Source organism: Paenibacillus sp., assembly GCF_035645195.1.
Taxonomy (GTDB): Bacteria; Bacillota; Bacilli; order Paenibacillales; family YIM-B00363; genus Paenibacillus_AE.
This window is the reverse complement of record NZ_DASQNA010000041.1, coordinates 344,618-402,288: the sequence shown is the minus strand read 5'-3', so window position 1 is coordinate 402,288 and position 57,671 is coordinate 344,618. Positions and strand designations below refer to the sequence as shown.

The 57,671-nt window shown below is 57.4% G+C and carries 49 protein-coding genes and 1 riboswitch (2 of these 50 running past the window's edge); of the genes, 48 read left to right on the top strand and 1 reads right to left on the bottom strand.

Features of this window, described 5'->3' with window-relative positions:
- From VE009_RS23985 to VE009_RS23960, 6 genes are all read left to right on the top strand, one after another.
- On the top strand, window positions 1-1,004 hold the 3' portion of the coding sequence (locus VE009_RS23985) for an MFS transporter (protein ID WP_325012096.1). Its footprint begins 331 nt before the window's first position; the window shows 1,004 of its 1,335 coding nt (coding positions 332-1,335); its start codon lies off the left edge, out of view; its stop codon occupies window positions 1,002-1,004.
- Window positions 967-1,620, top strand: a complete 654-nt coding sequence (locus VE009_RS23980) for an orotidine 5'-phosphate decarboxylase / HUMPS family protein (protein ID WP_325012094.1) — start codon at window positions 967-969, stop codon at window positions 1,618-1,620. Before VE009_RS23985 ends, VE009_RS23980 begins: the two co-directional genes overlap by 38 nt.
- A 2-nt stretch (window positions 1,621-1,622) precedes the next feature.
- Window positions 1,623-2,174: a 6-phospho-3-hexuloisomerase gene (gene hxlB / locus VE009_RS23975; RefSeq protein WP_325012092.1), complete on the top strand. Its 552-nt coding sequence runs from the start codon at window positions 1,623-1,625 to the stop codon at window positions 2,172-2,174.
- A 144-nt stretch (window positions 2,175-2,318) separates the two neighbouring features.
- Complete coding sequence (locus VE009_RS23970) at window positions 2,319-3,314, top strand: ABC transporter ATP-binding protein (protein WP_325012090.1); 996 nt, start codon at window positions 2,319-2,321, stop codon at window positions 3,312-3,314.
- Entirely contained in the window at window positions 3,311-4,399 is a 1,089-nt protein-coding gene (locus VE009_RS23965) for an ABC transporter permease (protein WP_325012088.1), read from the top strand. The genes VE009_RS23970 and VE009_RS23965 overlap by 4 nt, the downstream gene beginning before the upstream one ends.
- 107 nt (window positions 4,400-4,506) lie before the next feature.
- Window positions 4,507-5,010, top strand: a complete 504-nt coding sequence (locus VE009_RS23960; RefSeq protein ID WP_325012086.1) for a DinB family protein — start codon at window positions 4,507-4,509, stop codon at window positions 5,008-5,010.
- Window positions 5,011-5,100: 90 nt separating this feature from the next.
- Here the strand turns inward: VE009_RS23960 and VE009_RS23955 are convergent, their stop codons facing one another.
- Window positions 5,101-5,460, bottom strand: coding sequence for a response regulator (locus VE009_RS23955; RefSeq protein WP_325012084.1), 360 nt, complete (start codon window positions 5,458-5,460; stop codon window positions 5,101-5,103).
- Window positions 5,461-5,526: 66 nt separating this feature from the next.
- Window positions 5,527-5,610, bottom strand: a riboswitch (cyclic di-GMP riboswitch).
- 505 nt (window positions 5,611-6,115) lie between these two features.
- On the opposite strand from VE009_RS23955, the gene VE009_RS23950 reads away from it, so the two are divergent.
- The 42 genes from VE009_RS23950 to VE009_RS23745 form a co-directional block, all read left to right on the top strand.
- Window positions 6,116-6,505: a hypothetical protein gene (locus VE009_RS23950; RefSeq protein ID WP_325012082.1), complete on the top strand. Its 390-nt coding sequence runs from the start codon at window positions 6,116-6,118 to the stop codon at window positions 6,503-6,505.
- Window positions 6,506-6,520: 15 nt separating this feature from the next.
- Window positions 6,521-7,141 carry a gluconate 2-dehydrogenase subunit 3 family protein gene (locus VE009_RS23945; RefSeq protein WP_325012081.1) on the top strand — a complete coding sequence of 207 codons (621 nt, stop codon included), beginning with the start codon at window positions 6,521-6,523 and terminating at the stop codon, window positions 7,139-7,141.
- 5 nt (window positions 7,142-7,146) lie between these two features.
- Window positions 7,147-8,721: a GMC family oxidoreductase gene (locus VE009_RS23940; RefSeq protein WP_325012079.1), complete on the top strand. Its 1,575-nt coding sequence runs from the start codon at window positions 7,147-7,149 to the stop codon at window positions 8,719-8,721.
- 75 nt (window positions 8,722-8,796) lie between these two features.
- Window positions 8,797-8,979, top strand: coding sequence for a hypothetical protein (locus VE009_RS23935; protein ID WP_325012077.1), 183 nt, complete (start codon window positions 8,797-8,799; stop codon window positions 8,977-8,979).
- On the top strand, window positions 8,954-9,823 hold the full coding sequence (locus VE009_RS23930) for a hypothetical protein (protein ID WP_325012075.1): 870 nt from the start codon (window positions 8,954-8,956) through the stop codon (window positions 9,821-9,823). Before VE009_RS23935 ends, VE009_RS23930 begins: the two co-directional genes overlap by 26 nt.
- A 189-nt stretch (window positions 9,824-10,012) precedes the next feature.
- Window positions 10,013-11,050 carry a type I glyceraldehyde-3-phosphate dehydrogenase gene (gene gap, locus VE009_RS23925; RefSeq protein WP_325012073.1) on the top strand — a complete coding sequence of 346 codons (1,038 nt, stop codon included), beginning with the start codon at window positions 10,013-10,015 and terminating at the stop codon, window positions 11,048-11,050.
- Between the two features lie 17 nt (window positions 11,051-11,067).
- Window positions 11,068-12,645: a phosphoenolpyruvate carboxykinase (ATP) gene (pckA, locus tag VE009_RS23920; RefSeq protein ID WP_325012071.1), complete on the top strand. Its 1,578-nt coding sequence runs from the start codon at window positions 11,068-11,070 to the stop codon at window positions 12,643-12,645.
- 97 nt (window positions 12,646-12,742) lie between these two features.
- Window positions 12,743-13,567 (top strand): cobalamin-binding protein, encoded by an 825-nt coding sequence (locus tag VE009_RS23915; RefSeq protein ID WP_325012069.1) that lies wholly within the window; start codon window positions 12,743-12,745, stop codon window positions 13,565-13,567.
- Window positions 13,568-13,710: 143 nt separating this feature from the next.
- Window positions 13,711-14,193 (top strand): DUF2975 domain-containing protein, encoded by a 483-nt coding sequence (locus VE009_RS23910; protein WP_325012067.1) that lies wholly within the window; start codon window positions 13,711-13,713, stop codon window positions 14,191-14,193.
- Between the two features lie 10 nt (window positions 14,194-14,203).
- The gene (locus VE009_RS23905; protein WP_325012065.1) at window positions 14,204-14,413 is read left to right on the top strand and encodes a helix-turn-helix transcriptional regulator; all 210 of its coding nucleotides are present in this window, start codon (window positions 14,204-14,206) and stop codon (window positions 14,411-14,413) included.
- Between the two features lie 44 nt (window positions 14,414-14,457).
- Window positions 14,458-15,270, top strand: a complete 813-nt coding sequence (locus tag VE009_RS23900; RefSeq protein ID WP_325012063.1) for a DUF817 domain-containing protein — start codon at window positions 14,458-14,460, stop codon at window positions 15,268-15,270.
- 69 nt (window positions 15,271-15,339) lie between these two features.
- The gene (locus tag VE009_RS23895; protein WP_325012061.1) at window positions 15,340-16,209 is read left to right on the top strand and encodes an aldo/keto reductase; all 870 of its coding nucleotides are present in this window, start codon (window positions 15,340-15,342) and stop codon (window positions 16,207-16,209) included.
- Between the two features lie 158 nt (window positions 16,210-16,367).
- The gene (locus VE009_RS23890; RefSeq protein WP_325012059.1) at window positions 16,368-17,273 is read left to right on the top strand and encodes an ABC transporter permease; all 906 of its coding nucleotides are present in this window, start codon (window positions 16,368-16,370) and stop codon (window positions 17,271-17,273) included.
- A 15-nt stretch (window positions 17,274-17,288) separates the two neighbouring features.
- Window positions 17,289-18,176, top strand: a complete 888-nt coding sequence (locus VE009_RS23885) for a carbohydrate ABC transporter permease (protein WP_325012057.1) — start codon at window positions 17,289-17,291, stop codon at window positions 18,174-18,176.
- A 32-nt stretch (window positions 18,177-18,208) separates the two neighbouring features.
- Window positions 18,209-19,978, top strand: coding sequence for a sensor histidine kinase (locus VE009_RS23880; protein ID WP_325012055.1), 1,770 nt, complete (start codon window positions 18,209-18,211; stop codon window positions 19,976-19,978).
- On the top strand, window positions 19,953-21,611 hold the full coding sequence (locus tag VE009_RS23875) for a response regulator transcription factor (RefSeq protein WP_325012053.1): 1,659 nt from the start codon (window positions 19,953-19,955) through the stop codon (window positions 21,609-21,611). Before VE009_RS23880 ends, VE009_RS23875 begins: the two co-directional genes overlap by 26 nt.
- A gap of 123 nt (window positions 21,612-21,734) precedes the next feature.
- Window positions 21,735-23,429 carry an extracellular solute-binding protein gene (locus VE009_RS23870; RefSeq protein WP_325012051.1) on the top strand — a complete coding sequence of 565 codons (1,695 nt, stop codon included), beginning with the start codon at window positions 21,735-21,737 and terminating at the stop codon, window positions 23,427-23,429.
- A 115-nt stretch (window positions 23,430-23,544) separates the two neighbouring features.
- Window positions 23,545-25,917, top strand: coding sequence for a glycoside hydrolase family 95 protein (locus VE009_RS23865; RefSeq protein ID WP_325012049.1), 2,373 nt, complete (start codon window positions 23,545-23,547; stop codon window positions 25,915-25,917).
- Between the two features lie 22 nt (window positions 25,918-25,939).
- Window positions 25,940-29,779, top strand: a complete 3,840-nt coding sequence (locus tag VE009_RS23860) for a hypothetical protein (protein ID WP_325012047.1) — start codon at window positions 25,940-25,942, stop codon at window positions 29,777-29,779.
- A gap of 36 nt (window positions 29,780-29,815) precedes the next feature.
- Window positions 29,816-30,832, top strand: coding sequence for a hypothetical protein (locus VE009_RS23855; RefSeq protein WP_325012045.1), 1,017 nt, complete (start codon window positions 29,816-29,818; stop codon window positions 30,830-30,832).
- Window positions 30,829-31,797, top strand: coding sequence for an SGNH/GDSL hydrolase family protein (locus tag VE009_RS23850; RefSeq protein ID WP_325012043.1), 969 nt, complete (start codon window positions 30,829-30,831; stop codon window positions 31,795-31,797). The genes VE009_RS23855 and VE009_RS23850 overlap by 4 nt, the downstream gene beginning before the upstream one ends.
- 45 nt (window positions 31,798-31,842) lie before the next feature.
- Entirely contained in the window at window positions 31,843-34,560 is a 2,718-nt protein-coding gene (locus VE009_RS23845) for a family 78 glycoside hydrolase catalytic domain (RefSeq protein ID WP_325012041.1), read from the top strand.
- Window positions 34,561-34,729: 169 nt separating this feature from the next.
- A complete protein-coding gene (locus tag VE009_RS23840; RefSeq protein WP_325012039.1) occupies window positions 34,730-36,994 on the top strand; it encodes a helix-turn-helix domain-containing protein in 2,265 nt (754 codons plus the stop codon).
- Window positions 36,995-37,180: 186 nt separating this feature from the next.
- On the top strand, window positions 37,181-38,137 hold the full coding sequence (locus VE009_RS23835; protein ID WP_325012164.1) for an ABC transporter permease: 957 nt from the start codon (window positions 37,181-37,183) through the stop codon (window positions 38,135-38,137).
- Entirely contained in the window at window positions 38,131-39,075 is a 945-nt protein-coding gene (locus VE009_RS23830; protein WP_414694927.1) for a carbohydrate ABC transporter permease, read from the top strand. The genes VE009_RS23835 and VE009_RS23830 overlap by 7 nt, the downstream gene beginning before the upstream one ends.
- A gap of 122 nt (window positions 39,076-39,197) precedes the next feature.
- Window positions 39,198-40,856 (top strand): ABC transporter substrate-binding protein, encoded by a 1,659-nt coding sequence (locus tag VE009_RS23825; RefSeq protein WP_325012036.1) that lies wholly within the window; start codon window positions 39,198-39,200, stop codon window positions 40,854-40,856.
- Window positions 40,857-40,870: 14 nt separating this feature from the next.
- Window positions 40,871-43,144, top strand: coding sequence for a DUF5703 domain-containing protein (locus VE009_RS23820; protein WP_325012034.1), 2,274 nt, complete (start codon window positions 40,871-40,873; stop codon window positions 43,142-43,144).
- An 81-nt stretch (window positions 43,145-43,225) separates the two neighbouring features.
- On the top strand, window positions 43,226-43,669 hold the full coding sequence (locus tag VE009_RS23815; protein ID WP_325012032.1) for a MaoC family dehydratase: 444 nt from the start codon (window positions 43,226-43,228) through the stop codon (window positions 43,667-43,669).
- A 16-nt stretch (window positions 43,670-43,685) separates the two neighbouring features.
- Complete coding sequence (locus VE009_RS23810) at window positions 43,686-44,849, top strand: extracellular solute-binding protein (RefSeq protein WP_325012031.1); 1,164 nt, start codon at window positions 43,686-43,688, stop codon at window positions 44,847-44,849.
- A complete protein-coding gene (locus tag VE009_RS23805; protein ID WP_325012030.1) occupies window positions 44,846-45,994 on the top strand; it encodes a CaiB/BaiF CoA-transferase family protein in 1,149 nt (382 codons plus the stop codon). Before VE009_RS23810 ends, VE009_RS23805 begins: the two co-directional genes overlap by 4 nt.
- A gap of 22 nt (window positions 45,995-46,016) precedes the next feature.
- Window positions 46,017-46,847: an amidohydrolase family protein gene (locus VE009_RS23800; protein WP_325012028.1), complete on the top strand. Its 831-nt coding sequence runs from the start codon at window positions 46,017-46,019 to the stop codon at window positions 46,845-46,847.
- 10 nt (window positions 46,848-46,857) lie between these two features.
- A complete protein-coding gene (locus tag VE009_RS23795; protein ID WP_325012026.1) occupies window positions 46,858-47,961 on the top strand; it encodes a Gfo/Idh/MocA family oxidoreductase in 1,104 nt (367 codons plus the stop codon).
- A gap of 179 nt (window positions 47,962-48,140) precedes the next feature.
- Window positions 48,141-49,562 (top strand): PAS domain S-box protein, encoded by a 1,422-nt coding sequence (locus VE009_RS23790; RefSeq protein WP_325012024.1) that lies wholly within the window; start codon window positions 48,141-48,143, stop codon window positions 49,560-49,562.
- Window positions 49,563-49,706: 144 nt separating this feature from the next.
- Window positions 49,707-49,985 (top strand): metalloregulator ArsR/SmtB family transcription factor, encoded by a 279-nt coding sequence (locus tag VE009_RS23785; protein WP_325012022.1) that lies wholly within the window; start codon window positions 49,707-49,709, stop codon window positions 49,983-49,985.
- 36 nt (window positions 49,986-50,021) lie between these two features.
- On the top strand, window positions 50,022-50,405 hold the full coding sequence (locus VE009_RS23780) for a VOC family protein (protein ID WP_325012021.1): 384 nt from the start codon (window positions 50,022-50,024) through the stop codon (window positions 50,403-50,405).
- 168 nt (window positions 50,406-50,573) lie between these two features.
- Window positions 50,574-50,936, top strand: coding sequence for a metalloregulator ArsR/SmtB family transcription factor (locus VE009_RS23775; RefSeq protein WP_325012019.1), 363 nt, complete (start codon window positions 50,574-50,576; stop codon window positions 50,934-50,936).
- A gap of 15 nt (window positions 50,937-50,951) precedes the next feature.
- Window positions 50,952-53,495 carry a heavy metal translocating P-type ATPase gene (locus VE009_RS23770; RefSeq protein ID WP_325012017.1) on the top strand — a complete coding sequence of 848 codons (2,544 nt, stop codon included), beginning with the start codon at window positions 50,952-50,954 and terminating at the stop codon, window positions 53,493-53,495.
- Window positions 53,496-53,565: 70 nt separating this feature from the next.
- A complete protein-coding gene (locus VE009_RS23765; RefSeq protein WP_325012016.1) occupies window positions 53,566-54,615 on the top strand; it encodes an NAD(P)/FAD-dependent oxidoreductase in 1,050 nt (349 codons plus the stop codon).
- 131 nt (window positions 54,616-54,746) lie between these two features.
- Window positions 54,747-55,295, top strand: a complete 549-nt coding sequence (locus tag VE009_RS23760; RefSeq protein ID WP_414694929.1) for a TetR/AcrR family transcriptional regulator — start codon at window positions 54,747-54,749, stop codon at window positions 55,293-55,295.
- A 62-nt stretch (window positions 55,296-55,357) separates the two neighbouring features.
- Entirely contained in the window at window positions 55,358-56,746 is a 1,389-nt protein-coding gene (locus VE009_RS23755) for an MFS transporter (protein ID WP_325012012.1), read from the top strand.
- 7 nt (window positions 56,747-56,753) lie between these two features.
- Window positions 56,754-57,074 carry a luciferase family protein gene (locus tag VE009_RS23750; RefSeq protein WP_325012010.1) on the top strand — a complete coding sequence of 107 codons (321 nt, stop codon included), beginning with the start codon at window positions 56,754-56,756 and terminating at the stop codon, window positions 57,072-57,074.
- Between the two features lie 211 nt (window positions 57,075-57,285).
- A protein-coding gene (locus VE009_RS23745) for a MarR family transcriptional regulator (RefSeq protein WP_325012008.1) crosses the window boundary here: on the top strand, window positions 57,286-57,671 show its 5' portion. The gene runs 64 nt beyond the window's last position; the window shows 386 of its 450 coding nt (coding positions 1-386); it begins with the start codon at window positions 57,286-57,288; its stop codon lies beyond the right edge, outside the window.

Below are 57,671 nucleotides of genomic sequence, written 5' to 3'. Positions count from 1 at the left end.
TCCGTTTTTTGCTCGGCGTCGTCGAGAGCGCCGTCATGCCGGCGATGCTCGTGTTCCTGAGCCACTGGTTCACGAAACGGGAACGCTCGAGAGCCAATACTTTCCTTATATTAGGCAACCCGATCACGGTGCTGTGGATGTCGGTCGTTTCCGGGTATTTGGTGGAAGCGTTTAATTGGCGGTGGATGTTCATCATCGAAGGTTTGCCGGCGGTCATCTGGGCGTTCTTTTGGTGGAAGCTGGTGGACGACCGGCCGTCCGATGCGAAGTGGCTGAGCCGGCAGGAGCAGCTCGCGATCGAAGCGGCGCTGGAGAAAGAGCAAGCGGGCATGCGCCAAGTAAGAAACTACCGCGAGGCGTTCCGCTCCCGCAGCGTCATTTTACTGTCGCTCCAATATTTTTGCTGGAGCATCGGCGTATACGGGTTCGTGCTGTGGCTGCCGTCCATCATCAAGGAGGCTTCACAGGTCGGGATCGTCGAGGCGGGCTGGTTGTCTTCCGTTCCGTACGTTTTGGCGTCGATCGGCATGCTGCTGGTGTCGTTCTTTTCCGACAAACGGTTGAACCGAAAAGCGTATGTTTGGCCGTTCCTGCTCGTCGGCGCGCTAGCGTTCTATGGTTCATTCGAGCTCGGGACTTCGAACTTCTGGCTGTCTTTCGCGCTGCTCGTCGTCGCGGGCGGGGCGATGTACGCTCCATACGGCCCATTCTTCGCATGGATTCCGGAATTGCTGCCGCGGAACGTGGCGGGCGGGGCCATGGCATTGATCAACAGCATGGGGGCGTTAGGCTCCTTCGTAGGATCATACTTCGTCGGGTTTTTGAATGCGGTTACAGGCGGACCGGGGGCTTCGTACATGTTCATGGCCGGTTCGCTGGCGCTGTCCGCCGCGCTGACGATCGCGGTGAAACCGCGCCAGACATACAATCCAGTAGACGCTATACCGAATGCGGGAGGGACGAAGCTTGAACATTCAATTGGCGTTGGACCGGCTCGCGATTGAGCGCGCGATCGCGATCGCGCGTCAGGCGGCGCCGTACGTGCAGCGGATCGAGGTCGGGACGTCGCTGATCAAGCAATTCGGCATGGACGGCGTTCGATCCGTTCGCCGCGCGTTCCCCGACCACGTCATCGTCGCGGATTTGAAGACGTTCGATAATGCAGCGTATGAATTCGACATGTGCTTCGACGCCGGGGCCGACGAGGCGACGGTGATGGGGGCAGCGCCTCCAGTCACCGTCGAAGCGTTCCTGAACGCCGCTGCGAGGCGCGGGAAGCAGGCGATCATCGACCTGTTGCACACGTCGGAGGAAGAAGGGGAGCGCCTCGCCGCATACCGGGATGCCGTATTTTGCGTACACGTCAGCAAAGACGAGCAGGAATCGGCCGGCGGAAGCGCGCAGACGGCCGCGGGCGAGCGGTCCCCGCTGCTTCGGCTCAAGCGGCAAGGGCTGCGGACGGCCGTTGCCGGCGGCATCACATTGGAGGCGCTGCGGCGGCTAGGCCCGCTGCGGCCGGACATCGCGATCGTCGGATCGGCGATTGCGCAGGCGGACGATCCGGCGGCAGCGGCGCGCGCGTTTCAAGCGATGGCGACATTATGTGCGAACGAGGGATAACGATGAATGCAATGAATACGATTTTGGAAGAAATTCAATCGGTGATCGACCGCGTCGACGAGGAGTCCGTCGATCGGTTTGCGCGGGCTTTGATCGGCGGGCAGCGCATTTTCGTCGTCGGGGAAGGGCGGTCCGGCTTTATGGCGAAAAGCTTCGCGATGCGCTTGATGCATCTCGGCGCCGTCGTGTACGTCGTCGGCGAGACGATTACCCCGGCGCTGGCGAAGGGGGATGCGATGGTCGCGGTGTCCGGTTCGGGGAGGACGGCGGCCGTCTTGACGGCAAGCGCCAAGGCGCGAGAGTTGGGCGGCACCGTCGCGGCGGTGACGACCGACGATGCGTCCAGCCTGGCGCAGCTCGCCGACATCGTGCTGCACGTGCCCGCGGCGACGAAGTACCGGCGCGAAGGAGAGCGGCGCAGCGTGCAGCCGCTCGGCTCGCTGTTCGACCAATGCGCGCACCTGCTGCTCGACGCCGTGTGCCTGCGTTACGCGGCGCTGACCGGCGCGGACCACGCGTCGGCGTTCGGCAAACATAGCAACTTGGAGCAATAAGCGCCGAGACGCAAGCTCTTCCCATCGCGGGAAGAGCTTGCCGTTCGTTCGGGGCCGCATCGCGGTCCGTTTTTGTTTTCGACTGCGGATTCGTGTACGATTGGGAATGGCAGGAAGTTATTCTCAAGAGCGGGAGGGAGCGGCATGGAAACCGGCCGGCAATCTATAAATACCGACGAACCGAACGAAAGGCATGATACGATCATCGAAGCGGATCGGCTGGTGAAAAGGTACGGCGAATTCACGGCGGTAAACGGCGTCAGCTTTCGCGTGCGGCGCGGGGAAGTGTTCGGCTTGCTCGGCCCGAACGGCGCCGGCAAAACGACGACGATGGAGATGATCGAAGGGCTCCGGCGTCCAGACGGCGGCCGGGCGATCGTCGCCGGTTTCGATACCCTGAAGGAACTGGACCGAGTGAAAGCGGTCATCGGGGTGCAGCTGCAATCGACGTCGCTGTTCGACCTGCTGACCGTCCGAGAAATTACGGAAATGTACGCGTCTTTTTACCGCAAATCGGTACCGGTGCTGCCGCTGCTCGACAGTGTCGCGTTGACCGAAAAGCTGAACGGCCGCGTCAAGCATTTGTCGGGCGGCCAAAAGCAGCGGCTCGCGATCGCGCTGGCGCTCGTGAACGATCCGCTCGTCGTGTTTTTGGACGAGCCGACGACCGGACTCGACCCGCAGGCGCGGCGGACGCTGTGGGACATCATTTTGCGGCTCAAGGAACGAGGGAAAACGATCGTGCTGTCGACGCATTACATGGACGAAGCTCATGTGCTGTGCGACCGGATTTGCCTGATGGATCAAGGGAAGGTGATCGCGCTCGACACGCCGGATTCCCTCGTCCGCAGCTTGTCCGCCGACAAAACGATCGAGTTCCGCGTCCCCGGATTCGAAACGCTGCCGCCGGACCGGCAGGAGCCGCTCCGCGCGTTCATGCGCTCGGTGCGATTCGTGAAGCAGGTGGACGAACGGAAGGACGGCTTCGCGCTGTATACCGACGATTTGCAAGGGTCGCTGACCGATTTCGTCCTGCAAGCGGACGAGCACGGGCTCCGCTTGACGGACCTCAGCACCCGGCAGGCGACGCTGGAAGACGTGTTTATCCAAATGACCGGAAGGAGCTTGCGAGAGTCATGAAAGCGTATTGGCAGTTGACGCGAGCTCAGCTGAAGCTGTTTTCCCGCAACCGGCAGGTGTTGTTTTTCTCGCTCTTTTTCCCGATTTTGCTCATGCTCGCGCTCGGCTCGTTTCTCGGGAACGGCAATCAAGTGAATCTTGCGGGCGCCGTCGTCGACCGCGACCGAACGGATGCGTCGTCCGGAACGATCGAACGGCTGCTCGCGGCGAAACCGCTCGGGCTGGCGGCGGCCGAAGCGGAAGGGGAAGCGTTGGAACGGCTTCGGAACGGCGACCTGCAGCTCGTCGTCGTCGTGCCCGAGGGGTACGGCGCGGCGGTCGCGAGCGGGCAGCCGGCCGAAATTGAAGTGTATTACGATGAACAAAACATGGCGGCGTCGGAGCTCGCCGTGCAGTATGTCTCCTCCGTCGTCGACGGCATCAGCAAGGAGATGACGGGGTACGTTCCGGCAGTGCGGGCGGCGCCGAAGCCGGTGGAATCGCTCGATTTGCGGTATATCGACTTTCTCGTTCCCGGCATAATCGCGATGATGATCATGTCCAGCAACTTGAACGGCGTCGCAGGGCAAATTTCGTCTTGGCGCGAGCGCGGCGTGCTTCGCCGCATGCAGAGCACGACGCTGAAGGCGGGCACGTTCCTCGCGGGGCAAATTACGGCGCGGCTTCTGCTGAACGGCATGCAAGCGGTCATCGTGCTGCTCGTCGCCTTCCTCGCGTTCGGCACGCAGATGAAAGGCTCGTGGGCGCTTGCCTTGTTCTATATCGTGATCGGAACGCTCGTGTTTATGTCGATCGGGTTTATTATCGCGGGGCTCGCCAAAACGCCGGAAAGCGCCGGACCGATTGCCGGTCTGATCTCGTTCCCGCTTATGTTTCTCGGCAATGTCTTCTTCCCGGTGCGCAACATGCCGGAATGGCTTCAGCCGATCGTCGCGTCGCTCCCGATTACGCATCTGTCCGACGCGATTCGCGGGGTCATGAACGCGGGGGCGGGAATCGCCGAGCTGTGGGTCCCGACGGCGGTGCTCTGCGCTTGGCTCGTCGGCGCGTTCCTCGTCGCGAGCCGCACGTTCAAATGGGAATGATCCGGCTTGAGCCGGAAACGACGGCGGAGATGGGTCTCGCGGACGTTGCGGCCGTCTTCGGACAAGTGGTATATTTTGTATGCGACTAACGTTAGGGAGATGGAATCATGTATCGAACGATTCAAGAGTTTTTGACGGACTGGAGCCGGGAAGAGAGATTCACGCTGCAAGTGTTGGAGACGTTGACGGACGATTCGCTCTCGCAGGCGGTATCGGACAAGCAGCCGAGAACGCTGGGCGACCTGGGCTGGCATCTGGCCGGCTCGATCGGCGCGTTCCTGGGCGCGAGCGGAGTTACGCTCGAAGGACCGGATTATCGGCAGCCGACGCCGACTCGAGCCGCCGACATCGCGGAGGCGTATCGTCAGTTAAGCGCGTCCGCCGCGAAGGCGCTGAAGGAGCAGTGGAGCGATGAGAAGCTTGCGGAGAAGCTGCAGTTATTCGGCTTCATCGACACGACGTACGCCGGCGTGTTGACGACGCTCGTCCGCCACCAAATTCACCACCGCGGCCAAATGACGATTCTCATGCGGCAAGCCGGTCTCGTCGCTCCCGGCATTTACGGCCCGAACGAGGAAGAGACCGCGGCGATCCAAGCTTCGCGCGGATAATCGCGCCGCCTCCCAAACCTCGCAGCCTTAGTCCGGCGTTCTCGGCCGTACTAAGGCTGTTTTTTCGTTTGGGCGGGGCTGCTCGTCCGATTATGGAAATTGTACCTTCCGCACGTAGGACCGAAGAGTTTCCTTCGTGAAAGGTTTGATCAAAAAGTCGTTCGCCCCGCAAGTCAAAGCCTTCTTGATGAAAAATTGCTGCCCCATCGCGGACATCATGACGATGTAAGCCCTCGAGTTTACGTGTCTAATCTCCTCGAGCGCGGCGATCCCGTCCATATCCGGCATGGTAATATCCAACGTAATAAAGTCAAAGTCAATAAGTTTACATAACGCAACGGCTTCGACCCCGTTTTCAGCTTCCGTAATGTCAAACCCTTCCTGAGTCAAGACGTCTTTGATCATCATGCGCATAAAGGCGGAGTCGTCGACGAGCAGAGCTTTCGGCATTTGAACGGTCCTTTCATCGTCAAAATAAAAAACTCCCTTACCAAAGGGAGTCGAATAGAACCCACTTTCGGCAGCTGGCTGGCGTAGTTGTACACTGTAGCCCCTATAGCTTTGCGTCGCTGGTTTTCACCAGGTTTGCCATTATCGTGTAGAAATTGATGTTATTAAGAATTATAGCAATGGTTTCGAAAAGGCGAAAGCGTAAAGTTGAAAATGGATCGCGATTCGCAACGTGGGTCCATGTCCCGAGTCGCGCAGCAAGGTTACAGACGCCGTGCCCACAGTGAAGACGGCGCCGTATGCTGTTATAAACCGGGGAGCGTGAATCGCGATGATATATGACTACGCAATGCGCGAGGCGGCGTTCCCTGACAACGAGAACAAGATCGTTCGCGCGCCTGTCTTGCGTTCCGCGCAGGTTCCGGAGGACATCCGATGAAAAGGCGATCGCTCGTTTGGGAACTGCTGTTCGCTGCGTATTGTCTCGCAGCGGGAATCTGCCTGCTCGTAAAATAATAACCGGCTGCCGGCGTGTCGCCGGCGGCCTTGCTCCGTTTCGGTCTTCAGTCGACCTCGGAAATAAAAAATTTTCCATGGGGTATACTACCAGCGACCGAATGTTTTCGTACCTGCGTACGCTCAGGAGGATGGATCTATGAATTGGACGGTATGGAACCTGAACCGAGTCATCATTTTGTTCGTCGGTTTGGCATACCTGTTGGTGGGCATTCAAGTGACGCTCTACCATTACAGACAAAATTTTCGAGGCAAATCGATGTGGGCTCCTGTGATCATTTCCCCGCTGCTGTTCGTCAGCGGCGTTCTGCTCGCCTTTTATCGGTCCGCTTGGTCTCTGAATTTGTTTCTCGCGCTGCTCGTGTTAGGAGCGCTGATCGGCGTAATAGGCGTATATTTTCACTGGCGCGGCGTAGGCCGACGGGTCGGCGGTTACGAGCTGCGCAACTTTATGATCGGCCCTCCGGTCGTGCTGCCGATGATTTTCGCCGCCCTCGCCGTCTTTGGCCTGGTCGGCGTTATGTGGTAGAAGGAGGCTGACCGAGTGAAGAAGCAGCTGCCCGTCGTTTCCCATTATCGAGATTACAATGTGTTAGAGGAACAGGATCACTGGGATCCGCATACCCGCAGCATCGTTCGGCGCCGCTTGGAACCGAAGCGGAGCTTCCGGTTTCTGACTCCGGAGGAGGGTCGGCGGCTTGCCGCCATCGTCGGGCGGCTCGTCGACGAATCCCGCGAAGAGATCGTGCAGTTCGTCGTGGAGCACATGGATCGAACGCTCGCCGACAGCATCGGCGAAAGCGAACGTAAGAAGGGACTTCCCCCGGCGCGGGAGCTCGTTCGGTCCGGGTTGTCCGCGTTAGAACAAGCGACGCAGGCGCGTTTCGGCGATTCGTTCCCGAACCTCCCGCTCCAAGAGCAGATCGCGATGCTGAAGGAAATCAGCGAAGGCCGCGGCGAACCGGAGCATGTGTGGCAGAGCGTCCCTCAATCGGCGCTGTTCCAAAAATGGCTCAACCTCGCCGTAGAGGCTTATTATTCTCATCCCTACGTGTGGTCGGAAATCGGCTACGGCGGTCCGGCGTACCCCCGCGGTTACGTGCGCGCCGAAATTGGTGTTCTGGATCCATGGGAAGCGCAACCTACTAAAACGAGTAAAGAGTGATGCTGATGCTGGAGCGAAGATATGCGAACGAGGAAGTCGACGTCGTCATCGTCGGTGCCGGCACCGCGGGCGGCATTCTGGCGAAGGAGCTCGCGGAAGCCGGAATGAAGGTAGTGCTTCTGGAAGCGGGCCCTTTATACGACCCGCAGGACGACTTCGCCAGCGACGAGCTTTCGATGAAAAGTTTGGGATGGCAGGATACGCGAATCGTCGACGGCAGCGATCCGTTGAAGCTGGGACACAACACGTCCGGCCGCGGGGTAGGCGGCGGAAGCCTCCACTGGACAGGGGTGGCGCTGCGCTTCCATAACGCGGATTTCAACGCCCGCACGATAGACGGCGTAGCCGACGATTGGCCTATCAATTATTGGGATTTGGAACCTTACTACGATCGCATTGAAAACGACATCGCCGTATCCGGTCCGAAACATTTTCCTTGGGGAGAGTTTCACGGTCCGTACCCGTACCCCGAACGGGAGCCGCTCAGCCCGAACGCGTACATGTTCCGCAACGGCTGCGAGAAACTCGGCATCCGATCCAGCGTAGCGCCTCTCGCCATTTTGTCGGCGCCGTTCGAGGGACGTCCGCCCTGCATTAACCGGGGCTTCTGCAATCAAGGCTGCATGCCGAATTCCAAGTACAGCTCCTTGATCGTCCATATTCCCAAAGCGCTTAAGGCGGGGGCGGAGCTGCTGCACGAGTGCATGGTGACGGGGATCGACATGGGCAAGGACGGAAGAGCGAAAGGCGTTACTTTCGTACATAAGGGAAATTCGTACACGCAGCGTGCCAAACTGGTGATCGTATCCGCCTTCGTGATCGAAACTCCGCGTTTGCTGCTGAATTCCGCTACCCCGCAGTTTCCGGACGGACTGGCCAACAGCAGCGGCTGGGTCGGGAGAGCGATCATGACCCACAGCAGCTACGACGTGTACGCTTGGTTCGAGAAGGAGATCCGCCTGTATAAGGGCACTCCGGTGCTGGCGACGACGCAGGATTTTTACCGCACCGATCCGAACAACGACTTCGTCCGCGGGTATACGCTGCACGCCCATGGCTCGCGCCCCGTCTCGTTCGCCACCTCGATCGCGCAGCATGAAGGCGGATGGTTGTGGGGAGAACAGCTGCGGCGGACGATGCTGGATTACAACCATTACGGACGGGTCACTATGGTCGGGGAGGTGCTTCCGAATCCGGAAAACCGAGTGACGTTGTCGCAGGACAAGGACGAGCACGGGCTGCCAAGAGCGAAAGTGACGTTCAGCTACGGGGAGAACGATAAACGTCTCATTCGCCACGCGGTGAACAAAATGAAAGAAATTCTCGAGGCGGAAGAGGGGCAGGTGGAGTTCGTCGTATCGGATTCGGCGCACTTAATGGGGGGCTGCCGGATGGGAGACGACCCAAGCGCTTCCGTCGTAAATTCATATGGTCAATCCCATGACATTCCTAACCTGTTCGTGTGCGATGCGAGCATCTTCGTCACTTCCGGCGCGGGGAATCCGACGGAAACGGTCATGGCGCTCGCGCTTCGTACCGCCGATTATATTAAGGAGAAGGCGGCGAAGCTGGAACTATAGCGGCGTTGTATCGACCGCCTCAAGGGGATCGTAATATAATCGATATAAGAATCCTTGAGAAAGCGGGGCGTCGTTATGCAGGAGTTGATCGGTGCATGCGTCGAGTGCGAGAAGCCGGTCTATTGCAAAGAGGGGTTCCTGGACGGCGTGCTGATCGAAAATCATCGCGTCCTCTGTTTTCCGTGTAACGACCGGCGGGCCGCGGCGGCTCCGACCGCGAAAGAGGGGCTGCATGATCGCGCCAAAGAGACTCCTTAACGCGCTGTTCATCGCTTGTTCCGTCTTCGGTCTTCTGCTTGCCGCTTGCGGTGGGGAACGGAGCGAGCGATCCGAGCGAGGGAACGATCGAGAGGAGACGGCGGATTATCGATTCCCCGAGTCCGTACAACTCCAATTCGAGCCGGTCGAAAGGATCCCCCTCGTGAATTCAGGGGCGGAAGCGGGCTGGGTGCACACGCAAACCGTGCCGTTCGGTTCGATCGACGGGGATGCTGTCGTTCTGGATGTGTATAAAGTGCCTGAAAGCGAATTATGCGGGGCCGATTACGAACGGGTCGTACTGTTGAACCATAAAGACGCGGCATACCGGTACCCGAATGCTTGTTTCTCGGCAAGCATCGAAGACGAACTACGCGAACAGACGGGAGCGCTCTTCAAGTTGGATTACAAGAGCTACGAACAAGGAGCGACGTCCGCGGTGCATGGCGCCGTCGAATTGGCCGCCAACGGACCGGGCCGATTAGCGTATTACTACTTCGACGCCGCGCAAGAACGCTGGTTCGTTTTCGAAGAATGGGGATCCCCTCGGGCAGTCGACCTGGACGGCGATGGGGCGGAGGAGCTTGTGATTCATTTCCCCGGGCTGCATATGAGCCGGCCGGATGTGACCGTAATGCGTTGGCATGCCGAAGGAATTTCCTCCAGCGGTTCCGTCAAGAGCGTGCTTGGCGTACCGAACGCCTCGTACAGCATGGTATCGGCGATGGATCGGGATCGCAGCATCGAGATCGAGGTTACGGCGATCACGGGCCTTGACCCGGAAACGTATGTAACGGCAAGATATGGATATGAAAACGGGATCCTGATCCTTCAAACTCAATAATGGTCGTGCGCAGAAGACCTCCGTTTCGCCTGATTAGGGCGAGGACGGAGGTCTTTTAACATAATAAAACACAATAATATCTGTTTAATGCGCAATTAAAATGTTTTATATGTCCAATTAATAATATATAATACGTCACAAACGGAAAGGTGTGCTATTATTTCTATAAAAGAGAAGGAGGTTTTTTCCATGGGGATTGGCATTAGCGGGATGGGGCGAATCGGCCGCCTGCTTATCCGCAGCATGTTTATGCATGGGCGGCTGACGCGGCAGTTGAAAGCGATCAATTGCATGTATCCGCCGGAAACGATCGCTCACTTGCTCAAATACGACACAGTGCACGGCACCTGGGATGCGGAGTTCGAAGTGTCGGAAGGACGGCTGCGCATTAACGATACGTGGATCGACGTCGTAGGCGAACGGGAGCCGGAAAACATTCCGTGGGCGAACGCAGGCGTCGAGCTGGCGATTGACGCGACCGGCAAATTCAATCGCCGGGAGGGAGCTGGCGGACATCTGGCGGCCGGGGCAAGGAAGGTCATCATTACGGCGCCGGGCCAACGGATGGATCGCACGATCGTCATGGGCGTCAACGACCGAAGTTACGATCCATCCCAGCATTCATTGTTGTCGGCAGCGTCCTGCACGACGAACTGCGTGGCGCCGATTTTGAAGGTCATCGACGACGCTTTCGGGGTGCAGAGCGGCTGGGTCACGACCGTCCATGCGCTGACGTCGGACCAAAAACATGTGGACAATCCGCATAAAGATTTGCGAAGGGCGCGCGCGTGCACGCAGTCGATTATCCCTACCTCTACAGGATTGAGTTCGGCATTGGCCGACGTTCTACCGGGTCTCGCATCGCGGATTCACGGGGTTTCGGTGCGCGTCCCCACGCAGGACGTCTCGCTCGCCGACTTCACGCTGCAATTGAAGCGGGACGCCGGGGCCGAGGATGTGAAAGCCGCGTTCCGCGCCGCAGCCAGAGGGGATTACGCGCATTATATCGGATACACGGAAGAGCCGCTCGTATCCGCCGATTTCGTAGGCAACAGCAAATCCGCCGTCGTCGACGGGCTGTCGGTGGAGGCGGTCGACGGGCACGTCAAGATCCTTGCCTGGTATGACAATGAGTGGGCTTATGCTTGCCGCGTCGTCGAACTCGCGGAATGGGTCCTGGTCAAGGAAGAGGCGGGAGGCGCCCGCAAACATCTTATTCCTTCGTAAATGAAAAGAAAGGGACGATGAGCGTGGAAACAACCTTCGAGCGTGAGGATATTCTCCGATCGATCCGACCGTCCGGTTCGGCCCGGATGTATCGGAATCTTACCGCGGCGCAGCTGGTGGAGCTGGCGGTTGTCCGCCGCGAAGCGACGATCGCCTCGTCGGGGGCGTTATCCGTCGCGACGGGCGCTATTACCGGCCGTTCGCCGCGAGATAGATTTATCGCCGCGGAGCCCGCCGTGTCCGAATATATCGACTGGGGGGCCGTGAATCAACCGATCGAGCCGCGGCATGTCGAGCAGCTTTACTCCCGCGCGCTCGAATATATGCGGGGGAAGGAACTGTTCGTATTCGACGGTTACGCGGGCGCGGATCCCCGGTACCGGCTGCCGATCCGAGTCATTAACGAATATGCGTGGCAAAACTTGTTTGCGCGGCAGCTGTTGATTCGACCGGAGGCGAGCGAGCTCGACCGGTTCCGCCCGGACTTCACCGTCATCGCGCTGCCGGGGCTGCAGGCGGATCCGGCGCAGGACGGGACGCGGTCGGAAACGTTCATCGTCATCTCCTTCGAACGAAAGCTCGTTCTGATCGGCGGAACGCATTATGCGGGGGAAATCAAAAAGTCGATATTCAGCGTATTGAACTTCCTACTGCCTTTCCGCGGCACGCTTCCGATGCACTGCTCCGCGAATGTCGGGGAAAGCGGCGACGTCGCGCTGTTTTTCGGATTGTCCGGCACAGGGAAAACGACGCTCTCTGCAGATCCGAGCCGGCGTCTGATCGGCGACGACGAACACGGATGGTCGGAGACGGGCGTCTTTACGTTCGAAGGCGGCTGCTATGCGAAATGCATTGGGTTGTCGCGAGACAAGGAGCCGCAAATTTGGGACGCGGTCCGGTTCGGCGCCGTGCTGGAGAACGTGGCGGTAAACCCGGAGACGAGAGTCGCCGATTACGACGACCGTTCGATAACGGAAAATACGCGCGCGGCGTATCCGATCGATCACATCCCCGGGGCCGTCATTCCCGGCGCCGCGGGCCATCCGAACGTGATCGTCTTCTTAACGGCCGACGCCTTCGGCGTCCTGCCGCCGATATCGAAATTAACGAAAGAGCAGGCGATGTATTATTTTCTCTCCGGGTATACGTCCAAGCTGGCCGGGACGGAGCGCGGCGTCACGCGGCCGGAGGCGACGTTCTCGACCTGCTTCGGCGCGCCGTTCCTGCCGCTTCGGTCGAATGTGTACGCCGACATGTTGGGCCGAAACATCGAGCGGCATCAGACGAGGGTTTACCTTGTGAATACGGGATGGTCCGGCGGACCGTACGGGGTAGGGGAACGTATCGCTTTGCGCTATACCCGGTCGATGATCGCCTCCGCGCTGAACGGCTCGATCGAACAGGCGTTGTATGCCGTCGATCCGTTCTTCCGATTGGCTTATCCCACGGCGCTGCCGGGCGTGCCGGCACATTTGTTGAATCCGAAATCGACTTGGAGCGATCCGAACGCTTACGACGAGGCGGCGCGCAGTCTCGTGGCGCGTTTCGCGGAAAATTTCAAGCGGTTTGAGGGAATGTGCACGCCGTGTTTGTAGAAAACTAGGAATCTCGCTCCTCCCTTTCTTTCCGGAGATCGCCGTGATATAGTTCATTTCTAGACACTAGCGATTCCGAAAAATAGGAGGGGTGCGCATGCGAATTGTGTCGCTATGCCCCAGCAATACCGAATTGGTCGGTTACCTCGGCGCCGAGCGGATGCTCGTCGGCGTGGACGATTATTCGACATGGCCGGCTTCGATCAAGGACTTGCCTCGCTTAGGGAGCGATTTGCACATCGATATGGACCGCGTGGAGGCGCTCCGTCCGGACCTGATCCTTGCCTCCTTGTCGGTGCCCGGAATGGAACGTAACATCGAGGAGCTTACGAAGCGGGGCCTCCCGTTCCTCACGCTCGCGCCTCACAGCCTAAGCGACATTCGCGACAATTTGCTGACGGTCGGCGAGGCGATCGGCTGCGGTCCGCGCGCGATCGAGGTTGCCCGCGCTTACGATCGGTGTATTGAAGACTACCGCGATCGAAGCCAACGCGTCGCAGAGCCGATCAGCCTGTACTGGGAATGGTGGCCGAAACCCGTATTTACGCCTGGCGGCGGAAACTGGCTGACGGAGATCAGCGAGCTGGCAGGCGCGCGCAACGTCTTCGCGGACGACCCGAGACCGAGCGTGAAGACGGATACGGACGATGTGCGCGAGAGAAACCCGAGCGCGATCGCTCTTGTATGGGTGGGCATTCAACCGGACAAAGTGAAGCCGGAGCTCGTCTACGCTCGGGACGGCTGGAGCGGGATCGATGCCGTCAAGGAGCGGAGGGTGTTTCCGCTCGACGAGCCGTTGTTTTGCCGCCCTTCGCCGAGGCTGCTGACCGGCATGCGCAAGCTGGCGGCGATGCTGCATCCCGCAGTGTTTCCCCCTTATGACGAGGAGGAAGACGACCCGCTGCTGCAGTCTGGAAGTTGAATCATAAAGTGGACCGCGATAACGCGGTCTGCTTTTTTTTATTTTGGAACAGCAAACAATTAACTCATAACGAGAAAAATTTATTGATAAACGATAAACAACATGATAAACTCTAGACCATAATCAAATGCGAGGTGCTTAGGATGAAACGTGGAACAACGCTTTTTTTGAGGGCAGCTGTCATTGTGATCGGGATCCCGGTTCTTGCTTTGTGCATCTTTGTGGTGCCCGGGATCGGGAATTTCGCAGCGGAATTGTATCCGGAATATCCGTTTCTCCGCTATCTCGTTCTCGCCGATTTGTACGCAGCCGCGATTCCGTTTTACTTCGCGCTGGTCCAAGCGTTCAAGCTGCTTGGTTACATCGACGCGAACAAAGCTTTCTCGGATTTATCCGTAGAGGCTTTAAAGAAAATTAAATACTGCGCGACCGCCATCTCCGGCTTGTACGTCATCGGCTTGCCGTTGTTTTATCTCCTGGCGGAGAGAGACGACGCTCCAGGCATCATCTTAATCGGACTGGTGCTCATTTTCGCCTCCATGGTGATCGCCGTATTCGCCGCTGTTCTCGAAAAGCTCTTGAAAGAGGCGATCGATATTAAATCGGAAAACGAGTTGACGGTGTGAGGTGAAGGCTATGGCGATTATAATTAATATCGATGTCATGCTGGCGAAAAGGAAAATGAGCGTAACCGAGCTTTCGGAGAGGGTGGGGATCACGATGGCCAATCTCTCCATCTTGAAAAACGGCAAGGCCAAAGCGATCCGATTCTCCACGCTAGAGGCGATTTGCAAAGCTTTGGATTGTCAGCCCGGCGATATTTTGGAATACAAAAGCGACGAATGAGTCAGCCGAAACGGCAGGAAAGTCGGCCATGGGAGACGGCGTTCATGCATTCGATCGTTCAACTGCTGCATTTCGGCTATCATCAGGCGATGAGCTGCATATTTCCCGCAGCCATTTTCGGAACCTTAGCGCTGTCGAGTTACATCGAAATCCCTTTCATGTACCGGTATGACGCCATTCTGCTAGCCCTGCTCGCGGTGCAGTTTTTCATGTACCGCAGCGGATTGGAGACGCGCGACGAACTGAAAGTGATCTGCGTGTTTCACTTAATCGGTTTGTTGCTGGAAATCTACAAGGTCAGGATGGGATCATGGTCTTATCCTGAGCCCGCATATACGAAGCTGTTCGGCGTTCCGCTCTACAGCGGGTTTATGTATGCCAGCGTCGCCAGCTACATGTGCCAGGTATGGCGCAGACTGAAGATGGATATGACCGGCTGGCCGGGGCTTTCTTCGGCAGGATGGCTGGGCGGGGCGATCTATTCGAACTTTTTCACCCATCATTATATCCCTGATATTCGCTGGTGGTTGAAGGCGATCGTGGTTGTCGTCTTTTGGCGAACATGGATCATTTACCGAGTGCGGCATGCGACGTACCGGATGCCTTTGATATTGGCTTTCTTCCTCGTAGGTTTTTTTATCTGGTTAGCCGAGAATATCGCTACGTTTTTCGACGCTTGGAAATATCCGGACCAGCACGACGCTTGGCAGATCGTCGGCTTCGGGAAAATCAGTTCATGGTTTCTTCTCGTCATTATAAGCGTCATCATTGTTGCTCAGCTGAAAGTTGTGAAAGCCGGCAGGAAGGCGGTGCATGCGGGGACGAAAGCGGAGGAACGGGAAAACGTTGCCAAATAAAGGATTTTGTCCGCCGGGGCGCGAATATATTCCCAAGTTTCGAATCCTGCGATGGAAGGTGGAGCGAGTATGCAGAAGAGAACGCTGGGAAGGATCGGTCACGAAAGCTCGGTCGTTATGTTCGGAGCGGCGAGCCTCGGGAGCGTCACGCAAGAGGAGGCCGATGCGTCCATAACGTACGCATTGGAACACGGCGTCAACCACTTCGACACGGCGGCCAGTTACGGGAATGCCGAAGAGCGGATGGGTCCGATCATCAGCAAAGTTCGGAACGACATCTTTTTGGCGACCAAAACCGGGGAACGGACGAAAGAAAAAGCCAAAGAGGAGATTTACCGCTCTTTGGAGCGGATGAAGGTCGATTCCGTCGATTTGCTCCAGCTGCATGCCGTCGGCACGATCGAGGAGCTGGACAAGTGCACGGGCAAAGGCGGTTCGCTCGAGGCGGCCGTCGAAGCTCGGGAGGAAGGCATCGTCAAACATATCGGCATTACGGGACACGGGCATGAAGCGCCGGCGACGCACTTGGAAGCGCTTCGGCGGTATCCGTTCGAAACGGTGCTGCTGCCGTTGAATTATTACATGTATTCCATGCCCGAATACCGGGACGCGCTCGACGCGCTGATGGAGGAAGCCGGCAAGCAGCGGGCGGCGGTTCGCGTCATCAAGGCGATCGCGAAGCGCCCTTGGGGGGAAGACCAGCAGAAACGTTACGCCACTTGGTATGAACCGTTCGACGAACAGAAAGTGATCGACGCGTGCGTCCATTTCGTATTGTCGTTCCCGAACGTCGTCGGGTTCGCGAGCGCCGGCGACGTTCGCTTGTTCCCGAAAATCGTGGACGCCGCCGAAAGATACGGCGCCATGACGGACGAGGAAGCGAGCTCCATCCTGCGTTCGATCGCGGAATACGCCTCCGTCTTCGGCGCTCCGAATTGATCTTCCATAAGGTTGTACATAAGCCCCCGGTCCGGGGGCTTTTTTTGCGGTCGCCGGCGGCGAACGGCAGGTAAACAAAAGATACCGGATGTAAAGATCGCCCACTTCCGGCCTCGTTTTCCCTCCTTCTATAATCATGCTATAGGAGGAGGTAAGCCATGTCGAACCACACGAAGCTCAAAAGAAAAAATGGTCAACTGCACCTAATGATCGTACCCGGCCTGTTTTTAATCGCGGTGTTCAGCTATTTGCCGATGGCGGGATTAACGATCGCCTTTCAAGATTTCAACCCGATCGTAGGCTTCGAAAGAATTCAATGGAACGGATGGGGCAACTTCGAGTACATGATGGCGCTGCCGGATTTCATCCCTGCCGTTCGCAATACCGTCATCATCTCCGTGATGAAAATCACGGCTGGAATCGTTGTCCCGGTGATCGTAGCGCTCTTGTTGAACGAAGTGCGGTCCGTCTTGTTCAAGCGCTCCGTTCAAACGATCGTGTACATGCCTCACTTCTTTTCGTGGGTCATTTTGGGCGGAATCGTGATCGACATTCTGTCTCCCAGCGAAGGCATCGTGAACGTCATCATCAAACGGCTCGGCGGTTCGGCGATCCCGTTCCTCTCCAGCAACGATTGGTTTCGGTACGTATTGGTGGTCACCGATCAATGGAAGGAATTCGGGTTCAGCACCATCGTCTATTTGGCGGCGCTCACCTCGATCGACCAAAGCTTGTACGAAGCCGCATCGATCGACGGGGCGGGGCGCGGGCGGCAAACGTGGCATATCACGCTGCCCGGCATTCGTCCGATCGTCATTCTGATGTCTACGTTAAGCTTGGGGAATATCCTCAACGGAGGATTCGACCAAGTGTTTAACTTATACAACCCGATGGTATACGAGACTGGCGATATTCTCGATACGCTCGTTTACCGAATCGGAATCGTGCAGACGCAATACGGCGTGGCGGCGGCGATCGGGCTCATTAAATCGGTGGTCTCCCTGGCGTTAATCGGCGTAGGGTATTGGCTTGCTTATCGATTCGCGAAATACCGGATCTTCTAAAGGAGGAAGCGCTCAATGCATATTACGACGCCAAGATACAGGATATTTCTTGTGTTGAACTACACGGTTTTATCGGCGCTCACCTTGCTTTGTTTGTTCCCCGTGCTGAACGTGCTGGCAGTATCTTTCAGTTCGAGCTCGGCGGTGGGGACGGGGCGGGTATTTTTGTGGCCGGTTGAATTTACATTGCAATCTTACGGCTTCGTACTAAAGAGCGGCGAGTTCACGACCTCTTTCCTGAACAGCGTCATCCGCGTGGCACTCGGCGTCGCGATCAGCACCGCGGTGACGATTTTGGTGGCATACCCTTTGTCGAAGGAAAGCCAAACGTTCCCGCAGCGCACGCTTTACGCATGGATCTTCGTATTTACGATGCTGTTCAACGGCGGAATGATTCCCAGCTACCTCGTGGTGAAGGAGCTGCATCTGCTGGACACGATCTGGGCTCTCGTGCTGCCTACGGGCGTTCAAGTGTTTAATATTTTGCTTATGCTGAACTTCCTTCGCGGTTTGCCGAAAGAACTGGAAGAGGCGAGCTTCATCGACGGGGCGAGCCATTTCCAAACGCTCGTCCGGGTGTACCTGCCGATCTCGCTGCCGAGTTTGGCGACGATCGTGCTGTTCACGTTAGTCATGCATTGGAATTCATGGTTCGACGGGATGCTGTACATGAATCGGACCGAAAACTATCCGCTGGCGACGTATTTGCAGTCGGTGCTCAACAAGACCTCGATTCCGCAAACGAACCTGACGCTGGAACAGGTGCAGCTTCTCGAAACCGTTTCGAGCCGTACGATACGAGCGGCGCAAATTTTTATTGCCGCGCTCCCGGTGTTGCTCGTGTATCCGTTTTTGCAGAAGTATTTTGTCAAAGGTCTAGTATTGGGGAGCGTTAAGGGGTAACATATTGGAAAAAATCAAAGGCGGCCGATGGCATGTACTCGAAGTGGAACTCCATCTTCCTCAAGCTAATCTCGACGTTTTTCGTGCTGATTCTTCCGTTGTACGGGCTGAGCGTGTGGCTCACCTTCAATAGTTCAGGACAGATGCGAGAGGAGATTGAACGTTCCTACGAATCTGTCCTTCTTTACCATTATTCCAATCTGGAATTTGAACTAGGCAGAATTAATAGCATGCTAGTCGAGTATTCTTTGGATGGGGAGCTCGCCGATTTCAGTACGATGGCGCCGATTATGTCAAACTACGAAATCGATCGAAGATTAAATAATATTTTCTTGAAAATTAGTCAAATGAAGTCCAGCAGTCCCTATATGGAGGATGTGCGCTACTATATCCCTTCGCTGGGCAAGCTTGTATCGGTCAGGGGGGGAATAACGAATATTCCGGCCAGCGAGTGGAGAGGGCTGCTGGCAAGCAACGCTCATATTCCCGGCACGATCTCGGAATATCAAGGCAGTTATTATCTTGGAAAATCGACGCCGGAGCTGCTGGGCGATGCGGATGCTCCGAATTTTCTGCTCGTCGCTCAGCTCTCTACCAAAGAGCTTACGAAGCAGCTGCGCGCCATCCGGAAGGAAGGACATGGCGGGGCGTTTCTCGCGTTCGGCGCCCTCGGCTCCGTCATCGTTTCGGATGAAACGCTTCGCGAGGAGTTCGGCAGCTATATCCCGCTTCGGGAAGAAGCGGCGAACGGAAACGTCGTTCGAACGGAGTCGGAAGACGGATACTATTACTCGACGACGAGCCGTTCATATGATTTCGAGTTGGTTACCTATATTACGAAGGATGTGCTTTTAAAGCCGATTCAACAATATACCGGGTGGATGCGAAGCCTGACCGTCGTGTCCTGCGTATTAATTCTCGTATTCACATACGGAATCTACCAACTGATCCAACAGCCGCTGCTGAAGCTCATCCGCGGCTTCCGCGCGATGGAACGCGGCCGCATGAACCAAATCGACCATCGGCGGGGCGACGAATTCGGTTATTTGTACAATCAATTTAATATTATGCAGCAGCGCCTGCACGCCTTGATCGAAGATAATTATGTGCAGCGCATCCGCATGCAGGACGCGGAACTCAAGCATCTGCAATCGCAAATTTCTCCTCATTTCTTATACAACAGTTTGTTTACGATCAAGCAGATGGCCGAGCTCGAGAATACGGAGGATATCAAATTGTTCTCCGAATATCTGGGTCAATATTTCCGGTTTATGACGCGCGACTTTAATAAGGAGGTACCGCTTGCGAACGAATTGGAGCACTCCTTAGCATACCTGCACATCCAAGAAATCCGATTTTCCAATCGCATTCGTGTCGAAACGGAGCTTCCCGAGAAGCCTTACCTTTCGATTATGGTGCCCCGCATTATTTTGCAGCCCGTTTTGGAAAACGTATTCAATCACGGATTGGTCCAGAAAGCCGAAAAAGGCGTTCTGAAAGTAAGCTGGCGAGCGGATGAAACGATGCTGGCGATCGTTGTCGAAGATAACGGAGACGCGCTGACGGACGAACGGCTGCGGAGCCTGCAAAACAAGCTGGAGAACGTGTCCGATTCCGTCCAGGAGGGGGAGACGACCGGCTTAATGAACGTCCACCACCGGCTGCGGATCCGATTCGGTCCGCCTTACGGTCTTGCCTTGTCCAGGAGCTCGCTTGGAGGGTTGAAAACCGAAATCAGGCTTCCTCTTCACCAGAACGGAAAGGAGTCGGAATCTCATGTATCGATTGATGATCGTGGATGACGAGCCGATTATCGTGAACGGTCTTCACGAGTATTTCATGAAAAGGAAGCTGCCCGATGTTGAAATTGTAACCGCTTTTTCCGCAACGGAGGCGCTCTCTTGGCTGAATTCCATTAAGATCGACGTCGTGCTGAGCGATATTCACATGCCCGGCATGGACGGCATGGAATTGCTCGACCGGATCGAGAAGCAGTGGCCTCGGTGCAAGGTCATTTTGCTGACGGGGCATGACGAGTTCGAATACGCTCATAAAGCGTTGCGCAGCGCATGCGTAACGGACTATATTCTGAAAACCGAAGGCATGGATACGATCGGGCCGGCGGTAAACCGCGCGTTGAGTATCGTCAAGGACGAGCTGTCGGTCTATCACCAACAGGAGTGGTTGTATCGGGAGCTTCCGAGAGCGATCGCGCAGCTGCAGAGGCAGCTGGTGCTGGATTTGGTGCGGAGGACGGAAAAGTCGTCTTTTCGGAGCGTTCAGAACGAGTTAGACGCATTGAAGCTCCCTTTCAAGGCGGCAGAACCTCTTCTCCTCATCTCGCTGTTCGTCGAGGAATGGGGGAAGTACAAGCCGGGTTACGAACGGGATTTGATGCTGTTTGGCATCGGCAACATTACGGAAGAGCTGCTCGGCACGAGAGCCGTCGTGAAATGCGTGCAGTACGACGGCAACTCGCTGCTTGCGCTCATTCAACCGATCGATCAACCGTTCTTCGGGGCTGTCAAACGGGAAGAGCTCACGGTGAATTTCACGCATGGAACCTTGGAGACGGTGCAGCAGGTTTGCCGCGATTTGTTCGGCCTCTCGCTGTCCGTGGCGGCCAGCGGGACATTTTTCCCTTTCGAAAATATTGCGCGGGAAACGCAGCGTCTGCGCCTAGCTATCTTGAACGGAAAATCGAGAGGAGCGGAGCGTCTCACGATCGTGCGCGAGGAAGAGGACGGCGATCGGGCGGACGCGGAGCAGTTCGGCAGGTTGTCGGCGCGCTACGTGCTGGAAAAATTACAGCAAAGCTTGCTGGAGGAAGGCGGGGGGGAATGGTCCGAGTTTTACAGGAAACTCATCGCCCTGTTTCCGGAGGAAGGACCGAACGATCCGTTCGACCGCTTGGTCGTGCTGCAAGCGTTATGCAAGCATTGCCTTGTCAGCCTGGAGGAGCTTGGCATGAAGGATCTCGCGATTTCGCAAGCGAACTTGCTCGCCATGTTGGAGTTCAACGTGAAGACGCCTTGGGTGGAAGTCGTCGCGTTTTTCCAATCGCTGTTCGAATGGGTGCAGAGCGTACGCTGCGACAACGTCAAGAGGGAAGAATCGAATCTCATCGGTTTAATTCATTATTACATTCAGAATCATCTTCATGGGGATCTCTCTTTATCGCGAATCGCGAGGGAAGTGTCGTTAAACCCTTCGTATTTGTCCCGATGGTATAAGCAAACCTGCGGGAAAGGTCTTTCGGATTACATTCAGGAGACGAAAATCGAGCGCGGGAAACAATTGCTGCAAACGACAAATTACAAAATGCACGAAATCTCGGAGATGCTCGGTTTTACGGATCCGCATTATTTCTTCCGTTTCTTCAAGAAGAGCGTCGGCTGCACGCCGCAGGAATACCGCAATCGAACGTCGAGTTGACGAACGGCAAACAAGTAAACGAAAGATACCCAAAGTAAATAGCGTCCACTACCTCGGGACTCGGCGCGAAACTACAATACAAATAGAAAGTAACCGCAAGAGACGAAAAGGGAGGCTTACCAGATGAATCGATGGAAACGAACCTTACTCGCCGTCAGCTTATTGGCGCTTATGCTCGCGACGGCGTGCGGAACAGGCACTGACGCAGGGAACGGCCAGACGAACGAGGGCCAACCGCAGACCGCGGAACCGGCGCCAACCGATGCAGCCGGCGCTTCGGCCGACGCTCCGGCGGCGGAGGACGGGCCGCTGACCAAGTTCGATCCTCCGATTACGGTCCGGTCCGCGATTAACGACAACGGCAAGGATTTCTTGTCGCCGGGCGATACGTTGGAGAGCAACGTTTGGTTGAAGGGGTATGAAAACGAGTTAGGCATCAAAGTGCAGTACGACTGGATCGTCGAACGGGCCAATGCGGGCAACAAAATGAACGCTACCTTGGCGAGCGGCGACCTCCCGGACATTTTCGCGGTTAATCACAGCCAGTACAAACAGCTGCTCGACGCGGGGAAAATCGCCGATTTGACCGAGGCGTACGAGAAATACGGCTCCGACTTGTTGAAGGAATTTTACAATGCCGGCGGAGACGGCTTAAAGCCGGTAAAGCAGGACGGGAAGCTGTACGGGCTTACGGATTACAGCGGAACGATCGACGCGGCGGGCATGATGTACATTCGCACGGATTGGATGAAGAAGCTTAACCTTCAGGCGCCTAAGACGATGGAGGATGTCATCGCGATTGCGAAAGCGTTTACAGAGGGGGATCCGGACGGGAACGGTCAGAAGGATACGTTCGGACTCCAATTGAACAAAGATTTGGACAGCGGCTGGACGATTAAAATGAACGGGTTCGCGAATATGTTCCATGCGCACCCGGGGATTTGGATCAAAGACGAATCCGGCAAGCTCGTGTACGGCAGCGTTCAACCGGAAATGAAGCAAGTGCTCGCGGCTCTGCAAGAGCTGTACAAAGCAGGCGTCATCGACCAGGAATTCGGAACGAAGGACGTCGCGAAAGCATCCGAAACGATCATGTCCGGCAAGTCCGGCATGTTCTTCGGACCGCTCGCTTCGCCGTTCGCGATCAATGCCATGATGGCGGATGCGAATATCGATTGGGCGGCGTACCCGATTCCTTCGGCCGACGATCAGCCGGCGAAGGTCAACAGCCAAATCCTGAATGCGACGGTGTTCGTGGTGCGCAGCGATTTCAAGCACCCGGAGGCGCTCGTCAAAATGATGAATTTCGCCGTCGAGAAGCTGTACGGGGCATCGGCCGAAACCGAAGCGGAAACGTACCTCGGGCCGTCCGGACAAGGGTTCCACGTGGCGCCCGTCAAAATCCTGAAGCCGAATAAAAACCTAGGCATCTACCAAAATGTTTCCGCGGCGCTGGCAGCCCAAGATCCAAGCTCGTTGAACCGCGAAGAGAAAAGCTACTACGATTTCATTCAAAAGTATCGCAGCGGCGAGCGCGCCCAGTGGGTGTACGAGCGCATTTTCGGACCGGAAAGCTCGATCGCGGTCGTTGAACATTACGTAGACAACGGATTGTTGATGCTTAACGAATTCAGCGCCCCGCCGACCGCCACGATGGCTACGAAGAAAGCGACGTTGGATAAGTTGGAGCTGGAAACGTTCACGAAAATCATCTACGGCGAATCGTCCGTGGACGAGTTCGACAAGTTCGTAGAAAACTGGAACAAGCTTGGCGGGCAGCAAATTACCGAGGAAGTCAATCAAGCGTCGAATTCATAAGAAGCGGCGAACCCGCTCGTCATCACACTCAAACATCTGCGGGCCGGTCCTTCGACTCGCAGATTTTTGTTTCGCTGACTTCGGAACGGGTAGGGTAGAAAGGGGAACAGCAAGCATGATGCTTCGTTACGGGAAACATGCCGACGCGTGGACGGAGGCGCTCCCGATCGGGAACGGCCGGTTGGGGGCCATGGTGTTCGGCGGAATCGAGTCCGAACGAATCGCGTTAAACGAGGACACGCTGTGGTCCGGGAAGAGACAAGAGTGGATTTGTCCGTCGGCGGCGGAGGTCGTGAAGGACGTCCGGCGGCTGGTGGCGGAAGGGCGTTATCAGGAAGCGGATTTGCGCTGCAAAGACATCATGGGCCCGTGGAACGAATCCTACATGCCTCTCGGCGACTTGCATCTCTCGTTCGAGCACGGCCGCCGCGCGCGGGACTATTCGCGCACGCTGGACTTGGAGCAAGGGGTTTCGAGGGTAGAGTACACCGTGGGTCAGGCTCGCTATAGTAGAGAAATGTTCGCCTCGTACCCCGACCAAGTCATCGTCGTGAGACTGACGTGCGACCGTCCCGGGCTGCTCACGTTTCATGCGCGGTTAAGCAGTCCCTTGCGCCATCGAACGAGCGTCTCCGGCGGCATGTTTATCATGGCCGGCGCGGCTCCGGAAGTTTCGGCGCCGAATCACGTCAGCGCGGATCGACCCTTGATTTACGGAGATCCGGTAACGACCGAGGCGATCCGGTTCGAAGGCAGAATCGCCGCCGTCGCCGAAGGCGGAACGGCGGTCGCGGATCATGACGGGCTGCACGTCTTCGAAGCGGACGCGGTGACGCTGCTGTTCAGCGCGGCGACCAGCTTCAACGGCTACGACCGTTCCCCGCGAACGCAGGGGAACGACCCATCGGCGTCAGCGGCGGAGACGCTAGCGAAAGCGATGGAAATGCCTTACGAGCGGCTTCGCGAGAGACACGTGGCGGATTACCGGTCTTTGTTCGACCGGGTTCGGCTTCGGTTGGACGGCGATGTGCGCAGGGACGACAAAGATACGGACGATCGCATTCGCGAATTCGGCGCCGCCGACGTCGGATTGGTCGAGCAGCTGTTCCAATACGGGCGTTACTTGATGATCGCAAGCTCCCGGCCCGGTTCGCAGCCGGCGAACCTCCAGGGCATATGGAATCAAGAAACCCGGCCTCCGTGGAGCAGCAATTGGACGATCAACATTAATTTACAGATGAACTACTGGCTCGCGGAAAATTGCGGGCTATCGTCCTGCGCGGAGCCGATGCTTGATTTTATCGAGAATATGGCGGCCAGCGGCCGTAAGACGGCCGAGCTTTACGGGGCTAGAGGGTGGGCGGCCCACCACTGCACCGATCTTTGGTGTTTGACCTCGCCGAGCGGGGGGTACGGGGAAGGAGATCCCGTCTGGGCGACGTGGCCTATGGGCTGCGCGTGGCTCTCGCAGCATCTGTGGGAGCATTACGCCTTCGCTCCGGACGATGCTTACCTCAGGGAGCGAGCCTACCCGATTATGAAGGAAGCGGCGCTGTTTTGCCTGGATTGGCTGTACGAGGACGAGGACGGATATTTGGTTACCGCCCCGTCCACGTCCCCGGAGCACAAATTTCGAACGGGCGCGGGGCTGGCTGCGGTCGGCAAAGCGTCCACGATGGATATGGCTTTGATTTGGGATTTGTTCACTAACTGCATCGAGGCGGCTTCGATTCTCGGGACGGACGCGGCGTTGCGAGAACAGCTCTCCGCCGCGCGGTCCCGCCTGTATCCGATGAACATCGGAAGCTCTGGGCAGCTGCAAGAATGGTACCTCGACTTCGAAGAGGAGGACGTCCACCACAGGCACATGGCGCATTTGTTCGGGGTTCATCCCGGCAGGCAGATCACGCGGCAAACGCCGGAGCTGTTCGCGGCGGCCGCGCGTGCGCTCGATCGCCGCGGGGACGAGGGGACGGGGTGGAGCCTCGCCTGGAAAGCGGCGCTGTGGGCGCGTCTCGGCGACGGGGATCGGGCGTATGCCTTCGTGACGCGGCTGCTTCGGCTTGTCGAGGAGGGCGACGACAGTCTTTGGCGCGGAGGCGTGTACGCCAATCTGTTCGACGTTCATCCGCCGTTCCAAATCGACGGCAATTTCGGCATCGTCGCGGCGGTCGCGGAAATGCTCATGCAGTCGCATGAAGGCTTTATCCGGCTGCTTCCGGCGCTGCCGAGCGCATGGGGCGGCGGCTCCGCGAAGGGGCTGGGCGCGCGCGGCGGATTCACGCTCGACCTTGAGTGGCGCGAGGGCCGGTTGGCGCAGGCGATGATAGTTTCGAATTACGGAAAACCGTGCGCGCTTGCGAGCGGCGTTCCCTTGATCGTCGAGGACGAGGAAGGTCATCGCGTGCCGCTTCAGGCGAGCCATAACGAGCTGTACACGTTCGCCACGATGGTCGGGCGTCGGTATCGCATTCGGGAAGAGAACTAGGGAGCAGGGGGAGAGAGTTTCTGTGACGAAGGTAAGCCAGCTGGCAAGCCGTTTCGCCGAACCGGATCCGCATTTCGGTCCGGTACCGTTCTGGTGGTGGAGCGGGGAAGAGGTTACGGATGAACGCATTCGGTGGCAGCTCCGGAAATTCCGGGAGGGCGGGCTCCGCAACATCGGCATTATTCATTTGGCGCCGACCGGTCCGCAGTACGGTTCGTGCGGAGACAGCCCGGTCTTCTTGAGCGAAGACTGGTGGCTGCGGTTCGAAACGGCTCTCAGGGAAGCCGAGAGACTCGGAATGAGGCTGTGGTTTTACGATCAGATCGGATTTTCCGGTGCGAACGAGCTGGCTAGGCTCGTTGCCGCCAACCCGGAGTTCGCGGGGTATCAGCTGCGGCGCTATTCCCCGGAGGAGGAACTGCCGGCCGGGGCGCAAGTGCTGTACCGGACGGAGGAATTCCGCTATGCCGCCGTGCGCCAGGGGTTTAACTGGCTCGATCCGGAGGCGGCCGCCGCTTTGCTCGACCGAGTGCATGGGGAGCTGGAGAGGCGCTTCCCTAACGATCTGGGGAAGACGATCGCCGGCAGCTTCCAAGACGAGCTTCCCCCGCTGCCGTTGTGGTCCCCCGACGTGCCTGTGCAGTACGAGCGGAAACACGGGGAGGATTTGCTGCCGCTGCTTCCGCTCCTGTTCGATGATTCGCCCGGTTCCGCGGATGTGCGAAGGCGCGTGTACCGCATTGCCGCCGAGCTTGCCGAGAAGGCGTTCTTCATCCCGCTGGGGGAGTGGCATCGCAAGTACGGGATGGCGATCGGCTGCGATCAGGCCGGTCCCGCGCGCCGGGCGGACATTCATGGGGCGCAGCGGCTGTATCTCGATTATTTCCGAACGCATCGCTGGTACAATGCGCCCGGCTCCGACATGGACGGCGAAATCAAGCCTCACGCTTCGATGGTGCATGCGAACGGTGGCTCCCGGGTTTGGCTCGAAGCGTTCCACTCCAGCGGCTGGGGCGGAACGATCGAAGAGACAATGCACTGGCTCGTGCCGTGGCTGCAAGCCGGAGCGACGCTGTTCAGTCCGCATGCGGTGTATTACTCCACCCGAGGCGGCTGGTGGGAATGGGCTCCGCCCGATACGGGGTGGCGCCAGCCTTACTTCGAGCATTACGGCGTGTTCGCGGATACGGTCAGCCGGGTGTGCAGCCTGCTGAGCGAGGGAACGCATGTCGCCGATATCGCCGTACATTATCCCTCTTCGGCCGTGGTGGGGTATATGTCGCTCAGCGACGTGAAGCCGGGGGAACACCCGATGGCGGCGTCCAACCGCGATCCGAACGAGACCGTGACGCACCTCCACGAGGTGTATCGAGACGTGACGGGAACCGTGAATCGAAGAGACGCCGAGAAGTACCCGGGAGCGCTGCGCAGCCGGCATCTGGACTTCGATATCGTCGACGATTCGGTGCTGGAGCGCGCCGAAGCGCTGGACGGTTCGCTTACGATCGCCGGCGAACGGTTCCGCGCGCTGATCTTGTGCGGGACGGCGGCGATGAGCGCGGAAGCGCTGGAGAATGTACGGCGGCTCCAGCGGCAAGGGGGTCTTGTGATCGGCGTCCGCGTTCCTCCCGGCGAGCAGGGGGCGATCCCGGGGGCGACTTATGTGGATACCGCAGAGGAAGCGGCGGCGCTGATCGAGCGGCATGTGCCGAAGCGAGTCGAAGGTCCGGGGCTGTCGCTGCATCGAAAGACGGAGGACGCGGACGTGTTCCTGCTGCTGCCGGAGGAAGGCGCGCTGCTGCGCATGCATCAGCCGGCCGACGCATCGACGGCGCCGCTCGAACCGGCGGCGTACCGGTTGCGGGCGGCGGGGACCCCTTGGTTGTGGGACCCTGTAAGCGGCCGAATCCAACGTATGGCACATGTTCGCGATGGGGAGTGGATCGAGCTCGAGGTCCCGTTCCGGGATTGGCCGGCGGCGCTCGTCGTATGTACGGAAGCCGCTGCGGACGGCGAGTTCGTTCAGCCGTCCGGCGATCGATTCCCTGCGCGAGTCGGCGCGCCGCTTACGACGGGCGAAATCCGGACGTTGACCGACTGGAGGGTGCGGGTCGATCCGACGCTGGATAACCGGTACGGCGACTTTGATCTGCATAACGAAACCCGGGGATCGATGCCGCCGGAGCGGCGGATGATGCTCGTGCGCACGGAGGACGGTCCGGAAACCGGCATCGCCGCGGGTTGGCATCTGCCGGTGGCAACGGAAGAAGGCTGGGAAGAGCGGCTGTGGAGCGAATCGACATATTGGCACGTCTGCAAGGGAGATTCGTTCCGTGCGGCCGATGCGAAGCCGCTCGTATACAGCACCGTCTTCGGCGATTTGGCGTTCCGCTCCTGGGCCGGTCGGATGGGGCGCGTTCCGAGAAGGTTCCTTCATCTGGGCGAAGCGGCGAAGGGCGAAATCATGTGGGCGCGTACGCACGCCGTCGCGCCGAAGGCCGGTCGATATTGGATCCGGACGGAGAGCAACGCGTTCCTCGAGGGCTGGGTGAACGGGAGCCCCGTCGAGTGGTCCGGCGGTCCGGAGGAACGGACCGCGTGGGTCGAGCTGCGGGAAGGGCCGAACGAGGTGCTGCTGCGGGCGGAGGCGCGGGCCCGCGGCATGATGCGGGCGGGGTTCGAGATTCGCGAGACGCCGTACGAACCGCTGCCGAAGTGGATTTATGCCGCGAAGCCGAATGCGAATTCCTTCCTTCGGCGACGAATTCGCGCTCCGCACGGCGACAGCCCGGTACGGAAAGTTCGGATGGTGTTCGCCGCCCGCGGCCGCGCCGTGCTGCAGGTGAACGGCGCGACGGTGACGGAGCATGGCGATTTCAATCCGTATATTCGCCAAGGGCAGGAAGAGGTCGATATAACGCCTTATTGGCGCGACGGCGACAACGAATTGACGTTCCTGCTGCCGGAAGGGAACGGGGAAGTGTTCGCCGATGGGCGCATCGAGCGGACGGACGGCAGCTCGATGTCGTTCTGCACCGGCGCGGACTGGCACGATGAACACGGCGGCGAACCGCTCATTCTCCATGAAGCCGTCCTGCAGTTCGCGGAAACCGAGTCGCTCTGGATCAATCCCCGCCCTCATCCGCTGCCGGACGTAGGGTGGCTGATGCCGGAGTCCGTGCCGGTATCGCCGCCGCTTCCGCTGATGGCGGATGTCGCGTCGGCGGGGAAGCCGGTGTGGCTGCGATTCCCGCTTCCGGTCGGCGCTCGCGGCATGGCATTGGAGGTGAAGGGACGGACGCGCGTCTGGATCGGCGGCAAGGAAATCGCCGGCGGGAGCGGATTCGTCGCGTTCCCGCCGCAAGCGGCCGGCACGATCGCCGCCGTTCGCATCGAACCGGACGGCTCCCAAACGGAGGCGGCCGTGCTCGCTGCCCCCGTTCGGTTCGACGTCGTCCCCTTCCCCGGCAAGCTCGGGGACTGGCGGACGGAGCTTCATCTTCCGCATCACAGCGGAGCCGTCGAATATGAAACGACGTTCGACGTTCCGGCGGCTTCGTCGGCGACGCTGGATCTTGGACACGCGCGGGGAACGGCCGAAGTATGGGTGGACGGGAAGCCGTTCGGCGTCCGCGTTTGGCGCCCTTACAGCTTCGATCTAGGGACGCTGTCCGAAGGGCGGCATCGGCTGCGCGTCAGAGTGACGAACACGCTGGGAACGCATTATGAGGTTGGACGTCCCACGAGTCTGGTCGGGGCGAATCCGACGGTGACGTACTGGGATCGGACGCCAAGGCCGGAATGGCAGGCGGCCTTCCCGTCGGGGGGATTGTTCGGCCCGGTACGTATCGCTTTGGAATAGCGGGTTGCAGGTTACATGCGGAGAGGAGAATGGGCCATGGATCTTTCAAGCTGTTTGACGCCATACAAATGGAACGAGCCCGTGCTGGTCGGCTCGGGGGTGCAAGGCGCCTTCGATTATCATGCCGTGGATTGCCCGTTCGTGTTCCGCCACAATGATCGCTTCTACATGATGTACGTCGGCTTTGACGGCGCGGGGTACCAAACGGCGCTAGCCGTCAGCGACGATCTGCTGCGCTGGGAGCACTTGTCCACGATCTTGCGCCGCGGCGAAGGCTCCGGATGGGACGCGAAAAATATCGCCGGCACTTGGTTGCTGCGCGACAACGACATGCACGGACCGGGAACGCTCAAGAAGTGGGACGGGAAGTATTGGCTCGCGTACCATTCCTACCCGGGAGAAGGGTACGAGGAGGGCTCCGCGAAGATCGGCCTCGCGTGGACGGAAGATGAGAGTCTGCTGACCTGGAATCGGCTGGAACAACCGATTTTGACGCCGGAGGAGGGAGACCCGTGGGAACGAGGCGGCTTGTATAAGGAATGTCTGCTGGAACATGAAGGGACCTTCTATTTATTTTACAACGCCAAAAATCAGAACCACGGCCGATGGATCGAGCAAACCGGGCTGGCAACGTCTACGGACTTACTTCATTGGACTCGCCACGAGCGCAATCCGGTCCTTGAGGTGACGCCGGACGGATGGGACTGCGGATTCGCCAGCGATCCGTGCGTCCTCCGGGACGGCGACCGGTGGGTGATGTTCTATTTCGGGTACGACTACAAGCGTGCGCAGGAAGGAATCGCCGTTTCGGATAATTTACGCGACTGGGTTAAACATCCGGACCCGATCATCGCCGTCGGGCAGGAGGGCGAACTGGACTCGGTATTCGCGCACAAGCCTTCCGTCATTACGCACAACGGAATTCTCTATCATTTCTATACGGCTTGCAGGAAACCGCAGGAGGGAGATCGGACGTGCAACGTCTGGCCGGAGTACCGGACCATTACGGTCGCGACCTCGCAGCCGCTGCCTAAGGGGAACGGGGAACGATGAAGCCTTCATGGTTCCGGAACTGCCTCGGCGTCGCCGACGCCGGCAACGGCCTGCTTCCGATGCGGTTCACCGATGCCCAGCTCGAGTTTTTCGAGCGGCGGCCGCATCGATTTCGCTGCGATAACTCCGCCGGAATTTGTCTTGACGTTCGGACGGATTCCGCTTTTCTTCGAATGCGTTACCGCGCGGCGATCAAACCGGGGACGACCGAGCAACTGCTCTTCGACGTGTACGTCGACGACGTACTGGTCGGGGTCGCGGGAGATACCGTAACCGACGAAGGCGCCGGGGAATGGACAATCGACCTGCCGATTCAGCCGGGGAAGCCTCGGCGCGTGACGGTATACTTCCCGTACCTTGCCAGCGTCACTGTCGAGGCGCTCGTCCTGGCGGAGCGGGCCTCCTGCGAACCCGCCGAGCCGCACCCGCGAAATTTGCTGTGCTTCGGAGATTCCATTACGCAAGGGATGAACGCCGTTCACCCTTCCCAGACGTACCCGGTCTTGCTCGCGAGGCAGCTGCGGATGAACTTGCTCAACCAGGCGATCAGCGGATTCGTGTTTCACCCCGGCATGATCGATCCGGCGCTGCCGTACCGTCCGGATCTCGTTACTGTAGCGTATGGGACGAACGACTGGGCGCTCTGCGATTCGATCGAGCGGTTCGAGGAACAGGCGGACGGCTTCATCGGCACATTGAGCGAATTGTACGCCGACGTGCCGATCGCCGTCATGTCGCCGCTGTGGCGCGCGGACCTGAACGATAGGAAGCCGTGCGGCCCGTTCTTCGGCATCCATGAGAGGCTGGAGCGCATATGCGGCTCACAGCCCAATGTGCAGTATATCGACGGCCTTGCTTTGACGCCGCACCATGAGCGCTTTTACGCGGACGGTCTTCATCCGAACGACCAAGGCTTTTTCCATATGACGCTGTCGTTATTGCGGCGGCTTACGTTGGCGGAGTGAGTGAGCCGTACACAACATTCTTGTAAGAGAAAGAAGGCGGAACCTATGGGTACGATGCAAGTTGCTGCGTTATGGACGGATGGGCGGACCTGTCCGATCGGTCTCGATACTTCCGCGCCGGTATTCGGCTGGTCTTTCGCCGCGCCGGCCGGCGAGCCGCTCCGTTTAACCGCTTACCGCATCGTCGTGGCGTCCAGCGAGGAAGCGCTGCGGGACGATGCGCCGGACATGTGGGACAGCGGCATCGTGGAGGGCGGACGCCATACGTCCGTTCGTTACGAAGGCGCGGCGCTGCGGCCGAGGCGGCGGTATGTTTGGCGCGTGACGGTGTGGGACGATCGCGGCGGCGCGTCGGACAGCGAGATCGCTTGGTGGGAAACCGGGCAGCTGTCCGCAGCGGAATGGGCCGGCCGATGGATCGGGGATCCCGCCGCCGGCGCCGAAGGCCGGCCGATGCCTTTATTTCGACGCGAATTTCGCGTCCAAGGCGAGCTCCGGCAAGCACGGGTTTACATCAGCGGCCTAGGACATTATGAGCTCCGGTTGAACGGGTACCGGGTGGGCGACTACGAGTTGGATGCGGGCTGGACGGATTACGATAAAACCGTTTTATACACGGTATACGACGTGACCGATTTCGTGCAGCAGGGCGACAACGCCGCCGGCGTGCTGCTCGGCAACGGCTTCTACCATGTAACGGGCGGGCGGTATACGAAATTCAAGGACTCCTACGGCACGCCGAGGTGTCTTGTCGATATCGCCCTCGAGTACGCCGACGGCACCGTGGAGCGTATCGGGAGCGACCGCACCTGGACAACGAGCGCCGGTCCGCTGACCTTCTCCTGCATCTACGGCGGGGAGGATTACGACGCCCGCCTGGAGCAGGAAGGGTGGGACCGGCCGGGCTTCGCGGAAGACGCGCGCTGGGTCGAGGCCGCCGAGGTCGAGCCGCCGGCCGGCATGCTGGTCGCCCAATCGGCGCCCCCGGTCAAAGTGAAGCGGAAGTTCGATCCGCTTCGCTGGACGCAGCCGAAGCCGGGCGTCTTCGTCGCCGATCTCGGGCAAAACTTCTCCGGCTGGCCGTCCATCGCGGTCAGCGGTCCGAAAGGCTCCGTGGTGAAGCTGACACCCGCCGAACTGTTGAAAGAAGACGGCACCGCGAATCAGCGCTGGTCCGGCGCCCCTTATGAGCTTCGCTATACGTTACGAGGCGAAGGCGTCGAGCGGTGGCGTCCGAAATTCACGTATTACGGCTTTAGTTACGTGCAAGTGGAGGGAGCCGTACCGGCCGGGGCGCTGGACGACGGCTCCGCCGGCAAACCGACGCTGCATGAGCTGGAAGGGCAAATGATTTACCCGGATACGCCCGTCGCCGGCGGATTCCGATGCTCGGACGACATGCTCAACCGTATTCATGAAATCATCAATTGGGCGATTCTAAGCAACATGAAGAGCGTGTTCACGGACTGCCCGCACAGGGAGAAGCTGGGATGGTTGGAGCAGGTTCACCTGATGGGCCCGTCGATGATGTTCAATTACGATATCGAGGCGTTGCTCGGCAAAGTGCTGGACGACATCGCCGACGCGCAGCTGCCGAACGGGATGGTTCCGACGACTGCGCCGGAATATGTAGTCTTCCAAGAACCATGGCATATCTTCCGGGACTCGGCCTCTTGGGGAGGCGCGTTCATTCTGACGGCTTGGGAGATGATGCAGCGTTACGGCAACAGCGCGATGCTCTCCCGGCATTACGAGGGGATGAAACGGTACCTCGAGTATTTGCACGGCCAGTCGAAAGGGTACATCCTTCAAGAGGGGCTCGGCGACTGGTACGACATCGGTCCGAAAGGACCGGGGTTCGCGCAAAACACCCCGGTTCCGCTCGTCGAGACCGCCATGTTTTACGGGCTCGCGATGGCCATGCGGAGCATAGCCAACCTGTTGGGCAAGGCCGAGGACGCGGGGACGTTCGAGCGGCTCGGCGGCTCGATTCGCGAAGCGTTCCAGGCGGAGTTCTTCGACGCCGCGGCTTCGACGTACGGCGGCGGCAGCGACGCCGCTCAGGCGATGCCGCTCGTCGTCGGGCTCGTGCCGGAGGAATACCGGGACTCCGTTCTGCAGCGACTGGTCGACAATATCGAAGGCCGAGGAGATCAGACGACGTCCGGGGACGTCGGACATCGTTACGTGCTTCTCGCGTTAACTCAAGGCGGCCGATCGGATCTCGTGTATCGAATGACGAGGATTACGGATCGACCTAGCTACGGCTACCAGATCGTGCACGGCGCGACCACGCTGACGGAAGCATGGGACGGTCCGACCGTCGGCAACTCGCAAAATCATTTGATGCTGGGGCACCTGGAAGAATGGCTTTACAGCGGGCTCGCCGGCCTCGACTATCGGTACCGTCCCGAAACGGGACGCTTCGCCGTCACGATCAAACCGAATGTCGTCGGCGACGTCGCCTGGGCCGAGGCTTGGTCCGATATCCGGGCGGGACGGGCAAGCGTTCGTTGGGAACGTCTCGGCGGGCGAAGGCTGTCGGTTGCGGTCGAGATTCCCGGCAACGCGGACGCTATCGTGCATATTCCGGCGGAGAAGGCGGACGACGTTCGCTTCGAAGGCGCGGCGATCGAGCTCCTGCACGTTGCGGACGGGTACGCCGTATTCCGTACCGGTTCCGGCGCCGCCTCATTCGAGTGTACGCTTCCTCATGCCGAGCGTCAGCCGGCCGAGAAAGGGGTACGCCATGATCAGCGGTAATTGGAAGAAGATCTTATACGGCGGCGATTAGGTCTTCATCCTCCGGGCCGTATCCGATGACGGCGGCGCGGACTCGTAAAACGACATATTCGACCACACAGAGCGTCCCTTAACGAAAATTATGGGACGTTTTTCTTTTCCGACAATGCCGTAACGAAGGGGTGAAATCGTGTTTCGAACGCGTATGTCCCATGTGTTCCGCAAATTTTTAATCTCCTACTTGGCGATCCTGATGATTCCGCTCATCTCGGGGATCATTTCTTATCGCACATCGATCGACATTGCCGAGACGAATTCCGTAGAGTCCAGCTTACTCGTGCTGAATCAGACGAAGGACAATTTGGAGAGACGTTTTGCGGAAATCGAACAATTCGCCATTCAACTTGCGATGAACCGCAGATTAACGAGGCAGCTGATGCAAAGAGGCGATGGGGAGGGAAGCGACGTAACCGCGTTAAGGGAGCTGTCTCATGAGCTCTTGGGGTACAGCCATACGAACGACTTTTTGGAAAGCTTTTATATTTACATGAACCGTTCGGATATCGTTTTGGGTCCGGGCTCGGTCTTTTATCGAGCGGATCATTTTTACCAGCTTCATCAATACCGGGGGGTTACCCCGAAGCAATGGAGGGATATGCTGAACGAGGTCCATCATCGGGAGATCATACCGCTGCAGCCGTACGTAAGGAACGGCAAGGAAGTCTCTGTCATTACGTACATTCAGTCGCTGCCCCTGAACGCTTACAACCAACCGCAGGGCACGGTAATCGTCACCATCGATCAGAGCAAAATCGCGAATATGCTCCGGAGCATTTCCGATCGGTACGGCGGATGGGCGTATATACGCGATCGAGACGGCCGCATGATCGCTTGGACCGGCATCGCTCCCGAGAACGCGGCCGCGGAACAAGTCGAAATTTCCGGGGATACGCTGCTCATTTCCACAACATCCGACCGCGACGGCTGGACGTATACAGCCGGCATTCCGAAAGCTGCGGTTATGCATGAGGCGCACGCCATCCGCCGGACGACCGCCATCGTCGCCGTAACGACCCTGTTCGTCGGGCTCGCGGTATGTTTGCTTTTGGCGTACCGCAACAGCGCTCCGCTGCACCGGCTGGTCGCGGTCATTCGAGAGCAGGCGGGGCAGGATCCGCTGCGGAACAAAAGCGAGTACGATTTTATTCACGGCAATATTTCTGAGCTCATGACCACCAACAAAAAGCTGCAGGAAGAAGTCGACCGGCAGCTGCCGCTGCTTCAGGACAATTTTCTGAAAAGGCTGCTCCGGGGGGAGTTCCCTTCGGCTAAGGAAATGGAAGCGATGGCGGATCAGGTCGGCATCAAGCTCGGCGCTTCCATCGGATATGCCTGCGTGATTCGGGTGAACGGATATGGCGGCGAGGACAGCAAAGAAATTCTCGACGAACTGCAGGCCGCCCGGCTGATCATCGCGCAGGCGCTGCCGCAGCTTCGGCTGCATCGGTACCACCTAACGTATTGGGACGCGGATAAAATCGCCTTGCTGCTGATGTACGAAGAGGAGCCCGACGAGACGGAGCTTTCGCGGCTTGAGCGCGGCTTCGGCACTCTTCGCGCCGCGATGGAAACGGATTATCGCATGACGATTTCCGTCGCTATGGGCCGTCTGTTTCGCGATTGGTCCGATATCGGCTTGTCGTTCGACGAAGCTCGGCAGGCTCTGGACGGCCTGAGCCGGAAGGATGGTCAGGCGGTTTTGTGGTATCACATGCTGCCGCTGGAGTCCCATACCTATTATTATCCGATCGACATGGAGCTAAGGCTGCTGAAAGTGCTGAAATCCGGCGAGTCGAGCGAAGCGAAGCGTTTGCTGTCGCAAATTTTCGGAATGAACTTCGCGGAACGCCTCCTTGCCTCGGAGATGGCGCAGCAGCTCATTACCGAATTGAAGGGGACCTTGCTGAAAATGTTCAACCAGAAAACGTTCCGCAACGTCGACAAGTTCAGCGCGCTGAAGGAGCGCATTTTGCACGTTAAGTGGTCGGAGCATGTAGATGAGATGCAGCGTGAATTGGAGGAAGCGATCGAAGCGTTCTGCGAGGCGTACCAAGAGGAGAGGGAAGAGAGCGACCACGAGACGATTCACCAGGTGATCGAGGTCATCGAGAAGATCTACATGGAATCCGACCTGAATCTGTATCGAGTCGCGGAAGCGGTCGGTCGTCCCGAGAAGGTTTTGTCGAGGCTCTTCAAGGAGAAAACGAACGAAAATCTTTCGGATTATATCGAAAAGGTGCGCATCAACAAAGCGGTGGAGCTTCTGACGAACACCAAATTGACGATCGACGACATCGCCGGGCAAACCGGGTATAACAGCGCCCATTCGTTCCGAAGAGCGTTCAAGAGGCTGACCGGCTTGTCGCCGAGTCTATACCGAAAACCGGCGGAGTGAACGGGCGGCCGCATGCGGCGAAAATGCACTTGAAAACGCAAATGTCCCCTAGTTTTCCACCCCAAATGTACGCTGAAACGCAGTTGTACCTTTTTCGAAAGGGGAATGCACGGCTAGAATTCTAAGAAAAGAAAGCGCTACCATCCGTGAAAATCCCAATTCCGAAGGAGGGATCCCCTTGTGTCGATGATGGCCTCAGCCGAAACGAAGCCGCGAACAAAAACCAAATCCGATCCGTGGACACAGGCCGCTAAAAGCTTTAAAAGGCACTGGCAGCTGTACTTGCTCGTCATTCCTCCCGTGCTGTATTTCGTTTTGTTCAAATATATCCCGATCGCCAACGCGGTTCTCGCCTTTAAGGATTACAACGTCATGCTTGGCATTTGGGGCAGCCCGTGGGCGGGACTCAAGCACTTCAAGCTGTTTTTCGAAAATCCGGTGTTCTGGACCCTCATCCAAAATACGCTTTTGATCAGTCTGTATCATTTGCTCATCGCTTTCCCGATTCCGATCGTGCTGGCGCTTTGCCTGAACGAGGTGCGGGTCGGTTTCTTCAAAAAAACGGTACAGCTCGTGACGTACGCTCCGTACTTCATTTCCACCGTAGTGATGGTTTCGATCATCATTTTGTTTCTATCTCCAAGGCTTGGGATCGTGGGCGACCTGATGGCCGCATTCGGCATGGAGCGAAAGGATATCCTGGGCGATCCGTCCCTGTTTCGGTCGGTGTACGTATGGTCCGACGTCTGGCAAAACGCCGGATACTCCGCGATCATCTATTTGGCCGCGTTGGCCGGCGTCGATCCTTCGCTTTACGAAGCCGCCAAAGTCGACGGCGCTTCCCGATGGAGGAAGATGCTCCATATCGATGTACCGGGCCTGCTGCCGACGGCGACGATCATTCTCATCCTGAATGCCGGCACCATCATGGCCGTCGGCTTCGAGAAAATTTACTTGCTGCAAAACCCATTGAACTTGAGCGTATCGGAAATCATCGCCACCTATGTGTATAAAATCGGCTTGCTGAACGCCAATTACAGCTTCGCCACGGCCGTCGGCTTATTTAATTCCGTCGTCAATCTCCTGCTGCTGCTGCTCGTGAACGCGGTCGCCAGGAGAGTTTCCAGCAACAGCTTATGGTAAGCAATCGAACCGAATTCGCAGGCGAAAGGGGGGCGGCGTCCTTGCGCAGCCGAACCAACATTCGAGAGACGGCGGGGGACCGGTTGTTTCTTGCAGGCATCTACGTGCTGCTCTCCGTCGTATTGCTTGTCGTCCTGTATCCGCTGATCTACATCGTAAGCTCTTCGCTCAGCAGCCCCATGGCGGTCTCTTCGGGCCGGGTATGGCTGCTTCCGGTCGAGTTCAGTCTCGAAGGCTACAGAGTGGTATTCCGGAACGATCAAGTGATCAACGGCTACATGAATTCTTTGTTTTACGCCTTCTTCGGCACGATCATCAGCGTCACGCTTACGGTGCTTCTCGCTTATCCGCTGTCCCGGAAAACGTTCTTCGGCCGAACCGGGCTGATGATGTTCATCATTTTCACGATGCTGTTCAACGGCGGTCTGATTCCGCTTTATATGGTCGTGAAGGGACTCGGTCTGATCGATACGCGCTGGGCGCTCTTGATTCCGCAAGCGATCGCGGTGTGGCAGGTCATTATCGCCAGAACGTTCTTCCAAACGTCGATCCCCGACGAGCTGGCCGAATCCGGCGAGATCGACGGCTGCAGCGATCTAAGGTTCCTCTGGAGCGTCGTGCTTCCGCTTTCCAAGCCGATTCTGGCGGTGCTTGTGCTGATGTACGCCGTCGGACAATGGAATGCGTATTTCGATGCGCTGCTGTATTTGAAATCGGATGCGCTGCACCCGCTGCAGCTCGTGCTCCGCAATATTTTGATTCTGAACACGACCAGCGGCGGCAATCTCGAGGCGTCGGAGATGCTCCAGAGGCAGCAGATGGCCGATCTGATGAAATATTCGCTGATCGTCGTCGCCAGTTTGCCGGTGCTCCTGATTTATCCGTTCGTACAGCGGTATTTCGTTCAAGGCATGCTGATCGGTTCCGTTAAGGGATAAGCGAGGTGGGAGTGCGCTGAAAGGGGGTGAAGCTCCTCGGCGGTAAGGATTTGAGATGCGGAATCGGATCGAACGGCGAAGAAGGGGAACAAGGAATCATCCAAAAACAAGGAGCGGTGGATATGGTCAATATGAAAAGATCGCTTGTCCTGTTGTTGACGCTTGCCTTCGCGCTGGCGGGCTGCGCCGGCGGCGGGACGCAGGAAGCTGCCGGCGGCGCGGACTCGGCGCCGAACTCGGGAGACGCCGGCGCTGCCGGGCCGGTGAAAATTCGCGTGTTTATGCCGCAGGACGCCAAGACGGATTTGGAAACGAACGCCTTCACGAAGCACGTCGAGGAGAAGTTCAATATCGATTTCGAGATTACGACGACGACGTTCGACGGAACCGCTTCCGCGGAAAAGCGAAAAATCGCGCTCGCGAGCGGCGATTATCCGGACCTGTTCCTTCTGATCGCTTGGCTGGATAAATTCTCGCAGGCTGAATTGCTGCAGTACGGGAAGCAGGGCGTTCTTCTTCCGCTGAACGATTTGATCAAAGCGCACGCGCCGAATATCCAGAAAGTACTGGACGAACACCCTTACTATAAGGCTATGGCTACGGCGCCGGACGGCAATATTTACGGCCTTCCGCAATTGATCGAATGTTATCACTGCTCGTATCCGGCCAAGATGTGGATCAATACCGATTGGCTGGAAACCTTGAATTTGAACATGCCGACGACGCCCGAGGAGTTCAAACAAGTGCTTACCGCGTTCAAAACGCAGGACCCGAACGGAAACGGGCAAGCGGACGAAATTCCGCTCAGCGGTACGATCGCTTGGCCGGAAACGCTTCCGATCCCGTTCTTCATGAACGGATTCATCTACGATAACAGCACCAACCGGCTGCTGCTGCGGGACGGCAAAGTCGATTATGCGGCCAACAAGCCGGAATTCAGAGACGGTCTGGCGTACATCGCCTCGCTCTATAAAGAAGGTTTAATCGATCCGGGCACGTTCTCGCAAAACGCGGAGGCCTACCAACAGCTAGGCAATAACGCGAGCGCGCCGATTCTGGGCGCGGGACCGGCCATGCATCCGAACGTCCTCGTCAGCGACCAGAATTATACGAAATCGTACGACCCCGTGCCGCCGCTGAAGGGGCCGAATACGGCTCATGCCACCTATAGCTTCCCGAGCACCCCAGGGGGTTCGTTCGTCCTGACGAACAAAGCGAGCGAAGAAGCGCAGGTAGCCGCGATCAAGCTCGTCGACTACTTGTTTACGCAGGAAGGCCAAATTCTCGGTTATTTCGGCAAGGAAGACGTGGATTGGAGGAAGCCGTCCGAAGGGGATAAAGCGCTCAACGAAGAAGCGGAGCCGCTGTTGGTGCCGATTCCGGACACGCCGAACCAGACGCCCGATAACACGGGGTGGGGGCCGATCGCGCAATTCCACCAACCGAAGTCGTTCCGGGACGGCTGGGTGCAAGGCGACGATATTTACGTGCTATCGGGATACGAGCGCAGACTTCAGCAGGCGACCCAGCTGTACGATGGCGCGGAGCCGGACGAAGTGTTCCCGCATTGGGCGGTTTGGATCGACCCGGCCGTAGCGGACGAATTCGCGATGCTGGAGACGAATATCAAGGATTATGTGGAACAAAACTCGCTCCAATTCATTACCGGCTCGAAAAATCTCGATACGGAATGGGACGCGTACGTGGAAGGGTTGGAAAAATTGAACCTGAAGCGGTACTTGGAAATTATGCAGCAAGCCTACGACAATGCGGAGTTCTAAGGAGGCGGGCGCGTATGGATTACGAAGCGATTTTACAATCCTACGAGGTCGAATGGACAACGCCGAGCGGCGACTCTTCCGGTTCGATGCCGGTCGGCGGCTGCGACGTCGGGCTTAACGTTTGGGTAGAAGGCGGGGATGTGCTCTTCTACTTCTCCCGAAGCGGGACGATCGACGAGAACGGCCAAATGCTGAAGCTGGGCCGCTGTCGTCTGCGCTTGACGCCCAGCCCGTTCCGCCCCGGAGGCGCGTTCCGTCAAACGCTGAAGCTGCGGCAGGGCGAGATCGTCATCGCCGCCGGCGAGGAAGGGAACGAGACGCTCCTCTCGATATGGGTGGAGCCGGATCGCCCGGTCATTCACGCGGAAGTGCGGTCGGAATCGCCGATTATGCTCGAAGCGTGCTACGAAAGCTGGCGATTCGAACCAAGGCAGGTGACGGATCGGGATCCCTGTTCGACGTTGATCGGCTACCCGGGGGACGTCTATACGCTCCCTGACAGCGTCTTCTGGGAAGAGAACGGCATCGTTTTTTACCATCGGAACGATCCCGCCGAGCTGAAGTTCGATCAGGAAGTCGCACTTCAGCAGCTCGAAGCCTATCGATCGGTCATTCATCACCCGACCAAGGATCTCACGTTCGGCGGAGTGCTTACGGGCGACGGAATGTCGCCGTACCGTCAGGTGCACGACGCCTATGCGGGAATCCCTTATCGGGGCTGGGCGCTTCGAAGCGAGACGCCGGAGCGGTCCCACCATGTCGCGATTCGCCTGCATACGGCGCAGACGCCGAATCCACAGGAGTGGCGGCGGCAGCTGCAGCGCTCGATGGAAGGCGACCGGGACCTTGAGGCGGCTAGGGAAGCGCGTCTGCAGTGGTGGGCCGAGTTTTGGCGGCGCAGCTATATCGCGATTCGTCCGCAGCGGCCGGACCCGAACGATCCGGTTTGGCAGGTCGGGCGGAACTACCAATTGTTTCGGTTCATGCTCGCTTGCAATGCGTACGGCGCGGAGCCGACCAAGTTTAACGGCGGCTTGTTCACTTTCGATCCGGTGTACGTGAGGGAAAACTACCGCGGCGAGACGCCGGACTTCAGGCGCTGGGGAGGGAGCACGTTTACCGCGCAAAATCAGCGGCTCGTCTACTGGCCGATGCTGAAAAGCGGAGACTTCGACATGATGGCGCCTCAATTCGAATTTTACCGCAAAGCGCTGGATACCGCGGAGCTGCGCAGCCGGGTCTATTGGGGCCACGAAGGCTGCGCCTTCGCCGAGCAGCTGAATCATACGGGATTGCCGACCGGAAGGGAATACGGCTGGAGCCGATCCCCCGATGTCGAGCCGGGCGTGGAGGACAACGCCTATGTGAACTACGAATACGTCCATCAGCTCGACTTCGCCTTCATGATAATTCAGCATTACCGCTACAGCGGGCGCGAGATCGGGCCTTATATGCGATTCGTGGACAGCGCCGTCCGATTTTTCGATAGGCATTACCGTTACCGGCATAAGAGTGAGACGGGTCGAGAGTTAGACGAGAACGGGCATCTGGTCATCGCTCCGTCCACGGCGCTCGAGACGTTCAAGAACGCGACGAACCCCGCGGACGTCATCGCCGGGCTGACCGCCGTACTGCAGGAGCTGCTGCAGCTTCCCGAGGCGTTGGCGGATTCCGCGGCGAAGCGGGAATGGCTCGACATGCTTCGCCGCGTCCCTCCGCTGCCTTACGAGGAGAAGGAGGGGAAACGTACGATCGCGCCGGCCGCTTCTTGGACGCATGTGCAGAACGTGGAGCTGCCGCAGCTGTACCCGGTGTTTCCGTTCCGCATGTACGGGATCGGGCGGCCCGACTTGAACACGGCGATCCATACGTGGCAGCACAGCGTGTACCATTCGCAGCACAGAAACCACGTCAGCTGGCATCAAGGCAATATTTTTACGGCGATGCTGGGGTTGACGGAGGAAGCGGCCGAATTCGCCGTCAAAAAATTGGCCGACGGTCCCCACCGGTTCCCGGCGTTCTGGGGGCCCGGCCACGATTGGACGCCCGACCACAACTGGGGCGGCTCCGGCATGATCGGTCTGCAGGAGATGCTTATGCAGACCTGCGGCAGAACGATTTATTTACTGCCGGCGTGGCCTGACGGTTGGGATGTCGATTTCAAGCTCCATGCGCCATACCAGACTGTGGTGGAGGGCAGCTACCGGAACGGGCGGCTTCAGATCAGGAGCGTTCAGCCCGAATCGCGCCGCAGCGACATCGTGGTGATGAGACGGACGCGCGCGTAGAGGCTGCCGCACCGCCGAGCGCCGCGGCATCGCCCGGGGCATGAACGGTTATAACGGCACGAAAGGAAGGGGAACGAAGCTATGTTTCGGTCCATATTTTTCGAAGATTATGAGATCGGCGCGGTTCGCGAAACGATGGGCAGAACGATCACGGAGACCGACATCGTGATACATGCCGGGCAAACGGGGGACTTCTACCCGCATCATATGGATGCGGAATGGTGCAAGACGCAGCCTTTCCGGCAGCGCATCGCGCACGGCACCTTGATTTTCAGCGTCGGTATCGGTCTGACGGCGGGAGAGATCAACCCGGAGGCCATGTCTTACGGGTATGACCGGCTCCGCTTCATTAAGCCGGTATACATCGGAGACACGATCTCGGTGAAGGTGACGATTAAGGAAAAGAAGGAGCATCCGAAACGGCCGGATCACGGTATCGTCAGCGAGCTTTGCGAGATTCGAAATCAGCACGGCGACATCGTGTTGGCGTGCGAGCATTTGTTATTGGTCAAGAAAACGGGCTAAGCGGAGGGAACGAACCATGGTCGTACATCTGAAAGGAATCACCTGGAACCATACGCGCGGCTACGTGCCGATGGTCGCCACCTCGCAGCGGTATTCGGAGATGCATCCGGACGTGCGGATGACGTGGGAAAAGCGGTCGCTGCAGGAATTCGCCGATTATCCGATTTCCACGCTGACCGGACAATATGATTTGATCGTAATCGATCATCCCTGGGCGGGCTTTGCGGCCAATCAACGCGCGCTGGTCGATCTGGCGGCCCATCTGCCGGACGAGTTTTTGGAAGATCAGCGCAAGCACTCCGTCGGCGCGTCGCATCCCAGCTACCTTTTCAACGGATATCAATCGGCGCTGGCGATCGATGCGGCGACTCCGGTGTCCAGCAGGAGAGCGGATTTGATGGAGCGGGAAGGTTTCGAACCTCCGTCCACCTGGGAGGAGCTGCTGGAGCTGGCCGACGCCGGGAAGGTCGTGCTGCCGGGCATTCCGATCGACACCCTGATGAATTTCTACATGTTTTGCCTGGCGGTCGGGGAGGAACCGTTCGTCTCCGAAGAGCAAGTCGTCAGCCGCGAAACCGCAGCCGAAGCGTTAGACACGTATCGCGAGCTGATTGCGAAATGCACCGAACGGATCTTCGACTGGAACCCGATAGCCGTATACGAGGCGATGACCCAAACCGACGAGTGGCTGTATTGCCCCTTCGCGTACGGGTATTCGAACTATTCGCGCCCCGGTTACGCGAGACGCGTGCTCGACTTCGGCGATCTCGTTGCGTTCCGCTCGTCCGGTCCGCTGCGCAGCACGCTGGGCGGCACGGGCATCGCGATTTCGGCCGAGACGCCGCATCTGCAGGCCGCGCTCGATTATGTTCGGTACGTTGCGTCCCCGGAAATCCAACGGACGCTGTACGCGGAGAGCGGCGGACAGCCCGGCCATTGTTCCGCGTGGCTGGACGAAGAAACGAACCGCCGATCCCGCAACTATTTCCTAGCCACCTATCCGGCGCTTGAGCGCGCCTACCTTCGCCCGAGATATGACGGGTATTTGCAATTCCAAGACCATGCCGGAGCGGTGGTTCAGGAGTATCTGAGGTACGGCGGTTCGGTCGACCGAGTCATGGATCGGTTGAACCGCCTGTACGCCGAGTCGATTCGGTCGGGGAAGGAGGCGCCGCGATGAAGCCGCTCGAAGGTCTTGTCGTTCTCGATTTCAGCCAATTTCTGTCCGGACCGTCCGCGGCGCTTCGGCTTGCCGATTTAGGAGCTCGGGTGATTAAAGTCGAACGGCCCGACGGCGGGGATCTGTGCCGTAGGCTGTATATTTCGGATTTGGAGCTCGACGGAGACAGCACGCTGTTCCATTCGATCAACCGCAATAAGCTGAGCTTCTCCGCGAATTTGAAGGAACCGAACGATTTGGCGGCCGTGCGCCGGTTGATCGCCAAAGCGGATGTGCTGATCCAAAATTTCCGTCCCGGCGTCATGGAGAAGATCGGCCTCGATTACGAACGCGTCAAGGCGATCAACCCGCGCATCGTATACGGCGTCGTTACCGGCTACGGCAAAGAGGGGCCTTGGAAAAACAAGCCGGGTCAAGATTTGCTCGTTCAGTCTTTGTCGGGACTGACTTGGCTCTCCGGCGACGACGATCAAGGGCCGGTGCCGTTCGGACTGGCCGTCGCGGATATGATGGCGGGGGCGCATCTCGTGCAGGGCATCCTCGCCTGCTTGGTTCGCCGCGGCGTCGCCGGCATGGGCGGTCTGGTGGAGGTCAGCTTGCTGGAGTCGATCCTCGATACCCAGTTCGAGGTGCTGACCACCCACTTGAACGACGGCGGACGGCTGCCGCAGCGCAGCCGGGTTCGGAACGCACACGCTTATTTGGGCGCGCCGTACGGCATTTACGCCACGAAGGACGGCTATATCGCGATCGCCATGAACCCGGTCGGGCGTCTCGGGGAGCTGCTGGCGTGTCCGGAGCTTGCCGCATTCGACGACCCGAACACATGGTTTACGCGGCGCGACGACATCAAGACGGCGCTGCAGGAGCATCTGCGAACGAACACGACGGCGCATTGGCTTTCCGTTCTCGAACCGGCGGACATTTGGTGCTCCGACGTTCTGGATTGGGACCGGCTGTTGCGGCATGAGGCTTTCCGGGCGCTTGAGATGGTGCAGAGCGTGTCGCGGACGAACGGCGCGACGATGAAGACGACGCGCTGCCCGATTCGAATCGACGGCGAAATGTATACGTCGCCCGTCGGTTCGCCGAAAATCGGGGAACACAATGATAGCCTGACCGAAGAATTCGGGCTCCGGCCGTAGCGGAGCCGCCGGGGGAATCGCGATGAGAGTGGATGCGCATCAACATTTCTGGAACCTACAGCTGGTTGACTATCCTTGGCTGCGGCCCGAACACGGCCCGATCTACCGAACGATCGAGCCGGCGGAGCTGGAGCCTCAATTAAGAGCTGCCGGCATCGATAAGACGGTGCTGGTCCAATCCGCGAACTCGGCGGAGGATACCGACTACATGCTGCGCCAAGCGGAGCAATACGAGTGGATCGGGGGAGTCGTGGGGTGGGTCCCCCTGCTTGAACCGAAGGAAGCGGAGCAACGGCTGAAGCGATTCTCGAAGCATTCCTTGTTTAAAGGAGTTCGCCATTTGATTCACGACGAACCCGACCCGGACTGGGTTTTGCAGGAACCGGTCATCGAGGGACTGCGGGCGCTCTCCGCTTACGGCATGACGTTCGACGTCGTGGCGGTGTTTCCGAATCATCTGAAGCATGTACCGACGCTCGCGGAACGCGTGCCGGACTTAAAACTCGTCATCGACCATCTCGCGAAACCCCCGATTCGGCAGAAAGGGTGGGAGCCGTGGGCGGAGCAGCTCGCGCGAGCAGCGGAATATCCGAATGTGTACGCGAAAATTTCCGGGTTAAATACGGCGGCGGGAGAAGGCTGGACGGCTGACGATTTGAAGCCGTACATCGATTTCGCCATGAGCCGATTCGGCGCAAACCGGCTCATGTTCGGAAGCGACTGGCCGGTATCGCTGCTCAGCGACGATTACATGCGGGTTTGGACGGAAACGAACCGCGCGCTATCGGGGTATTCCGGAGCGGAGCTGGCCGCGGTGTTCGGCAAGACGGCCGCTACATTTTACAACCTTTGAGGTGGATGCAATGCAATCCGAGGCGCTCCGTCAGATCCTCCATCTGGATTACGCTCCTAAGCTTCCGCAGGACAAAACGAAAGGAATCGGCATCGTAGGGGCGGGAGAAATCGTAAAAACCTGTCATCTGCCCGCTTACCGCATGGCGGGGTTCAACGTCGTCGGCGTGTTCGATTCCGACTTGGGCCGAGCGGAGGCGCTCGCCCGGCAATTCGGTATCCCGAAGTCGTATCGATCGCTGGAAGAGCTGCTAAGCGACCGCAGCGTCCAGTTCGCGGATATCGCCGTACCCGCCAAATACCAGCCGCGGATTGCCGCCGAAGCCGCCGCCGCCGGAAAACACGTGCTGTGCCAAAAGCCGCTGGCGGAGCAGTATGCGGAAGCGGCCGCGCTCGTCACCGCCTTCTCCAAGGCGGGAGTGAAAGGGGCCGTCAATCAGCAGATGCGCTGGGCTCCGTCGATGGGTGCGAGCCGAACCATCGTCAGCCGGGGGTGGATCGGCGAGCCGGTCCAAGCCTCCATTCAGGTTAACGTAAGAACGCAGTGGGAGCAGTGGGAGTGGCTGACCCGTATGGAGACGCTGGAGATCATGTATCACAGTTTGCATTATTTGGACGCCATTCGGTATGTGCTCGGCCTCGTTCCGGAATCGATCTACGCCGACGGCGCTCGCTTCCCCGGTCAGCCATATGTCGGGGAAACCCGGACGCTCCTGCATATTAAATTCCCCGGGGAAGCCCGCGGCCTCGTTTTCGACAGCCACAACAACCGCCAACCTCAAGACGATTGGTTTGCGACATTTCGGTTCGAAGGGACGGAGGGGGTCGTGAAAGGAACGAACGGGGCGCTTTACAACTATCCCGTGGGGCGGGAAGATACGCTGAGCTTTTATTCCGAGCGGCTGGCTGCGGGGTACTTATTTACGCCTGCGTTGGAGGGACGTTGGTTTCCTCACGCGTTCATGGGGCCGATGAGCGAGTTGATGCTGTCGGTCGAGGAAAATCGGGAGCCCTCGAACAGCTTGCGGGATAATCTCACTACGCTGAAGATGGTATTCGCGGCTTACCGCTCCATGGAGGAAAACCGCGCGGTGCGGCTCGCGGAAATCGAATAGCTCCTCGATCGTCACGAATAGGCGGATCCGCGCGGATCCGCCCTCTCTTTTTGGTGCGAGCCATTTTGCGCACGTGAACAATATTAAGAATTTTCCGTCGAAGTCTTTTATTTTTTATTAAATCCTGTTACTTTAAAATCATCGATTATGATCCCTAGTTAGGATATGGAGGATCGATTTTGACTAACAAAAAGAGCCTACAGTTCCAGCACGAGCTTTTTGACCGTCTTGTCGAGCAGGTTCCTACAGGGATTCTCTTGGTGTCATTCGATGGAACGATTACGAAAATCAACGCATCGGCCGCCCGGTTGCTCGGATATTCCCCCCACGAATTACTTCATCGCCATCTTAAAGAGATGGTATGTCCCCTTGATCTGCAGGTCCATCAACAGCATGTCGAACAAGTGCAAGAGGCAACGCCCCACGACAAACCGCATATGCTTCGCCTGATCCACAGGGAAGGTCATCCCATTTGGGTATTGGTGAATGTTTCCGTAATGAACGGATGCGGCGGGGAGTCGTGCTTTCTTTACAATTTGATGGACATCAGCGCCCATTTGCTTTACGAACAACAGTACCGTTTGTTGACCGAGCATTCGGTCGATGTAATCACTCGCCACAAACCGGATGGAAGCTATACATTTGTAAGCGCTTCATGCAAGTCGCATCTTGGGTACGAGCCGGATGAAATGCGGTCGATATTCCCTTATGATATCTTTCACCCCGAAGATATCCCGCTTATTATGGAGAGCCACGGAAATATACTCAAGGACCTCCAAATGACCAATTGCGTGTATCGAATTCTCCATAAAGACGGCATCTATGTTTGGTTCGAATCGGTAGGGAAGGCGATTAAGAACGAGAAAGGGGAAGTTACGGAGCTGCTTTTGTTCTCTCGTAACATATCCGACCGCATGCAAACGGAACAGCTGCTGCGCAAAGCCGAACAGCTGTCCGTTCTTGGGGAACTGGCCGCGGGCATCGCCCACGAAATCCGAAACCCTCTGACCACGATCAAAGGCTTCATCTCCTTGATGAAAGAGTCGAGCTCCGGAAAGTACAGCCAGTATCATGATATTCTGCTCAGCGAGATCGAACGGATCGAAGAGATTACCAATGAATTTTTGATGGTCGCGAAGCCGCAGGCGGTATCCTTCCAAAAAGCCGATATCGTAAGCCTCGTGAAAGCCGCCTCGAAGCTGCTGGAACCGCAGGCGACCTTGAACAATGTGCAAATCGAGGTGAAAACCGATTTCGATCCGGAATACATCTACGGTGAAGGGAATCATTTGAAGCAGGCGTTTACCAATATTATTAAAAATGCTATTGAAGCTCTGCCAGACGGCGGAACGGTTCGCATCAAGCTGTCTCGAACGAACGATGGCCAAGCGGTTATTACGATAAACGACGACGGATGCGGGATTCCTGCGGATCGGCTGGCACATCTTGGAGAGCCGTTCTATAGTCTCAAGGGGAAAGGCACGGGGCTCGGTCTTATGATTTGTTTTAAGATCGTCAAGGAGCACAATGGCACGATTCAGATCGAGAGCCGAGTCAACGAGGGGACGACGGTTACCGTTAAGCTTCCTATTCAACAATGATGTGCGGATTCCGGATGGTCGCCTACGAACGGCATCATGATCGTAACTCCCAACCGCTCCCATGCGGTTGTCTTTTTGTGTATCATGCAACTCTGTAGTTGCTTATCCTTGACAAGCAACCAACGGGTTGCGTATACTCGAAATATGACGAAGGATAGAGATGTTATATTCAAAGCGCTTGCCGACTCGACGCGGCGGCTTATGTTAGACGAATTATGCGAACGCAACGAGATGACGCTGTATGAGCTTTCGGTGCGTCTCATTATGAAGCACGACATTCCCATCACGCGTCAGGCGATCGCAAAGCATCTTGCCCTCTTGGAAGATGCAGGGCTCGTCAAGTCCGTAAAGAAGGGGAAGTTTCGAATTTTACGATTCAACAACGAACCGCTTAAAAATTTGCTGAACGGATGGATTGAGTAAGCCGTAACGCTGACCATAACAAAGGAGGGAAACGAGTTGAACATTATTATTACGAGTTTATTCGTTCAAGATCAAGACAAGGCATTGCAGTTTTATACGGAAACGCTGGGTTTTGTAAAGAAGCATGACGTTCCTATGGGGAAATTTAGGTGGATTACGTTGGTTTCTCCCGAAAACCAAGAAGGTACCGAGTTGTTGCTCGAACCGAATGACCATCCGGCCGCCAAAGAGTATCAAAAGAAAATTTTTTCCGACGGCATCCCCGCAACGATGTTCGGCGTCGCAGATCTCCATAAAGAATACAATCGATTACTGGAAAGCGGCGTAAGATTTACCATACAGCCAACCACAATGGGCGAATTCACGATAGCGGTTTTCGACGATACGTGCGGGAATCTCATTCAGCTCATACAGAAGTAACGGACACTTCCCCCAGACGAAAATATCATTTCTGTTGAAGAGCCATCTTATTAGGCAAATGCTAATAAGATGGCTCTTTCGTTGGAACGTTTAAATACATGTTTGAATAATCTGCATCGATATGATATTTTTACATTCAAACGAATATGAGAATGTGTGGTGCCGAACATGAGCGACGTTTGCGATGTGTTTTGTTACGACGAGGAGAAGGTCTCCCGGCTGAAGCAGGAACTAGCCTCTTACGATACGCTTGGGATGACGAAGATTTTTAAGGCCTTAGCGGATGATACGCGCGCGAAAATCGCACTTATGCTCTGTCGAACGGATGAGCTGTGCGTCTGCGATGTTGCGAACATCATCGGGACGACGATCCCGAATGCATCGCATCATTTGCGATTGCTGCGGAACCTCGGCCTCGCGAAGTATCGAAAGGAAGGCAAGCTCGTTTTTTACTCTTTGGATGACGAACATGTCAAACAACTGATATGGATGGCTTTACAGCATAGCATGGAAAACAAAATACTCGTGTAAAAGGAGCGAAACCCGATGAGTCGCGAAGATCGAAAGGATTCATGTTGCGGCGCTCCGAGTACAGCGGCTGGCAGCAGATCTACCTATAAAAGTTTGGATTTCACATTGGTTCCTCCATCCCCAAAAGCAGACGAGAAACAGGCATCCTCTTGTTGCTCGGGTGACGAAGCCGGCATTCAAACTGCGGAGGGGAATAATGCGGGAACCCCCTGTTGCGCTGCGGGGAAGAAAGAAACCGGCGGGCAGCAGAGAACTTACACCATCACCGGCATGGACTGCCCATCCTGTGCCAATACCATCGTGAAAGGGCTAAAGAACGTTCCCGCCATCCAAGACGTAACCGTAAATTTTAACACTTCGAAAATGCAGGTATACGCCGACGACGCGGCTGCGTTCGATCGGATTCCGGGAGAAGTGAAGAAATTAGGTTTTGCGGCGGAAGAGGTGCGGACGGCTGGATCGGCCTTGCAGTTCTACGAGATCGAAGGGATGGACTGCGGCTCTTGCGCACTCACCATTGAAAATCATCTGAAGAAACTGCCGAACGTAAAACAGGTCGAGGTCAACTTCTCGACGGGGAAAATGCGCATCGAGCACGATGACTCGATCGAGGATATTGTCAAAGAAGTTGCCAAAATCGGCTACAAAGCAACGCCCGCCTCTAGGAAACGGAAAACGGCGACGGAAGGGAGGGCGAACTCCTCCGGGAATGCGTTAATTACGTTGTCCGGCGTTACGCTGCTTCTGGGCTTCGTCGGATCGTTCACCGGCGTCTCTCCAACCGTTACGACATTCCTGTATTTGGTTTCCATGATCGCAGGGGGGTATAAGCCGGTAAAGAGCGCCTATTATGCACTGAAGAGCCGTTCCTTGGATATGAACGTCTTGATGAGCGCTGCGGCGATCGGGGCGGCACTGATCGGAGAATGGTTCGAGGGCGCTACAGTCGTATGGTTATTCGGAGTCGGCAACGTGCTGCAGAACCGATCGATCGATAAAACGAGAGAGTCCATCCGGAAGTTAATGGATTTGACGCCGCCGGAAGCTTGGGTGCAAAAGCCTGAGGGATTGGTGCGCGTCCCGGTGGAGGATGTCGCCGTCGGCCAGACGGTCGTCGTAAAGCCTGGGGAACGAATCCCGCTGGATGGGGAAGTGAGGAAAGGAACTTCCACCGTAAACCAAGCGCCCATCACGGGAGAGTCCATTCCCGTCGACAAGCAACAAGGCGACTTCGTTTACGCAGGCACGATTAACGAAGAGGGTTCGTTAGAAATCCGCGTGACGAAGTTAGTCGAAGATACAACGGTCGCAAAAATCATTCAGCTTGTTGAAGAAGCGCAGGAGAAGAAGGCGCCAACGGAGGCGTTCGTCGATCGGTTTGCGTCAATTTATACTCCAGTCGTCTTTCTTGTCGCGCTGCTTGTGATCGGGTTTCCTCCATTGCTCGGCTGGGGGACGCGGGCGGAATGGTTTTATCGCGGATTAGAGCTTCTTGTCGTTGCCTGTCCATGCGCTCTCGTGATTTCTACGCCTGTAGCGATCGTATCGGCGATCGGCAACGCCGCCAAAAACGGCGTTTTGATCAAAGGCGGCGCCTTCCTCGAAATCGCAGGGAAGATCGATGCGATCGCGTTCGATAAGACGGGAACGTTAACGGAAGGCAAGCCGAAAGTGACCTTCGTTGAAGCGTATGGCGTGCCGGAGCAAACGGTTTTGTCGATCGCGCGGACGTTAGAGGAGCAATCGAAGCATCCGATCGCGCAAGCGATTGTACAGCATGCTGTTCGGAAAAGCATTCCGATGCGGGAAGGAGAAGGATTCCGAGCCATTGTCGGGAAAGGCGTACAAGCGACGATCGACGGAACGGAATACTTCGCCGGCAATTTGAAGCTGTTCCAAGAAATGAACGTACCGATCGGTCCCGTTCTGGCGAAATCAGCGCAGCTTCAGAACGAAGGGAATTCGCTGGTGCTGGTCGGCACCCGTGATTCGCTGATCGGCATGATCGCCGTTGCGGATACCATCCGCGGCGTTACGGTTGACGCGGTGTCGAAGCTGAAAGGGGCGGGCGTCCGAGAGCTTATTATGCTGACCGGCGATAATGAAGGGACCGCGAAGAACATTTCTTCGCAGGCCGGGGTTACCCGTTATTTCGCCGATTTGCTCCCGGAGCAAAAGGTGGACGCCGTAAAGCAAATGCAGCAAGAAGGCTATAAGGTCGCTATGGTCGGCGATGGAATTAACGACGCTCCTGCACTCGCGACGGCCGATCTCGGAATTGCGATGGGAGGAGCGGGAACCGATACCGCGATGGAGACCGCCGATATCGTCCTTATGGCCGATAATCTGGAGAAGCTGCCGCATACGATCCGTCTGAGTCGGCAAGCCACGACCATTATTAAGCAAAACATCGTATTCTCTCTGGTCGTCAAATTCATTGCCTTGGCGTTGATTTTCCCGGGTTGGCTTACGCTGTGGCTCGCTGTATTAAGCGACACAGGGGCCGCGATCCTCGTCATCCTGAACAGCATGAGGCTGCTTGCGTTAAAAGAAAAGTAGTAAACGAAGGAGCAGGAGCCGAAGTCATCGCTTCTGCTCTGACTACGTTTATCGGCAGGAGGAATTTGAGATGACGAAGATTCGCCGTGTAGATGTTCTCGTCATTGGCGGAGGACAAGCCGGACTGGCTGTCGGGTATTATCTGAAACAAATGCAAAGGGATTTTCTTATATTGGACCGAGGACGCCGGACAGGGGAAACGTGGAGGACTCGATACGATTCATTAAAGTTGTTCACGCCGCGGTGGTTCAGCAGTCTTCCGGGGTTGCCGCTTAACGGAGATCGGGAAGGGTATGCCCTGAAGGATGAAATTGCGAATTATTTAGCATTATACAGTGAAACATTCGCACTTCCGATCCTGCACCAAACCGAAGTCACCTGCTTGACCCGCGTTGAAGAAGGGTGGTTTATCGTAGAGACCAATCGCGGAACGATGGCCGCGAATCGGATCATTGTGGCCACAGGTCCTTTTCAAAACCCTTCGATTCCACCGTTCTCGAAGCAACTTCCCGGGAACATCGTGCAGCTGCACTCCTCGGAGTATCGGAACCCTGATGAACTCCAAGCAGGAAACGCGATTGTCGTCGGCGGAGGAAATTCCGGCGCTCAAATTGCAGTGGAGCTTTCGTTTGCAGGTAAATCTACAGCTATATCGATCGGCCATCATGTAAAATTCCTTCCGATTACTTTCCTGGGAAAGAGCATTTTTCATTGGATGGGGAAGGCCGGAATTTATACGTGTGCAGCGGATTCTCCGTTCGGGAAATGGCTTCGAAAACAGCCGGACCCCATCTTCGGGTTCGAATTGAAAAGATCCATTCGTCAAAGCTTGATCCAATCCTACCCAAGAGTTGTCGGGGTTGAGGGGGAATCGCTCGTGTTTCATGACGGCCGGAAACGTACATTCCAAAATATTATTTGGGCTACGGGGTTCGCGTCGGATTACGGTTGGATACAAATTGCCGGAGCAAGAGATGAGGGTGGAAAACCCCTTCATTTTCGAGGAGTAAGCCCCATCCCAGGGTTATATTTTCTGGGCCTTCCGTGGCAGCGGAACCGGAGTTCCGCTCTCCTAGGCGGGGTGGGTGAGGATGCACGATACATCGTTCACTATATGTAGATTGCGGGGAATTAATTTATTTCTTGACAGTACGGGCGGAACTGTGAATAATTGGATGTAAGTAAGTACTTACAAACAGGGGGCAGGAACGATTCGTGAGCCAAGCGCCTAGCACCGGGGATAAATTGATTTTGGCGGCGATTGACCTGATCGCGGAACAGGGGTACGACGGTACGACGACGAAGGAGATCGCCGCGGCGGCCGGAGTGAGCGAAGTGACGCTGTTTCGGCATTTCGGCAGCAAACAGGCGCTGCTCGTCGCAGCGTTCGAACGGTATCATTACGCCGGCGAAATGACGAAGCTGTTCAACGAGCGCCTAACGTGGGACGTTCGGACGGATTTGATTTTGATCGGCCGGACGTATCATGCGATCATGAACCGGAACCGGAAGCTGATCAACATCGCGCAAAAGGGCGGCAGCCGGCTGCCCGAGGAAGTGCGCGAGCAAGCTTCGCAGCATCCGGTCCAGCTGAAGAAGCTGCTGACGAACTACTTCGGGACGCTCCTCGAACAAGGGAAAATCGCCCCGATCGATCCGGAAATGACGGCCATGTCGTTCATGTGGATGAACTTAGGGGCGTTCAGCAGCAACTTATTGAAGTCGTCGAACTCGGACGTTACGCTCGATACGTTTATCGAGCATAGCGTCGATCTTTTCGCTAGGGCGCTGTCTCCCTAGTTTTTTCTTGCACAGGGTGTAAGTAAGTACTTACAAACATTTAATGAAAGGATGTCGTCCGCATGGAGATTTCATCCAAAGAACTTGCCGGCCGCCGCATTATGCACGTCATGCTGATCACCGCCGTCTTCAGCGCGATGAGCGTGCTCACGTTTAATATCGTACTGCCGGAACTGAGAGCGGAATTTCGGATCAACTTGGCGCAGGCGAGTTGGCTTTCTTCCGGCTATCTTCTCGTATATGCGCTCGGAAGCGTCTTTTATGGAAAACTGGCGAATCGATACCGACTGAAAAATTTGGTAACCTTCGGGCTGATCGCCTTCGCCGTCGGCTCGCTGATCGGCTTCGCGTCGACGTCGTTCTGGCAGGCGTTGGCCGGCCGTCTCTTGCAGGCGGCAGGCGCGGCGGTCGTTCCGGCGGCGGCGATGCTTATTCCGATCCGTTACTTTCCGCCGGAGCGGCGGGGCGGGGCGATGAGCATGACCGCCGCCGGTTTGGCGCTCGGCACCGCGCTCGGACCCGTCGCGGCCGCGCTGCTGCTCGCCGTCTTGGATTGGCGCTGGCTGTTCGTTCCGCCCGTCTTCGTTCTGGCATTGGTGCCGTTTTTCCGAAAATACGTGAACGACGAGCCCGACCCGAATCCCGGGAAGCTCGATTGGACCGGCGGCGCACTGCTTGCCGCTACGGTCGCGCTCGCGCTGCTCGGCGCAACCTATTTGTCGGAATGGCTGTTCGCGGCGGCGGGCTTGATGCTTTGCCTGCTTGTTTGGAGGCTTTCGACCGCGTCCGAACCGTTCGTGCAGCCGGTATTGTTTCGGAACCGGAGCTTCTCGAGCGGATTGGCGATGGCAGCCCTGATTTCCTGCGTCTCGAGCGGCATGGCGTTGCTGCCTCCGGTGCTGCTCGCCGACGTCTACGGACTCGGGTCCGAATGGATCGGTTTTGCGCTCGTACCGGCCGCCACCGTTTCGTTCGCGCTGAGCCGCACGGGCGGGAAGCTGGCGGACCGGAGAGGGAACGCCAGCCTGTACACGCTCGCCTCCGGGTTGATCATGTTCTGTTCCGCACTGCTCGCTGCGTTTTCCGGCGCGGCGCCCGTTTGGACGATTCCGCTGTTTCTGATTTTCGGCAACGTCGGCCAAACGTTCATCCAAGTCGCCATCTCCAATTCGTTGTCCAAGACGCTGCCGAAAGAGCAGGCCGGCATCGGCATGGGGCTGTTTTCTATGACTATCTTTATCGCCGGCGGTATGGCCGCGATCGTTTACGGATTGCTGCTCGAGATGGATGCACCCGGATGGAGTCCGCTCGCTGCGGGCGCGAACGCCGGGATGTACGCCAACGTATTTTTAGGCTTCCTAATTGTACACGCAGGACTGCTGGCGTTCTACCGAATGCGGTTCGATCCGAGCAGACGTTCCGAGCCTCGGCTGTTGGCCGTAAGGAGGTAATGGCGTCATGACGAAAGCGAACGGAACGGCGCTGATCGATACGGTTCGTTCCTGGCCCGGCGTGGAGCTGCGACCGCACCGGTTCGGCGGAACGGAATTCGTCTTGAACGGGAAGGAGATCGGCCATATTCACGGCGTGTCTTTGGTCGATTCTATCCTGCCGAAACATGCGTGCGACGAAGCGATCAGGCTCGGCAAAGCGGTGCCGCACCACGTTCTGCCGGAATCGAACTGGGTCTCGGTTCATCTGCGTTCGGAGACGGACGTTCAACACGCGCTTGAGCTGCTTCGTTACAAGTATGATCTGTTGATTTCTTCGGAGGCATAGGCAGACGAGGCTTCCCGAATCGGTCGGGGGCCTCGTTCCAGAGGAGTTTATTAACGATAAATCATGACCCGCTTGCGGTGATGATTTATTTCTGTTAGTATCGTTTCATAGCTAACGAACATATGGAGGTGGTCGTATCCATCTAATCAATGACGAAGGCGACCTGCTGCCAGAAGAGAAAGAAACGATCCAAAGGTTAACCAGTGTACCGATGGAGAAGCTCGACGTTAATGCGATTTCCATAGCGACAAACATCTATAGAATAGCTCAAGGTCTAAGGAACAAGATGGAGCGCGAGGTACTTTCAAGCCATGGACTGTCATGGACAGCGTTTTCCATACTTTATGACCTTTGGATATGGAAGTCTATGGAGACAAGGAAGCTAGCGGAGTCGGCCGGAGTTTCGAAAGCGACGATCAGCAACATTACGAACACGCTGGAGCGGAAAGGGTTTTGTTTCAGAAAGCAAGACAGTCAGGACAAAAGATTAACTTTCGTAACGATAACCGACAAAGGCGTCATTGCCATGGAGGAACTTTACCCGTTGTTCCACAAAGGCGAAGTGGAATTAGTCTCCATGCTTAGCGCCGACGAACG

Bases quoted from the DNA above. Each gene is read 5' to 3' on its own strand.
- hxlB (WP_325012092.1), top strand. From the start codon at position 1,623: ATGAATGCAATGAATACGATTTTGGAAGAAATTCAATCGGTGATCGAC.
- VE009_RS23970 (WP_325012090.1), top strand. From the start codon at position 2,319: ATGGAAACCGGCCGGCAATCTATAAATACCGACGAACCGAACGAAAGG.
- VE009_RS23965 (WP_325012088.1), top strand. From the start codon at position 3,311: ATGAAAGCGTATTGGCAGTTGACGCGAGCTCAGCTGAAGCTGTTTTCC.
- VE009_RS23960 (WP_325012086.1), top strand. From the start codon at position 4,507: ATGTATCGAACGATTCAAGAGTTTTTGACGGACTGGAGCCGGGAAGAG.
- VE009_RS23955 (WP_325012084.1), bottom strand. From the start codon at position 5,460: ATGCCGAAAGCTCTGCTCGTCGACGACTCCGCCTTTATGCGCATGATG.
- VE009_RS23950 (WP_325012082.1), top strand. From the start codon at position 6,116: ATGAATTGGACGGTATGGAACCTGAACCGAGTCATCATTTTGTTCGTC.
- VE009_RS23940 (WP_325012079.1), top strand. From the start codon at position 7,147: ATGCTGGAGCGAAGATATGCGAACGAGGAAGTCGACGTCGTCATCGTC.
- VE009_RS23935 (WP_325012077.1), top strand. From the start codon at position 8,797: ATGCAGGAGTTGATCGGTGCATGCGTCGAGTGCGAGAAGCCGGTCTAT.
- VE009_RS23930 (WP_325012075.1), top strand. From the start codon at position 8,954: ATGATCGCGCCAAAGAGACTCCTTAACGCGCTGTTCATCGCTTGTTCC.
- gap (WP_325012073.1), top strand. From the start codon at position 10,013: ATGGGGATTGGCATTAGCGGGATGGGGCGAATCGGCCGCCTGCTTATC.
- pckA (WP_325012071.1), top strand. From the start codon at position 11,068: ATGAGCGTGGAAACAACCTTCGAGCGTGAGGATATTCTCCGATCGATC.
- VE009_RS23915 (WP_325012069.1), top strand. From the start codon at position 12,743: ATGCGAATTGTGTCGCTATGCCCCAGCAATACCGAATTGGTCGGTTAC.
- VE009_RS23910 (WP_325012067.1), top strand. From the start codon at position 13,711: ATGAAACGTGGAACAACGCTTTTTTTGAGGGCAGCTGTCATTGTGATC.
- VE009_RS23905 (WP_325012065.1), top strand. From the start codon at position 14,204: ATGGCGATTATAATTAATATCGATGTCATGCTGGCGAAAAGGAAAATG.
- VE009_RS23900 (WP_325012063.1), top strand. From the start codon at position 14,458: ATGCATTCGATCGTTCAACTGCTGCATTTCGGCTATCATCAGGCGATG.
- VE009_RS23895 (WP_325012061.1), top strand. From the start codon at position 15,340: ATGCAGAAGAGAACGCTGGGAAGGATCGGTCACGAAAGCTCGGTCGTT.
- VE009_RS23890 (WP_325012059.1), top strand. From the start codon at position 16,368: ATGTCGAACCACACGAAGCTCAAAAGAAAAAATGGTCAACTGCACCTA.
- VE009_RS23885 (WP_325012057.1), top strand. From the start codon at position 17,289: ATGCATATTACGACGCCAAGATACAGGATATTTCTTGTGTTGAACTAC.
- VE009_RS23880 (WP_325012055.1), top strand. From the start codon at position 18,209: ATGTACTCGAAGTGGAACTCCATCTTCCTCAAGCTAATCTCGACGTTT.
- VE009_RS23875 (WP_325012053.1), top strand. From the start codon at position 19,953: ATGTATCGATTGATGATCGTGGATGACGAGCCGATTATCGTGAACGGT.
- VE009_RS23870 (WP_325012051.1), top strand. From the start codon at position 21,735: ATGAATCGATGGAAACGAACCTTACTCGCCGTCAGCTTATTGGCGCTT.
- VE009_RS23865 (WP_325012049.1), top strand. From the start codon at position 23,545: ATGATGCTTCGTTACGGGAAACATGCCGACGCGTGGACGGAGGCGCTC.
- VE009_RS23855 (WP_325012045.1), top strand. From the start codon at position 29,816: ATGGATCTTTCAAGCTGTTTGACGCCATACAAATGGAACGAGCCCGTG.
- VE009_RS23850 (WP_325012043.1), top strand. From the start codon at position 30,829: ATGAAGCCTTCATGGTTCCGGAACTGCCTCGGCGTCGCCGACGCCGGC.
- VE009_RS23845 (WP_325012041.1), top strand. From the start codon at position 31,843: ATGGGTACGATGCAAGTTGCTGCGTTATGGACGGATGGGCGGACCTGT.
- VE009_RS23835 (WP_325012164.1), top strand. From the start codon at position 37,181: ATGATGGCCTCAGCCGAAACGAAGCCGCGAACAAAAACCAAATCCGAT.
- VE009_RS23830 (WP_414694927.1), top strand. From the start codon at position 38,131: ATGGTAAGCAATCGAACCGAATTCGCAGGCGAAAGGGGGGCGGCGTCC.
- VE009_RS23825 (WP_325012036.1), top strand. From the start codon at position 39,198: ATGGTCAATATGAAAAGATCGCTTGTCCTGTTGTTGACGCTTGCCTTC.
- VE009_RS23820 (WP_325012034.1), top strand. From the start codon at position 40,871: ATGGATTACGAAGCGATTTTACAATCCTACGAGGTCGAATGGACAACG.
- VE009_RS23815 (WP_325012032.1), top strand. From the start codon at position 43,226: ATGTTTCGGTCCATATTTTTCGAAGATTATGAGATCGGCGCGGTTCGC.
- VE009_RS23810 (WP_325012031.1), top strand. From the start codon at position 43,686: ATGGTCGTACATCTGAAAGGAATCACCTGGAACCATACGCGCGGCTAC.
- VE009_RS23805 (WP_325012030.1), top strand. From the start codon at position 44,846: ATGAAGCCGCTCGAAGGTCTTGTCGTTCTCGATTTCAGCCAATTTCTG.
- VE009_RS23800 (WP_325012028.1), top strand. From the start codon at position 46,017: ATGAGAGTGGATGCGCATCAACATTTCTGGAACCTACAGCTGGTTGAC.
- VE009_RS23795 (WP_325012026.1), top strand. From the start codon at position 46,858: ATGCAATCCGAGGCGCTCCGTCAGATCCTCCATCTGGATTACGCTCCT.
- VE009_RS23785 (WP_325012022.1), top strand. From the start codon at position 49,707: ATGACGAAGGATAGAGATGTTATATTCAAAGCGCTTGCCGACTCGACG.
- VE009_RS23775 (WP_325012019.1), top strand. From the start codon at position 50,574: ATGAGCGACGTTTGCGATGTGTTTTGTTACGACGAGGAGAAGGTCTCC.
- VE009_RS23770 (WP_325012017.1), top strand. From the start codon at position 50,952: ATGAGTCGCGAAGATCGAAAGGATTCATGTTGCGGCGCTCCGAGTACA.
- VE009_RS23765 (WP_325012016.1), top strand. From the start codon at position 53,566: ATGACGAAGATTCGCCGTGTAGATGTTCTCGTCATTGGCGGAGGACAA.
- VE009_RS23755 (WP_325012012.1), top strand. From the start codon at position 55,358: ATGGAGATTTCATCCAAAGAACTTGCCGGCCGCCGCATTATGCACGTC.
- VE009_RS23750 (WP_325012010.1), top strand. From the start codon at position 56,754: ATGACGAAAGCGAACGGAACGGCGCTGATCGATACGGTTCGTTCCTGG.